Annotated in this window: 51 protein-coding genes (1 of these 51 running past the window's edge); 27 read left to right on the top strand and 24 right to left on the bottom strand. The window is 36.8% G+C overall.

The annotated features are described in order from the left end of the window. From ACMAYL_RS10650 to ACMAYL_RS10640, 3 genes are all read left to right on the top strand, one after another. Positions 1-886 carry the 3' portion of a GGDEF domain-containing protein gene (locus ACMAYL_RS10650; protein ID WP_103219060.1) on the top strand. It extends 77 nt beyond the left edge of the window, so the window shows 886 of its 963 coding nt (coding positions 78-963); the start codon falls outside the window, past its left edge; the stop codon is at positions 884-886. A 2-nt stretch (positions 887-888) separates the two neighbouring features. Then, the gene (locus ACMAYL_RS10645) at positions 889-1,968 is read left to right on the top strand and encodes a metallophosphoesterase (protein WP_103219059.1); all 1,080 of its coding nucleotides are present in this window, start codon (positions 889-891) and stop codon (positions 1,966-1,968) included. 375 nt (positions 1,969-2,343) lie between these two features. Continuing rightward, on the top strand, positions 2,344-2,952 hold the full coding sequence (locus tag ACMAYL_RS10640; protein WP_103219058.1) for a sterol desaturase family protein: 609 nt from the start codon (positions 2,344-2,346) through the stop codon (positions 2,950-2,952). A gap of 1 nt (position 2,953) precedes the next feature. Here the strand turns inward: ACMAYL_RS10640 and ACMAYL_RS10635 are convergent, their stop codons facing one another. The 3 genes from ACMAYL_RS10635 to spt are packed head-to-tail and all read right to left on the bottom strand — an operon-like array spanning position 2,954 to position 6,288. Then, positions 2,954-3,928 (bottom strand): NAD-dependent epimerase/dehydratase family protein, encoded by a 975-nt coding sequence (locus tag ACMAYL_RS10635; RefSeq protein ID WP_103219057.1) that lies wholly within the window; start codon positions 3,926-3,928, stop codon positions 2,954-2,956. After that, entirely contained in the window at positions 3,928-5,055 is a 1,128-nt protein-coding gene (locus tag ACMAYL_RS10630; protein ID WP_103219056.1) for an N-acetyltransferase, read from the bottom strand. Before ACMAYL_RS10630 ends, ACMAYL_RS10635 begins: the two co-directional genes overlap by 1 nt. Before the next feature lie 24 nt (positions 5,056-5,079). Further along, positions 5,080-6,288: a serine palmitoyltransferase gene (spt, locus tag ACMAYL_RS10625; protein ID WP_103219055.1), complete on the bottom strand. Its 1,209-nt coding sequence runs from the start codon at positions 6,286-6,288 to the stop codon at positions 5,080-5,082. Positions 6,289-6,425: 137 nt separating this feature from the next. Here spt and ACMAYL_RS10620 point away from each other — a divergent pair, with 137 nt between their 5' ends. After that, a complete protein-coding gene (locus ACMAYL_RS10620; protein ID WP_412471077.1) occupies positions 6,426-7,364 on the top strand; it encodes a hypothetical protein in 939 nt (312 codons plus the stop codon). Here the strand turns inward: ACMAYL_RS10620 and ACMAYL_RS10615 are convergent. After that, positions 7,330-8,061: a PilZ domain-containing protein gene (locus ACMAYL_RS10615; protein ID WP_103219053.1), complete on the bottom strand. Its 732-nt coding sequence runs from the start codon at positions 8,059-8,061 to the stop codon at positions 7,330-7,332. The two genes, ACMAYL_RS10620 and ACMAYL_RS10615, sit on opposite strands and share 35 nt — an antisense overlap. A gap of 139 nt (positions 8,062-8,200) precedes the next feature. Here ACMAYL_RS10615 and pepN point away from each other — a divergent pair, with 139 nt between their 5' ends. Both pepN and ACMAYL_RS10605 read left to right on the top strand, forming a co-directional pair. Beyond that, entirely contained in the window at positions 8,201-10,816 is a 2,616-nt protein-coding gene (pepN, locus tag ACMAYL_RS10610) for an aminopeptidase N (protein WP_412471076.1), read from the top strand. A 19-nt stretch (positions 10,817-10,835) separates the two neighbouring features. After that, complete coding sequence (locus ACMAYL_RS10605; protein WP_412471075.1) at positions 10,836-11,621, top strand: nitroreductase family protein; 786 nt, start codon at positions 10,836-10,838, stop codon at positions 11,619-11,621. 10 nt (positions 11,622-11,631) lie between these two features. Here the strand turns inward: ACMAYL_RS10605 and ACMAYL_RS10600 are convergent, their stop codons facing one another. Beyond that, a complete protein-coding gene (locus tag ACMAYL_RS10600; protein WP_412470059.1) occupies positions 11,632-11,817 on the bottom strand; it encodes a hypothetical protein in 186 nt (61 codons plus the stop codon). 185 nt (positions 11,818-12,002) lie between these two features. Between ACMAYL_RS10600 and ACMAYL_RS10595 the strand changes: the two genes are divergently transcribed. Beyond that, entirely contained in the window at positions 12,003-12,515 is a 513-nt protein-coding gene (locus ACMAYL_RS10595; protein WP_392992324.1) for a hypothetical protein, read from the top strand. On the opposite strand, the gene ACMAYL_RS10590 is transcribed toward ACMAYL_RS10595, so the two are convergent. The 3 genes from ACMAYL_RS10590 to fbaA form a co-directional block, all read right to left on the bottom strand. Continuing rightward, positions 12,502-13,272, bottom strand: a complete 771-nt coding sequence (locus ACMAYL_RS10590; protein WP_103219048.1) for a sulfite exporter TauE/SafE family protein — start codon at positions 13,270-13,272, stop codon at positions 12,502-12,504. The two genes, ACMAYL_RS10595 and ACMAYL_RS10590, sit on opposite strands and share 14 nt — an antisense overlap. 49 nt (positions 13,273-13,321) lie before the next feature. Next, positions 13,322-14,254 (bottom strand): TIGR01777 family oxidoreductase, encoded by a 933-nt coding sequence (locus tag ACMAYL_RS10585; protein WP_412471074.1) that lies wholly within the window; start codon positions 14,252-14,254, stop codon positions 13,322-13,324. A 94-nt stretch (positions 14,255-14,348) separates the two neighbouring features. Beyond that, the gene (fbaA, locus tag ACMAYL_RS10580) at positions 14,349-15,374 is read right to left on the bottom strand and encodes a class II fructose-bisphosphate aldolase (RefSeq protein WP_103219046.1); all 1,026 of its coding nucleotides are present in this window, start codon (positions 15,372-15,374) and stop codon (positions 14,349-14,351) included. Between the two features lie 58 nt (positions 15,375-15,432). Here fbaA and adeD point away from each other — a divergent pair, with 58 nt between their 5' ends. The 4 genes from adeD (at position 15,433) to ACMAYL_RS10560 (ending at position 23,180) form a co-directional block, all read left to right on the top strand. Further along, positions 15,433-17,196, top strand: a complete 1,764-nt coding sequence (adeD, locus tag ACMAYL_RS10575; protein ID WP_103219045.1) for an adenine deaminase — start codon at positions 15,433-15,435, stop codon at positions 17,194-17,196. After that, positions 17,183-17,689 carry a hypothetical protein gene (locus tag ACMAYL_RS10570; protein WP_103219044.1) on the top strand — a complete coding sequence of 169 codons (507 nt, stop codon included), beginning with the start codon at positions 17,183-17,185 and terminating at the stop codon, positions 17,687-17,689. The genes adeD and ACMAYL_RS10570 overlap by 14 nt, the downstream gene beginning before the upstream one ends. Before the next feature lie 97 nt (positions 17,690-17,786). Continuing rightward, entirely contained in the window at positions 17,787-19,838 is a 2,052-nt protein-coding gene (locus ACMAYL_RS10565) for a thiamine pyrophosphate-dependent enzyme (protein ID WP_392992317.1), read from the top strand. A gap of 180 nt (positions 19,839-20,018) precedes the next feature. Next, complete coding sequence (locus ACMAYL_RS10560) at positions 20,019-23,180, top strand: coiled-coil domain-containing protein (protein ID WP_412471073.1); 3,162 nt, start codon at positions 20,019-20,021, stop codon at positions 23,178-23,180. A 28-nt stretch (positions 23,181-23,208) separates the two neighbouring features. Here the strand turns inward: ACMAYL_RS10560 and ACMAYL_RS10555 are convergent, their stop codons facing one another. The 4 genes from ACMAYL_RS10555 to ACMAYL_RS10540 all read right to left on the bottom strand — a co-directional run bounded on the left by ACMAYL_RS10555 (position 23,209) and on the right by ACMAYL_RS10540 (position 29,096). Beyond that, positions 23,209-25,482, bottom strand: a complete 2,274-nt coding sequence (locus ACMAYL_RS10555; RefSeq protein WP_412471072.1) for a CHASE2 domain-containing protein — start codon at positions 25,480-25,482, stop codon at positions 23,209-23,211. A gap of 22 nt (positions 25,483-25,504) precedes the next feature. Next, positions 25,505-27,085: a hypothetical protein gene (locus ACMAYL_RS10550; protein ID WP_412471071.1), complete on the bottom strand. Its 1,581-nt coding sequence runs from the start codon at positions 27,083-27,085 to the stop codon at positions 25,505-25,507. A gap of 135 nt (positions 27,086-27,220) precedes the next feature. Continuing rightward, positions 27,221-28,564 carry a FecR domain-containing protein gene (locus ACMAYL_RS10545; protein ID WP_412470053.1) on the bottom strand — a complete coding sequence of 448 codons (1,344 nt, stop codon included), beginning with the start codon at positions 28,562-28,564 and terminating at the stop codon, positions 27,221-27,223. A 172-nt stretch (positions 28,565-28,736) separates the two neighbouring features. Next, complete coding sequence (locus ACMAYL_RS10540; protein ID WP_103219038.1) at positions 28,737-29,096, bottom strand: ArsC/Spx/MgsR family protein; 360 nt, start codon at positions 29,094-29,096, stop codon at positions 28,737-28,739. An 82-nt stretch (positions 29,097-29,178) separates the two neighbouring features. Between ACMAYL_RS10540 and hemF the strand changes: the two genes are divergently transcribed. Further along, positions 29,179-30,078 carry an oxygen-dependent coproporphyrinogen oxidase gene (gene hemF, locus ACMAYL_RS10535; RefSeq protein ID WP_103219037.1) on the top strand — a complete coding sequence of 300 codons (900 nt, stop codon included), beginning with the start codon at positions 29,179-29,181 and terminating at the stop codon, positions 30,076-30,078. A gap of 3 nt (positions 30,079-30,081) precedes the next feature. Here the strand turns inward: hemF and ACMAYL_RS10530 are convergent, their stop codons facing one another. Next, entirely contained in the window at positions 30,082-30,231 is a 150-nt protein-coding gene (locus ACMAYL_RS10530) for a hypothetical protein (RefSeq protein ID WP_158246941.1), read from the bottom strand. A gap of 197 nt (positions 30,232-30,428) precedes the next feature. Here ACMAYL_RS10530 and ACMAYL_RS10525 point away from each other — a divergent pair, with 197 nt between their 5' ends. Together ACMAYL_RS10525 and trhA are read left to right on the top strand one after the other, a co-directional pair. Continuing rightward, the gene (locus tag ACMAYL_RS10525; protein ID WP_103219036.1) at positions 30,429-30,662 is read left to right on the top strand and encodes a hypothetical protein; all 234 of its coding nucleotides are present in this window, start codon (positions 30,429-30,431) and stop codon (positions 30,660-30,662) included. A 96-nt stretch (positions 30,663-30,758) separates the two neighbouring features. After that, positions 30,759-31,397 (top strand): PAQR family membrane homeostasis protein TrhA, encoded by a 639-nt coding sequence (gene trhA, locus ACMAYL_RS10520; RefSeq protein WP_103219035.1) that lies wholly within the window; start codon positions 30,759-30,761, stop codon positions 31,395-31,397. Between the two features lie 197 nt (positions 31,398-31,594). Here the strand turns inward: trhA and ACMAYL_RS10515 are convergent, their stop codons facing one another. From ACMAYL_RS10515 to ACMAYL_RS10490, 6 genes are read right to left on the bottom strand one after another with little or no spacing between them, the layout of a single operon-like run. Next, a complete protein-coding gene (locus ACMAYL_RS10515) occupies positions 31,595-32,158 on the bottom strand; it encodes a NifU family protein (RefSeq protein ID WP_103219034.1) in 564 nt (187 codons plus the stop codon). Between the two features lie 27 nt (positions 32,159-32,185). Continuing rightward, positions 32,186-33,406, bottom strand: a complete 1,221-nt coding sequence (locus ACMAYL_RS10510) for an aminotransferase class V-fold PLP-dependent enzyme (RefSeq protein WP_412471070.1) — start codon at positions 33,404-33,406, stop codon at positions 32,186-32,188. After that, a complete protein-coding gene (gene sufD, locus ACMAYL_RS10505) occupies positions 33,406-34,647 on the bottom strand; it encodes a Fe-S cluster assembly protein SufD (RefSeq protein WP_412471069.1) in 1,242 nt (413 codons plus the stop codon). The genes ACMAYL_RS10510 and sufD overlap by 1 nt, the downstream gene beginning before the upstream one ends. A 15-nt stretch (positions 34,648-34,662) precedes the next feature. Beyond that, positions 34,663-35,421, bottom strand: coding sequence for a Fe-S cluster assembly ATPase SufC (gene sufC / locus ACMAYL_RS10500; RefSeq protein WP_103219031.1), 759 nt, complete (start codon positions 35,419-35,421; stop codon positions 34,663-34,665). A 27-nt stretch (positions 35,422-35,448) separates the two neighbouring features. Further along, a complete protein-coding gene (gene sufB / locus ACMAYL_RS10495; RefSeq protein WP_103219030.1) occupies positions 35,449-36,882 on the bottom strand; it encodes a Fe-S cluster assembly protein SufB in 1,434 nt (477 codons plus the stop codon). Next, entirely contained in the window at positions 36,875-37,309 is a 435-nt protein-coding gene (locus ACMAYL_RS10490; protein ID WP_103219029.1) for an RrF2 family transcriptional regulator, read from the bottom strand. The genes sufB and ACMAYL_RS10490 overlap by 8 nt, the downstream gene beginning before the upstream one ends. A gap of 208 nt (positions 37,310-37,517) precedes the next feature. Between ACMAYL_RS10490 and ACMAYL_RS10485 the strand changes: the two genes are divergently transcribed. Next, entirely contained in the window at positions 37,518-38,366 is an 849-nt protein-coding gene (locus tag ACMAYL_RS10485) for a rhomboid family intramembrane serine protease (RefSeq protein WP_392992302.1), read from the top strand. Here ACMAYL_RS10485 and ACMAYL_RS10480 read toward each other — a convergent pair. Beyond that, positions 38,320-39,585, bottom strand: a complete 1,266-nt coding sequence (locus tag ACMAYL_RS10480) for a pseudouridine synthase (RefSeq protein ID WP_412463096.1) — start codon at positions 39,583-39,585, stop codon at positions 38,320-38,322. The genes ACMAYL_RS10485 and ACMAYL_RS10480 overlap by 47 nt on opposite strands. 24 nt (positions 39,586-39,609) lie before the next feature. Between ACMAYL_RS10480 and ACMAYL_RS10475 the strand changes: the two genes are divergently transcribed. Then, a complete protein-coding gene (locus tag ACMAYL_RS10475; RefSeq protein WP_158246940.1) occupies positions 39,610-40,212 on the top strand; it encodes a DUF938 domain-containing protein in 603 nt (200 codons plus the stop codon). A 5-nt stretch (positions 40,213-40,217) separates the two neighbouring features. Here the strand turns inward: ACMAYL_RS10475 and argS are convergent, their stop codons facing one another. Beyond that, positions 40,218-41,984, bottom strand: a complete 1,767-nt coding sequence (argS, locus tag ACMAYL_RS10470) for an arginine--tRNA ligase (RefSeq protein ID WP_103219025.1) — start codon at positions 41,982-41,984, stop codon at positions 40,218-40,220. A 125-nt stretch (positions 41,985-42,109) separates the two neighbouring features. Here argS and ACMAYL_RS10465 point away from each other — a divergent pair, with 125 nt between their 5' ends. Then, positions 42,110-42,481: a hypothetical protein gene (locus ACMAYL_RS10465; RefSeq protein WP_412471068.1), complete on the top strand. Its 372-nt coding sequence runs from the start codon at positions 42,110-42,112 to the stop codon at positions 42,479-42,481. On the opposite strand, the gene ACMAYL_RS10460 is transcribed toward ACMAYL_RS10465, so the two are convergent. After that, on the bottom strand, positions 42,478-42,915 hold the full coding sequence (locus tag ACMAYL_RS10460; protein ID WP_392992295.1) for a GNAT family N-acetyltransferase: 438 nt from the start codon (positions 42,913-42,915) through the stop codon (positions 42,478-42,480). The genes ACMAYL_RS10465 and ACMAYL_RS10460 overlap by 4 nt on opposite strands. A 150-nt stretch (positions 42,916-43,065) precedes the next feature. Between ACMAYL_RS10460 and ACMAYL_RS10455 the strand changes: the two genes are divergently transcribed. Genes ACMAYL_RS10455 through ACMAYL_RS10445 form a run of 3 tightly spaced genes read left to right on the top strand, consistent with a single transcriptional unit; the run spans position 43,066 to position 46,169 of the window. Continuing rightward, complete coding sequence (locus ACMAYL_RS10455) at positions 43,066-44,931, top strand: hypothetical protein (protein ID WP_412470048.1); 1,866 nt, start codon at positions 43,066-43,068, stop codon at positions 44,929-44,931. Further along, a complete protein-coding gene (locus ACMAYL_RS10450) occupies positions 44,924-45,754 on the top strand; it encodes a mechanosensitive ion channel family protein (RefSeq protein ID WP_103219021.1) in 831 nt (276 codons plus the stop codon). The genes ACMAYL_RS10455 and ACMAYL_RS10450 overlap by 8 nt, the downstream gene beginning before the upstream one ends. A gap of 34 nt (positions 45,755-45,788) precedes the next feature. Further along, positions 45,789-46,169: an MAPEG family protein gene (locus ACMAYL_RS10445; protein WP_103219020.1), complete on the top strand. Its 381-nt coding sequence runs from the start codon at positions 45,789-45,791 to the stop codon at positions 46,167-46,169. Here the strand turns inward: ACMAYL_RS10445 and ACMAYL_RS10440 are convergent. Both ACMAYL_RS10440 and ACMAYL_RS10435 read right to left on the bottom strand, forming a co-directional pair. Continuing rightward, entirely contained in the window at positions 46,153-47,091 is a 939-nt protein-coding gene (locus ACMAYL_RS10440) for a CoA transferase (protein ID WP_392992288.1), read from the bottom strand. The two genes, ACMAYL_RS10445 and ACMAYL_RS10440, sit on opposite strands and share 17 nt — an antisense overlap. Further along, positions 47,084-49,150: a thioredoxin domain-containing protein gene (locus ACMAYL_RS10435; protein WP_103219018.1), complete on the bottom strand. Its 2,067-nt coding sequence runs from the start codon at positions 49,148-49,150 to the stop codon at positions 47,084-47,086. The genes ACMAYL_RS10440 and ACMAYL_RS10435 overlap by 8 nt, the downstream gene beginning before the upstream one ends. Before the next feature lie 171 nt (positions 49,151-49,321). Between ACMAYL_RS10435 and ACMAYL_RS10430 the strand changes: the two genes are divergently transcribed. The 7 genes from ACMAYL_RS10430 to pheT all read left to right on the top strand — a co-directional run bounded on the left by ACMAYL_RS10430 (position 49,322) and on the right by pheT (position 57,239). After that, positions 49,322-50,251 (top strand): lytic transglycosylase domain-containing protein, encoded by a 930-nt coding sequence (locus ACMAYL_RS10430; RefSeq protein WP_158246939.1) that lies wholly within the window; start codon positions 49,322-49,324, stop codon positions 50,249-50,251. Between the two features lie 85 nt (positions 50,252-50,336). Beyond that, on the top strand, positions 50,337-51,026 hold the full coding sequence (gene cmk, locus ACMAYL_RS10425) for a (d)CMP kinase (protein ID WP_412471067.1): 690 nt from the start codon (positions 50,337-50,339) through the stop codon (positions 51,024-51,026). Beyond that, on the top strand, positions 51,023-52,090 hold the full coding sequence (locus tag ACMAYL_RS10420) for a glycosyltransferase family 9 protein (protein ID WP_412471066.1): 1,068 nt from the start codon (positions 51,023-51,025) through the stop codon (positions 52,088-52,090). Before cmk ends, ACMAYL_RS10420 begins: the two co-directional genes overlap by 4 nt. A 10-nt stretch (positions 52,091-52,100) precedes the next feature. Beyond that, positions 52,101-53,123, top strand: coding sequence for a bifunctional heptose 7-phosphate kinase/heptose 1-phosphate adenyltransferase (locus ACMAYL_RS10415; protein ID WP_392992286.1), 1,023 nt, complete (start codon positions 52,101-52,103; stop codon positions 53,121-53,123). 1 nt (position 53,124) lies between these two features. Further along, a complete protein-coding gene (locus tag ACMAYL_RS10410; protein WP_103219013.1) occupies positions 53,125-53,640 on the top strand; it encodes a DUF4416 family protein in 516 nt (171 codons plus the stop codon). A gap of 90 nt (positions 53,641-53,730) precedes the next feature. Then, positions 53,731-54,792 (top strand): phenylalanine--tRNA ligase subunit alpha, encoded by a 1,062-nt coding sequence (pheS, locus tag ACMAYL_RS10405; RefSeq protein ID WP_103219012.1) that lies wholly within the window; start codon positions 53,731-53,733, stop codon positions 54,790-54,792. A 20-nt stretch (positions 54,793-54,812) separates the two neighbouring features. Next, positions 54,813-57,239: a phenylalanine--tRNA ligase subunit beta gene (pheT, locus tag ACMAYL_RS10400; RefSeq protein WP_412471065.1), complete on the top strand. Its 2,427-nt coding sequence runs from the start codon at positions 54,813-54,815 to the stop codon at positions 57,237-57,239. Positions 57,240-57,671 lie beyond the last annotated feature (432 nt).

Raw genomic sequence — 57,671 nt, 5'->3', positions numbered from 1 at the left:
GAAGTCTTTTCGCGATTTCATTAAGACAGAGTTTGATTCAAAAACGCCACTCGTTTTTGCGACGTTAGATAATGAATCCTCAAATCCAATCATTAGAGATTTCTATAATAATAAAGTTATTGAAGAGTATCCAAGTAAGGTCTATCAAGAACTAATGGGTGCATTAAAGACACAAAAGCTTCATCTTGAAATAGAAGGTGATAAGTATCGCTTTGTCGAGGTCGGCTTCAATGGAAGTCAAAGTCTATATCTTGTATTGAATGGAGAGTTTCCTTCAGATATCTTTAGACAATTAGAAAACTATATTCAATCGAAGTTTAGAAGTCTTTTACAAGTAAAAGAACTTCAAAGACTACAGGCCCTTGCTCACGTTGATGATGTAACAGGTCTTTATAATCAAAGAAAATTTAAAAGTGATATTGATGCTGCTATTAGAGAATATGATGCACTAGAACGTTCATTCTCTCTTATCTTCATCGATATTGATTACTTTAAAAGTATCAACGATGGCCATGGCCATTTGATTGGAACAAGCTTACTTCAGCAGGTCGCAGAAACAATTCGTTCTACTGTAAGAGAGGATGATCTTTGTTATCGTTATGGGGGAGATGAGTTTGTCGTTCTTGCTCCATACTCTTCGTTAGAAGATGCTAAGATGATCGGACAAAGAATTCTTAGTCGAGTTAAGTCTACTGTTTATAAAATAGAGGCAGAGCTTGAAATCAATACTCATGAGGATGAAGATGTCCAATTGAGTGTCTCAATTGGTGTTGCCAATTACCCAACTAACGCTTCAGGACGTAATGAAATTATCGGAATGGCCGATAGAATGATGTATGAAGCAAAAAAGTCTGGACGTGGCAAGGTCTGTGTTGCAGACTCATAAATATGAAGTATCTAATCTTATCTGATCTCCATTTAGGCAAAGGTAGTTACCTGCAAAACGGTGAATTTAATATCTTAGAAGATTTCTTTGAAGACAATCGCTTCTATGAATTTTGCGACTACTTTTCAACGAATGAATATTATTCGAAACCTGTAACAATCATCATGAATGGAGATATTTTAAATCTCATTCAAATCGATTCAGATGGTGTTTTCACTCATGTCGTCGATGAGGCAATGACTATTAAACAGATTGAGGATATCGCTAAAGGACACCCTCGTTTTTTTGCAGGTCTTAAAAAGTTTTTAAGAGCGCCACATAAGCGTGTTGTCTATGTTGTAGGAAATCACGATGTTGGTATGCTTTTTAAAGGTGCACAAGAGAAGTTTTCAAAAATCTGTGGTGATAATATTATCTTTACTGAAACTTTTTTAGAAAATGGCCTACACGTTGAACATGGGCATCGATTTGAAGCTGTAAACACTGTACCAAAGGCAAAACAATTTATTCGCGGACCTGGTGGCAAGGATATATTGAACTTTCCGTGGGGTTCTCTTTTTTGCATTAACGTTCTACCAAAGCTTAAAAAAGAGCGTCCTTATATTGATAAAGTAAGGCCTATGTCTTCATATGTTAAATGGTGTCTTTTTAATGATACAAGATTCTTTTGGCGTCTATTTATCACGTGTATTAACTATGTCATTAAGACTCACTCAAATTATTACACACGACAGAACTCGAATTTCAAAACAAACTTAAAAATTCTTCAACAGATCACAATTTATCCACGCTATGAGCGCATGGCCAGAAGGATTCTTGATCGCGATAGCTCGATTCATACTGTTGTTATGGGGCATACCCATTTACAAGAGTGGAGGCGATTCCCAGAAGGTCGTTATTATTTCAACACTGGAACTTGGAATAATATCCCATCGATTGATGCTGGAAAGCACCAAGATACGCTAAGTCTTACTTATTGTAGTGTAAATGTACATCCAGAGAGTAATTCACTAGTTAATGCGTCCATGAATCAGTGGATGGGCCAATGGAAACCATATATTGAAGAAATTAGAACGAGTTAAATGATTATTAAGATTGATTGAGATGATTTTGAAAAAAAACGACGTTCCTAAAAAGTCCTTTCCCGAAACGCCGAAGTGTCTTTAATTTTTTGTCTCTGCTTATTAATAAGTTTATTCGATTTTACAGAAACCACAAGAGATTTTTTCTTACAGTAGCTCGCAGCAAAAATTAACTTAGTCCATTATTCTATCTCCCTTGTAGTAGGGTATTTACACACTCTATAAAATATGTTTTTCTACTTTCTGACATCACAAAAATTTATTACTTTTGAATTCACGTTCATATGGGTTAAAGCTGGACATTTTAGGTCGCTAAAAGCTGACTTGAGCGAGTTTTTTTGGTAGAAATAGAGGATATTTAATCAGGTAGAAGTTGTGAAAAAGTACGAATCAATTAGAATATTTAAAAATCCAATTCTTGAGTCATTTACCCATGTTCATCCAATTGTGCCACTAGTGCTTTGGGCGCCATTTATTGGTTTTCTAATTTATCGTTCATATTTTGAACTTGGTTACACTCATCTACAAATGATTCTATGTGCAGTTAGTGGTTTAATTATTTGGACTCTTACAGAATATCTACTTCATCGTTTTGTTTTCCATTTAAAGCCTATTGGGCCACTTTCAGAGCGATTTGTGTTCTTGTTTCATGGGCTACATCATGATGACCCTAATGATCCGACAAGGCTTGTTATGCCGCCTGTGCCAGCGATCTTGATCATGGGGCTGATTTGGCTATTCTTTTCACTTTTTATTCCAGCTTTTTATATGCCAGGTTTTATGGCCTTCTTCACAATAGGCTATCTTTGCTATGACTATATTCACTATGCAACTCATCACTTTAAAATGAGTGGAAAGGTGGGGCGCTACTTAAAGAAATTTCATCTTCAGCATCACTTTAGACATGAGAAAGCTAAGTACGGTGTAAGCTCACCATTATGGGATTATGTTTTTAGAACTGTGACAGGACCTAAGGAAGACTAAGTTAGAGCCATTTACGCTCTTTGTAGTCCTTCGCTGTCATCTCAATTGTGTCCTTTAAATTATAATTAGGGACAAAACCAAGTGCCTTAATCTTTGAGTTACTGCAAAGCCAAGCATCTTGCTCCAATTCATTGATCTTATCTCCAGTAAGAGGTAGGTGAATTGGAAGAGTGTAGATAATTCCCGCAACTATTCTTAGTAGCCAAATTGGTAATGCCATAAACATAACCTTTTGAACTCCTAGAGCGTTCGAAATTTCATTGATTAATTCTTCAAAAGTTACTTCATCTACGGAAGTTACAAAATAAGTTTCTTGTTTTGTTTGCTCTTGAGATGCACAAAGAATGATTGCATCGACTAGGTCAAAAACATTAACGACACTATATTTCTTCGTTCTAAAGTTAAGTCCTGGGCCTGTAACAATACGCCCCTTAACCATTTTGAAAACATCTAAAACGGCACTGTCACGTGGACCTATCACCATTGGAGGTCGGATTATTGTGGTATTCCAACTCTCTGGAGAAAGTTCTCTGACTGCAATCTCTGCAGCAAGCTTTGAGTGACCATAGGCCGAAACAGGTAAGCATTCGATGCTTTCATCAACTAATTGCGATGAAGGACCGGCCGCAGCTTGTGAAGAAATTAGCATAAAATGAATATTTTCAAATTTTACTTTTAAGCGATTTATTAAATTCTCTGTGGCAATGTGATTTGTCTTTGCAAAAGTAAGAGAGTGTTTTGCTGAAACAATTCCCGCAGTATGGATAACGCAATCTAAGTCTTTTGGTAGGTCGCTTACCCATGATTTGATTGAGGCCTCTTCAAGGCTACCTTGGATATATTCGCCAGGTAAGTTTAAAGACTGAGCCTTTTGAGGATTTCTCACAAGAGCGAAAACCTCATGTCCTTGTTGATTTAATTTGTCACAAAGATGTGAGCCGACAAAACCAGTTGCACCAGTAACTAAGACTTTCATTATAACTCTTTTTGAAAAATTCGATATGTTCGGTAAGGAACAGCATTCATACGAATGAGTGGTTTATTCATATTGATATTATCTTCTAGAATCCAGCTCATCTCTACATTCTTATATTTTTTATACTGTTTAATATTCTCATGGCATCTGTAATAAAGAATTGATTCAAGTCCATACAGACGATACTTCTTTTTCACACCCATCGTAATAACTCGAACACCATCTATAAGCTTTGGTGCACGAAGAACTTGAAAAATACCTTTTGGAAATAGCTTTCCATCTGGAATTTTATGTAGGACTTGATTGAAGTCTGGAAGGGCCACGATGAAACCGGCTTCTTCACCATTAACCATGGCAAAGAGAATTAGTTTTTCGTCAGCAACAGTTTTAAGGTCTGCTGCCATGGCGTAGAACTCATCCTTTGTCATTGGAACAAAGCCCCAGTTCTGCTCCCAAGCATCATTGTAGATACTATACATAAGATCAATTTCTTTCGCCCAATTTTTCTTAGAAACTGTACGATAAGTAATATTGGCCTTGTCTTCCGCTCTTAAGGCAATCTTTCTGATTACTTCCGGCATCTCGAAATCCGCCTTCATATGGTAGGCCAGGAGATCTTTTGCTTTCGTAAAACCAAGCTCATTTAAGTATTGATGATAGTATTCATAATTGTACATCATCATGAGAACTGGAATTTCATTATGACCTTTAATCAGTGTTCCACATTCATAATTTGTTGATGGATTAAATGGCCCAATAAATCGCTCAAGGCCAAGTGATTTTCCCCATTCCATTGCACAATTGAAAAGAGACTTAAAGACTTCGATATCATCGATGGCCTCAAAGAATCCCCAGTGAGCTTCTTGTGTGCTATGGAACTGGTTATAGTTGTGATTGTTGATGGCCATGATTCGGCCCACATCTTTTCCATCTTTAATTGCAATGTAAAAGGCACTTTGCGCTGTTTGATAAAAAGGATGTTTTTGATTAAAAAGTTTATTGAGTTCCATGCGTAGTTGTGGAACCCAATACTTGTCTTCTTTATAAATATTAAATTGGACGTCAATAAATCTTTTACGGGCCTTTTTATCGTTTAAGATATCAACTTTTTCGATATAAATGGCCATAGACTTATCTCCTTAAAAATATAATTAGTGTCCCATTGTCGAAGGGATATCAAACTCTTTCTTTGCTCTTGCAAAAACTTCTAGAACTTTTGTTAGCTCACTCTTGTTGTGAGTGGCCATGTAACTTGTTCTGATTAATGCTTCACCCTTAGGAACTGCCGGTGGTACAACTGGAGTTGCAAAGACTCCATTTTCACCTAGAAATTTAGTTACAAGCATTGATTTAACATCATCACCAATAAAGATTGGAATAATAGGAGTTTGGGAGTTGTATGTATAGAACCCGATTTCCTGGAAACCATTTCTCATGAATTTAACATTGTCCCATAGGCGATCGTGAATTGTATCGTCAGAGTTAATAACGTCAATACATGCCGAAACAGTTGCTACAGCAGATGGTGCCATTGAAGCAGAGAACATGAAAGATCTTGCTAGGTGTTTTACATAGTTGATTGTTTCAGCATCACCTGAAAGAACTCCACCAATTGAAGCAAATGACTTTGAGAATGTTCCCATGTTTAAGTGAACCTTATCAGTTACACCAAAGTGGTTCATTGTCCCAGCGCCTTTTTCTCCCATAACACCGATACCGTGAGCATCGTCGACGTAAATATAAGCACCATACTTTTCAGCAAGTCTAACCATCTCTGGTAGGTTTGCAATATCACCAGTCATTGAGAAAACACCATCTGCAACGATGATTACTTTTTGGAAGCGATCAATATTTGCTTCAAGTTGCTCCTCTAAAGACTCCATATCGTTGTGGCGATACTTAAATGTCGTTCCCATTGCTAGGCGAGAGGCATCGATAATTGAAGCATGATTTTCTGAATCAAAGAGCATACAGTCTCTTGGGCCACAGATAGCAGAAAGAGCACCAAGATTTGTTTGCATACCAGTTGAGAAGATAAGAGCTTTTTCGTGTCCTAGGTAGCGCGCTAGCTTTTCTTCAAGTTCTTCGTGAATTGTTAGGTTACCGTTTAAGAAACGAGATCCTGTACAACCAGTTCCATATTTTTCAATGGCCTTAATGGCCGCTTCTTTTACGTGAGGGTGATGTGTTAGGCCTAGGTAGTTATTTGAACCGATCATGATTTGATCTTTTCCATCAATCTTTACTATCGTTCCTTCTGAGTCACCAATTTGGCGGAAAAAAGGATAAAGATCTTTAGATTTTAGCATTGCTGCCATGTCCATCAAGCGGTCAGCTGCGCTAGAAAATTTTAGTGCCATATTTCACATCTCATTCGAATTGTATTAATAATAGAGGTAAGCTTGAATTTAGCTAGATTGAGTTGACAAGTCAACAAATTATACGCACAGTGACAGCGCCTATGGTACTTAAATTATTCACTTTTAAAACATGCATCATGTTTATTATCTTAACTGTTTTTGCTTCGTGTGAGCAGCAGAATATTCAAGATGAAAAAACACAAATTGAAGTTTCTGATTGGAAACCTCCTTGTGATTTAAATACTTTTTGTGATCGAAAAGAAATCCTTAGCTCTCTAAATGGGCCTATTGAATACCGAAGTTCACTTGTAAGTATTTTAAATCGTTCAAAGAAAGAGTTCAAAAGGTATCACGTTCATTATGGAGATGATATCTACTATATTTGTGGCAAGCTTATTTCTGTTGGCGGCTGCTCTCATCTTTCACTTGAAGAAGGGGAGATGAGCACTGTTCAAGTCGAAATGTACTTAGCGGCAATGGCCAATTGCCATCACTATAAGTGCTATGATTATTTCCAAAATCTTAGAGGAAAATTTTTAAAATTAGTTAATGCTACAAATTCTGACAAGGCCAAAAAGTCTTTCTATCTCATGGCCATCAAGCTTCCTAGGCCTTGGTTTGAGAAATCGGGAGACTTGAGAATGTTTATCCACTTACTTGAAAAAGATCAAGGCAGCATTGCTTACAAAGATCTTGGTGCCTTGATAAGTGCCATTCCGAATCATGAAGATCTCAAGGATTTTGTTGCAAAAAACTTCTTTAAAATTGATTCACATAAAACTGGAATATCTGTTTATCTGGCCCGCTACCTCGAGGCCTGGCACGATAGAAATTATAAGCGCTTTCTCACTGAGGGCATTAAGCAAGAAGATATTAATGCCTTCATTCTTAGTATGCCAATCGGGTGCCCTAAGCTTGAAACAATTCTTGCTTTCAAGGATTACTTTTCTAAAGGTAATGAGAGGGTATTAAAAGATATTCTCAAACAAATTGAGTTAGATACTTACTTCAAAGAATTGAATTTAAAAGAAAATAAAAGCTCTAAGTGCCTTTCTTCATTGCCGCCTGCTTCCTAAGCTCTTCTCCGCGGGCCTCTGAATTAATTGAAAGCACAAGATCTTCTTCGACTTCTTTGTCCATATTCATAAAGGCGATACCAATCCCCATTGGTGTTTCTTCATTATTTTCAATTGGCCAAGTCGCTGCAATTTTTACTTGTGGAATTTCAAATCGTTTCGACGCAAGTCTTACCGTTGCATTATCAAAAATAGATTCTTTCTTGAATTTGTCAGCGAAGTCTTTTGGGCAGTTAAAGCTAATTCCACCGGCCGAGATATCGTTGCAATCAAAGACATCTTCTTCGATTTTAATCTGAATAGGGATGTAAGCATTTGCATGCAAGCGGTAGTTAGATCGTTGCTGACTCTTATAGACGGGACGATCAACTTTAAGCTTATAAACTTCTTCTGCCGCAATGAAGCTTAGGTATGAACTCGAAAATAAAATAACTGATTTAAACTTAATTTTTAGAAGAACTTCATTGTCCTTGTTTTTTGAACCTGCCAATTTCGCAATTAGGCTTGCGTCAAAGTCTAGAGTGAATTCGAGTTCACTTTCATCAAAAGATTTAATTTTGAAGCTTTCGACTTTATCTTTTTCTTGTCCTTTGCGCCAGATTTCAATGATTAATCCATCGCTTAGGGCCCTTTTTAAAAAACTTATCTTCTCTTCAAAGGGAATTTCTGAGAAATAAAATTTCTTATTCGCATCCATCAAGTTCTCACTTTAATAATCTCTAAATTAATTTAAGTGTTTAATATTAAATATATTCTAATCAAAGTTTTCATTCAGTTCAAATTGTGGCAAATTCTACAAATAAATACTCAAAATTATAGGAAATAACGAGGTATATATGAAAAGCGAAACTCCTGTGGTCAAGTATTTGGCGGATTATCAAGCGCCAACTCACAAAATCGAGACAGTTAATCTTGAATTCCATTTAGATGATACAAAAACTCAAGTATATTCAACGATGGAAATTGTCCCATTAAGCGGTCAGACACTTGAACTTAATGGTGAAGAATTAATTCTAAAATCTGTAAAAGTTAACGGCGAAGAATTTAAAAACTACAACGAAGAAAAAGAGATCTTAACTCTTAGTGCACTTCCAACAGAAAAGTTCACTCTTGAGATTCACAATGAAATTAACCCAAAGGCCAACACTGCTCTTGATGGTTTATATAAATCAGGTGGAATGTTTTGTACGCAAAATGAGCCTGAAGGATTTAGAAGAATTACTTACTTTATCGACCGTCCAGATAATTTAAGCATTTTTACAACTAAGATCGTTGCAGACAAAGCAGCATACCCATTTCTACTATCTAACGGAAACCTAATTGAACAAGGCGATCTAGAAGGTGGGAAGCACTTTGCTGTGTGGAATGATCCTTTTGCAAAGCCTGCATACCTTTATGCTCTTGTCGCTGGAGATCTTGCTCTAATTGAAGATACATTTACAACAAAGTCAGGCCGTGAAGTTAAGCTTCAGGTTTTTGTTGATAAAGGAAATGAAGATAAGTCTCACCATGCAATGGAATCACTTAAGAAGTCAATGAAGTGGGATGAAGATAGATTTAGACTTGAGTACGATCTTGATATCTATATGATTGTTGCCGTTGACTCATTCAATATGGGTGCAATGGAGAACAAAGGTTTAAATATCTTTAACTCTGCTTACGTTCTTGCTTCAAAAGAGACAGCAGAAGATCATAACTTCTTTGGTATTGAATCAGTAGTTGGACACGAGTACTTCCACAACTGGACAGGAAATCGTGTAACTTGTCGTGATTGGTTCCAGCTAACTCTTAAAGAAGGTCTTACTGTATTTAGAGACCAAGAGTTCTCTGCAGATCTAAACTCAAGATCAGTTTGTCGTATTAACGACGTTATTAATCTTAGAGCAGCTCAGTTCCCTGAAGATGCTGGCCCGCAGTCACACCCAATTCAGCCAAAGTCATACATTGAAATGAATAACTTCTATACCATGACTATTTATGAAAAAGGTTCAGAAGTCATTCGTATGTATCACACACTACTTGGAGAAGAAGGTTTCCAACGTGGTATGGATAAGTATTTTGAGCTATATGATGGGCAAGCGGTAACGACAGCAGATTTCACAAATGCAATGAGTGTCGCCAATGATAATTACGATTTCTCTCAATTTAGAAGATGGTATGATCAAGCGGGAACACCTGTTCTTGATGTAACGACTAGTTACGATGAAGCGGCAAATGAATTTACTCTAACTGTAAATCAATCAACGCCTGCAACTCCAGGGCAGCCAACAAAAGAGCCATTCCATATGCCATTTGTTATCGGACTTCTTGATAGCAAAGGTGTTGATATGAAGCTTGCTCTGAAAAATAGAGACGATCAAGCTGATCTTGGAAGAGGACTTCTTCATATTAAAAAAGATTCAGAAGTATTCGTATTTGAAAATATCACAGAAAGACCAGTAGCATCTCTAAATAGAAACTTCAGTGCACCTGTTGTTCTGCGATCGGATCTAACAGATGGAGACTTCATTTTCTTAATGGCAAATGATAATGACGATTTCAATCGTTATGAAGCGGGACAAGCACTTGCTCTTAAAAATATCCATGCACTTCTTAGTGATTCAAATTACCAAGTTGATGAGAATTTTATTCAAGCATGGGGGGCAATCCTTAAGGATCAAAATATTGATGAAGAGTTTAAGGCCGTATGTCTTGGGCTTCCATCAATGACTGATATTGCTTCAACAATTACTATCCCAGATTATCGCGCTATCGATGAAGCAAGAGAAAAGTTATATACGCTACTTGCGAGTACTTATGAACAAGATCTAGTTGCTATTTACAATGATCTTAGTACGGAAAGAGAATTCAAGGTAGATGCTAAGGCAATGGGTGAGAGAAGGTTAAGAGGCTTTACTCTTAGTTGTCTTGCTAAAATTGATGGACACCAAGCTCTTGCTCGTAAGTGTTTTGAAACTGCGACAAATATGACTGATATGATGAACTCTCTAGCTGTTATCGTTCACGAAAAGCTTCCTGGTGCTGCTGAGTCTTTACAAGAGTTCTATACACGTTTTAAAGATCAAACTCTTGTTATGCAAAAGTGGCTAAGTGTTCAGGCAAGTTCAAGTGATGACTCAACTTTTGATCGCGTACAAGAGTTAATGAAAGATGAAGTCTTTGATATGAATGTACCAAACTTAGTATCGTCACTAATTGGAACATTTGCTCGTAATAAAGTTCAATTCAATCACGAAAGTGGACGTGGACTTAAGTTCATTGCTGAAATGATTAGAAAGGTTGATGCAATTAACCCTCAATCAGGTTCTCGACTTGCTGGTGCATTTAACGATTACCGTAAGATGCCAGCTGATCTTAAAGAGATTGCACGTCTTGAGCTTGAAGCAATCGTTAATGACGAAAAGACTTCGAAGAATGTTTTTGAAAAACTATCTAAAACTTTAAATTCATAGTTAACGAAGGGAGACTGGCGTGAGTGATAATATTTTTACTGAAGAACTTGAATTAAATTATACGGAAGTTGCTCCGGAAATTGATTTTAAAGAATTCGAAAAAGTTGTCTCTTCACGCCGCTCTGTTCGTGTCTTTGGTGATGAAGAAGTTCCGGATGAGGTTGTTCAAAAGGCAATTGAGCACGGTCTGCTTGCACCAAATTCATCTAATCTTCAACCTTGGGAGTTTCACTGGGTTAAATCTGAAGATAAGAGATCAGAACTTGCAAAACTTTGTTTTGGTCAAAATGGTGCCAAAACAGCCAAGCATCTAATTGTCTGTGTGGCAAAGACTGGCACTTGGAAGAGGAATTGTGAGCGCATGCTTGCTTCTCTTGAAGCTTCCTCAAAGAAAGATGGCATTGAAGTTCCTAAGGCCGTAAAAGCGTACTATTCAAAGATCGCCCCAATGGCCTATGGTTATATGGGACCTTTTGGTATTTTTTCACCTCTTAAATGGGCGTTCTATAATACAATTGGCCTATTCCAAGTGATCTTTCGTGAGCCAATGTTTCCATCTGAGCTTAGAACTTGGGCACATAAGACAACGGCACTTGCCTGTGAAAATATCATGCTATCAATTCGCGCTCAAGGTTATGACACGCTTCCAATGGAAGGCTTTGATGCTAAACGCGTAAAGAAGCTATTAGGTCTTGGATGCAAGGATCATGTCACAATGGTACTTGGAGTAGGAAAGCGTTCTAGTAAAGGCGTTTACGGCCCACAGTTTAGATTTCCAAAAGAAGATTTCATCATTAAGCATTAAGCATTAAGCACTATGCGATCATGTAGCGTGGAATGAATGGATAATAAAGAAGGCCTCTTCTTGTATTCAGTCGAATTCGAGAAATAAAGTTGGCCTGTTTGCTTTTGTTCTTAATTGAATTTCCCCCTTGTCCTCTCAATTCATTATTAGGATTCGTCAATAATAGGCAAAGAGTAAGAATTGAAAAATATTTCATATACACATCCTTAGTACATTCTCATTCTATCTGCCTCTAAGTTGAACGAAGTCAGCGCCTTGTAAAGTTCTTGTGATTTGTTACATCTTTAAATTTTCTTATTGATGTAAGTTTTGCTTATTTGCTCATAATTTAATTGTCACCTAAAATGGTAGCTAAGTTATAAAAATGAAAAGGATTTTCACATGAAATACTTATTAAGCTTACTTGTTACAGTAAACCTATTTGCAATCACTCCTCAAGAGCTATACGGATGTTTTGAAACAATTGAACATAATCAGCAGTCTGTTCCACATGGACCTGATTATGAGAGAAATCTTACCACTTATGAAGATTATAGCTTTTCTCGAACTTATAAAAATGTTGAGACTAATCGTATTGAGCCAATCAATGTTTTCAATTTCTTTACTGGTGTAAGAGATGATGTGTATTACTCGTATTCACCAATTATTCTCTTCCAAGACCTAGGTGAATATTCTTGGAGTGAGAATTCGCTAAGCTATGAGGTTGATGAGGATATTTATATGTATCGTTCGCAAAAAGAGATGTATGAGAAAGTTGATCACCGCCTAAAGCTTTCAATTAATAAAGTTGGAGCTTTCTTTGAGGGAAGTGTTGAACTAAAATCTCAAGCTCGCAATATCGATCGCGCTTTCACTTTTAAACTTAGAAAAGTTTCTTGTCCTACATCGTACTAATATCGTAAATAGACTTAAATAAAAGGCCCACAAGAACAACATTAAATGCTGTTGTGACTGTGGCCTTATTGCCATTAATAACTTGGCTTGAGCCGAGGTAATTCCCAAGAAGTCCTGCCGGCAGGGCGATTGCAACAATCTTCCACATAATAGCACCCTTGATTAAGAACGTAATAAAGGCCGCAATATTACTTACGTAGTTCATAAATGCCGCATGAGGTGAGGCATCAAGTATGTCGAAATGAAGAAAGAACATCATTGAGATGATAAGAAATGTTCCGGTTCCTGGGCCGAAGAAGCCATCATAACCACCAATGACTAGTCCAATAAGAACTGAGCGAAAAAGAACCTGCATCTTTTCAAGTGGAGAGTGATCCATTAATTCTCTTTTCTTCTTTAGATGGTTCATAAAGAAGATGATTGGAATGATTAAGATTAAAATATAGACCATGTGCTTTGACTCAAGGATAGTGCTAAGTTGGGCACCAATTAAAGAAGCACTAAAAGTTGCAATTGTTGGAGGTAGAATAAATTTAAAGTCAATCTTGCCACGCTTCACATAGCGAATGATTGAAAGTGATTTTGAAATACATGAAACACATTTATTCGTACCAAGCAGAAGGTGAGCAGGGACACCTGTTGCAATATAAGTAGGGATTGTTATTAGGCCACCACCTCCGGCCATGGAGTCGATAAATCCTGCGAAAGTAATGAGAGTAAAAATAATGAGAGCTTGAACTAATGTGAAATCTTCCATTCGGAGATTATCTCTCTTTTTGAAATAGAAAGATAGTAGAGGATGAAAATTATTCGCTATGGTTCTTTAGGGTATCTCTTAGAGCAGCCTCAAGAAAATTAAATGAGTACTCAAAGCCACAGGCCTTATTCTCTTCACATGAAACTTTTTGACTTGCGAGCATAATCTGAGACATTTCACCAAAAATTGTTTTAGCTGCAAATTCTGGCAGCGGAATAAAAGTAGGACGGTGAAGAACTCTTCCCAGTGTTTGTGTGAAATCAATATTTTCAATTGGGTTAGGTGCTACTCCGTTTATGACTTGTTTTTCGGTGTCATGTTCGATTAAGAAGCAGTAAAGGTCACAAAGGTCTCTAATGTGAATCCAGCTCATGTACTGATGACCGTCGCCAATGCGTCCTGCAAGACCTAAGTTAAATGCGGGGAGCATTTTTGCAAGTGCACCTCCTTCACTTGAAAGAACAATTCCAACTCTGATAATTTTGACATCAATTTCTAGGTTTTGAATTCTTAGTGCGCTGGACTCCCAGTGCTGACAGACTTCGGCCAAAAAATCACCGCTGATACTGCTGTCACTTGTGAGCTCTTCATCGGAGCGGTCGCCGTAAATACCAATTGCCGAAGTACTAACAAATTTTTTCGGCAGAGGGAGTCCTCTTGTTCCAAGCTGTTTTAATTTGTCGTGAAGTAAGTTTGTCGCGTTGATACGTGAGTTATAGATCTTGTCTTTCTTTTCTTCGCTCCAACGGGAGTCTGCGATATTTTCACCAGCAAGGTTAATGACGGCATCTACCCCCATAAGGGCTGCCATATCCATTTCGCCTTTTTCCACATCCCACTTGTAATACTTTACTTGCTCATTGCTTTGTTTATTTGAAATATCGCGTGTGAGTATGCGCACTTCCTCGTGGCCGTGTTCAAGCAAAGATTGTGTTAAATTTGTGCCAATAAAACCTGAACCACCACTAATTAATACTTTCATATTTTTAGTATATGGATGAATTGTGAAGAATTTATTAATGAAGTATGAGTGGGTACCACGAGTTTCGTAATCCCCACTCTTTAGAATTTTTTAATTAAAGGTTGATCGACTTTCCATCTGACTTTAAGTCACGACAAGCTTGTGCAATACGTTCAGTCATTGCGTTTTCAGCTTTTTTCATCCAAGTTCTAGGATCGTATTGTTTCTTGTTTCCAACTTCACCTTCGATCTTTAGCATCTCATCGTAGTGCTTGAACATGTGATCAACTACTGGACGAGAGTATGCATATTGAGTGTCAGTGTCGATATTCATTTTTACAACACCATAGTTTAGTGTTTCGTGAATTTCAGATAGCTCACTTCCTGAACCACCGTGGAAAACTAGCCAGTTTTCTGCATCTGCTCCAAGCTCAGCCGTAACAGCAGCTTGTCCGTCTTTTAAAACTTGTGGACGAAGCTTTACGTTACCTGGCTTATAGACGCCGTGAACGTTACCAAAAGTGGCCGCATACATAAACTTACCAAGAGGGCGAAGTGCTTTTGTTACTTCAACCATCTCCTCTGGTGTTGTGTATAATTTATCTGCTGGTGCATCTTCATTATTAACACCATCTTCTTCACCACCAACAACACCTGTTTCAATTTCAAGAATAATTTCACTCTTAGCACATCTCTCTAAAAGCTTCTTACTCATTTCAATATTTTCAGCAGTTGGTAGAACTGAACCATCAAACATATGTGAGTGGAAAAGGTTTGGTTGACCTTGAGCTCTTCTTTTTTCTGTTTCTTCAATAAGAGGAATTAAAAAGCTATCAACTTTTTCTGGGTGACAGTGGTCAGTATGTAGAGCAATAAGTACATCGTACTTTGCAGCAACAAGGTGAACGTGTTGAGCTAGAGAGATTGCACCTAGGACTTCATCTTTCAGGGCCTGGCCTGAAGCAAATGAACCACCTCCAGTTGAAACTTGGATAATTCCATCTGATTTCATGTCAGCGAAGGCCTTGATGGCAGCATTTGCTGTTGAAGTAGATGTTACGTTAATGGCCGGATATGCGTATCCGCCTTTTTTAGCGCTATCTAACATATCGCAGTATTGTTCATAAGTAGCTATTGGCATCCAGTGCTCCTTTTAGTTATAGTAGGATTAAGATTCCACAACATTATAGAGGTCAAAGATGTCACTTGCAAATAAGGAAACACAAAAATTATCACCACAAGAATTAAGAGAGGTTTTGAAGACTGCTCGCGGCGATGGTGAGATTGATTTACTTATTAAAAATGTAAAGATTTTAGATCTTGTTAATGGGGAAGTGGTTGAGAGCTCAATTGCCATCTCTGGAAAAACTATTGCAGGAATTGGTAAGGAATACGATGAGCAGCCTGCTAAGCGTATTTATGACGCTGGTGGAGCGACAGCGGTTCCTGGCTTTATTGACGGCCACCTTCATGTTGAATCTTCAATGATGCACCCATTTGAATTTGAAAGGCTAACTCTTCCTCTTGGAACAACTACTGCCATTTGTGATCCACATGAGATTACTAATGTTATGGGTGATCGTGGTTTTTCTTGGTTTCTAAGATGTAGTGAACTGATGGATCAAAACCTCTTTGTTCAGGTGAGTTCGTGTATTCCTGCTCTTCCTGGCTTTGAAACAAACGGTGGTCAATTTGATATCATTGATATGAAAAAATATAAGGAGCATCCTCGTGTTCTTGGCCTTGCTGAAATGATGAATTTTCCAGGTGTCATCAATGGTGTGGAAGGTGTACTTGAAAAAGTTGAAGAGTTTGCAGAGCTTAATCTTGACGGGCACTCGCCAATGCTTCGTGGGAAACAGCTTAATGCTTATATCGCAGCAGGAATTCAAAATTGTCACGAGACAATCTTTGCAGATGAAGCAAAAGAAAAACTTCAAAAAGGTATGGGACTTATTATTCGTGAGGGATCTGTTGCCAAGAACTTAAAAACTCTGGCCCCAGTTGTTAACGAGTTTAACTCTTGTCAGTGTCTACTATGTACTGATGATAGAAACCCATATGAAATTTTTAATGAAGGTCATATTAACTATATGATCAAGAAAATGATTAATGAGCTTGGAACACCTGCACACATTGCTTATAGGCTATCAAGCTTCTCGGCCGCCAAACACTTTGGTTTAAAGAAACTAGGTCTGATTGCTCCTGGTAAACAAGCTGATATCGTTCTTGTTGGAAAACTTGAAGACGTTGATGTGAAGGAAGTATTTAAAAAAGGTAAGCTTGTAAGTGAGCTTGATTTACCTGCAAAGGTTAATGAGAAATTAGAAAAGTCTCAGCCGCCAAAAGAAAATACGATTAAGAGAAATTTCTTAGCACCTACTGATTTTAATTATGACCTGACACCAGGAACATATAACGTGATGGAAATTGTAAAAGATGAAATCATCACAAATCACTTAAAAGTAAAATTTGATGGTGAAGAATTTGAGCAAGATGATATTTCATTTATAACAGTTATTGAAAGATACGGACAAAATCGCAAGCCTAGTTTGGGCCTTGTTAAAGGTATGGGGCTAACTCGTGGAGCGATTGCTTCAAGTGTTGCTCACGACTCTCACAATATTGTCGTTATTGGAAAGACGCCTCAAGATATTGCAACAGCTGCTAATGAAGTTATTGAAAATGCTGGTGGCTTCTGTGTTGTGGATAAGGGGAGAGTCACTGCATCTCTTGCGCTTCCAATTGCAGGTCTTCTTAGTTTAGAGTCTGCTGAAACAATCAATGAGGGGATCATAAGACTTAAGGTCGCATGTAAAGAAATTGAAGTTGCGGTAAGTGAGCCTTTTATTCAAATGGCCTTCTTAGCTCTGCCTGTTATTCCAACTCTTAAAATAACAGACATGGGATTAGTTGATGTGACAAAATTTGAATTCATTGATTTAAAATGTGAAGAAGCTTAGTCAGTTAATTGAAGCAATTCCTGGGTGGCTATTTCTTACAATCACTGTGGGGGTGATTGCCTTATTTCTTGATCCAATCATGGGGCTTTTACAAAAGAGGGTTACTCAAGTTGAACAAGATAAACTAAGAGGTGATGCTCATACGGTATGTTTCCGTGACGATTTTTCTCAAAGTCGTCAACTTCAGGCCTGTCTCGATGGTAGAAAACTGGCAAAGTTAGACAATAAAAAACAGCTAGAGTTGAAATATATTGAACGACTTTGTGAGATTAATGATGCGTCATCTTGCTATGAGTTAAGCCAGATCAAGAAAAAATTATTGCCTAAAGATGATTACAAAAGCCTTTTAAATAAGGCCTGCCGGCAAGGTCGCGGTGGTAGTATGCTGGCCTGTGGAAAACTTGGAGAATTGATAGAATCTGATTCTCCAGCACTTTCAAAGAAATACCAAGAATACGCTTGCGCGAGTGGTCATAAAAAGTATTGTCTTTAGTTACGACAGCGCCACTATTTCTTTCCAATTCCGTTAAATTATGGTTAAATTCCGTTTCACTTAAGATTTATAACTAGATGAAAATACGAGGTTGATAATGGCAACTGTTCTTAAGCCTAAGAAAAAGTACACTTGGAAAAACACAGATAAAGCAACACTTAAGCAGTGGTATGAGCTACTAAGTCTTGGACGTATGTTAGATGATCGTGCGCCAAACTATCTTAAGCAAGCGATTGGTTGGTCTTACCACGCTCCATATGCAGGACACGATGGAATCCAACTAGCAATTGGTCAAACTTTCGAATTAGGAAAAGACCACTTATTCCCATACTACCGTGACATGCTAACTGCATTCTCGGCAGGTTTAACTGCAGAAGAAATTCTTTTAAATGGTATTTCAAAAGCCACTGACCTTGCTTCTGGTGGACGTCACATGTCTAACCACTTTGCAAAGCCAGAGTGGAATATTCATAACGTATCTTCTTGTACAGGTAACCACACGCTACACGCTGTAGGTACTGCAAGAGCATTCAACCGTTATAAGCATGATGGTGTTGTTTACTCTTCACAAGGTGAGTCTTCAGTTTCTGAAGGTTACTGTTATGAAGCGATCAACGGTGCATCTCGCGAGAAGCTTCCAGTTGTATTTGTATTCCAAGATAATGGATACGGTATTTCTGTTCCAAAATGTGATCAAACAGCAAACGAGTACGTTGCTGATAACTTTACAGGTTTCCTAAACCTTCACATCATTCACTGTGATGGAAAAGATATCTTTGATTCAATGAACGCGATGGCAACTGCAAGAGAAATTGCAGCAACTCAACAAGAGCCTGTAATTGTTCACGCTCGTTGTGTACGTATTCACTCTCACTCTAACTCTGATAAGCACGAGCTTTATCGTTCAGAAGAAGAAAGAGCAGAAGCGGCAGCTCAAGATCCATTAGTAGCATTTAGAAAAGAACTTGTTGCTAACAAGATCTTCACTGAAGCAGAGCTAGATGAAATCGATGCAGCTGCAAAAGTTGAGCTACTTGAAGCTCACAAGAAAGCAATGAAAGCTCCAAACCCAACTCCTGAGTCAATCTATGACTTCGTACTTCCTGAGCCACACGTTCCAACGAAGTATGTTGACGGTACTCACAATGAGTCTGGTGAAGAGGTGAAGTTCATCGATGCAATCAATGGTCAACTTAAGAAAGAATTTAGACATAACCCAGATACTTTCATTTGGGGGCAAGATATGGCCAACAAAGATAAAGGTGGTATCTTTAACGTTTCAAAAGGTATGCAACAAGAATTTGGTAAGGACAGAGTATTTAACGGTCCAATCGCTGAAGACTATATCTTAGGAACTGCAAATGGTTTCTCACGTTTCAACAAAGACATCAGAGTTGTTGTTGAAGGTGCTGAATTCGCTGACTACTTCTGGCCAGCAATGGAGCAATACGTAGAGTGTTCTCACGATTACTGGAGATCAAACGGAGCATTTGCACCTAATATCCTAATCAGACTTGCTTCTGGTGGATATATCGGTGGTGGACTTTACCACTCTCAAAACCTTGAAGGTAACTTAGCAGGTATTCCTGGTGTACGTATCGTATGCCCAGCTTTCGCTGACGATGCTGCTGGTCTTCTAAGAACTGCAATGAGAAGTGAAGGGCCAACTCTATACCTAGAGCCAAAGTCTCTATATAACGCAAAACAAGCAATGACTGTTGTACCAGAAGACTTTGAAGTTCCATTTGGTAAGTGTCGTGTAAGACGTGAAGGAACTGATCTTTCAATTATTACTTACGGAAACACAGTACACCACTCACTTGAAGCAGCAGAGAAACTTGCAGCTCAAGGTTATAGCGTAGAAGTTGTTGACCTTAGATCAATTGCTCCTCTAGATGAAGAAGGTGTTCTTGCTTCAATCAAGAAAACAAATAGAGCACTAGTTGTTCACGAAGATAAGGTATTTGGTGGATTTGGTGGTGAAGTTGCTGCCATGATCAACGACAAAGGGTTTGAGCTTCTAGATGCTCCAGTTCAACGTGTTGGTTCGACTTTCACTCCAGTTGGTTTCAACAGAATCCTTGAAAAAGCAGTTCTTCCAAACACAGACCGTGTTGTAGAAGCTGCTCTTAAAGTATTAAACTACTAAAATTCTATATACTTTTCGAAATATAAAAGCCGGATTAAAGTCCGGCTTTTTATATAACCACTTAAAATCACGTTGTTTTATTTCACTTTATAAATGTAAATTTTTTAGTTGGGTAGAATTTGTTGGATGTACATCTCTTGGTGTTGTACATTTTCACAAATTAATTATTAAGGAGCATACGTGAGACCGGTTTTTATCGTGGTTATACTACTATTCATTTCTTGTGGTGATAAAAATATTCAGCATATCACTAATAATATCGAAAACAGCGAAATTGGCGATGTTACTTCAGATCCTACTTCTTCCACTTCTCGTGGAGATGTACAGCTACAACCAATGATTCATGCGATTAATGCGGCTCCATTTATTAACAAAAGATTTGATGATCGAAATATCACTGATGAACGGTATTCAGATTTTTCTTATCAAAGAATAACTAGTGAAAATGAGCTAAACCACACTCAATTTAAGGAAGGTTTAAAATTTGCTCGCTTAAGCGGCATTAAATTAATTATCGATGATGGAAATAAGTTTGATGATTATTTAAGTAATCAATACGATTTGAAAGAGTTGATTATTGATGCAAAAGAAATTGTAATTAATTCTAAAATTTGGCTACCTTCGACTAATATTACAATCAATGCTGAGAAACTCATTATTGGTCCTACTGGACAAATTTCAACAACACCATCATTCATTTCTGATGGAGCTAAAGTCTATACAGATGGCAAGGCCGGAGCTAATGCCGGTAATATTCATCTAAATATTGCAAAGTTAGAGATTCAAGGACCAAAAAGAGCTGTCTTCAATCTTGTTGGGGGAAAAGGACAAGATGCTGGATTAGGTAAGGATGGTGATGATGGAGAAGATCATTCTAATATTGATCAAGGAGGAGGAGTTCTTTACAAGGAAATATATAAGTATGTTGTAATTGGGCCTAGGCCAGGTCAAAGAGGTGGACCTTCAACACTTGTAAAGAGTAATGGTTACTTTAAACTAGAAAAAGAGATAGGGCATAAAGTATGGCCTTCAGATGGTGAAGATGCAATTCCTGGTGGAAGTGCTGGTGTCGGTGGAAACGGTGGAAATTTTATAAGTACAGTATCGCTTGCTAAAGAATTAATTATAAATAATGGTGGAGCAACAGGTAAGGATGCTCCAGACTATATTGGTGGTTCTGCTGGAAAGCCAAACCCTGCTTATCATATTTGGTGGCATAATGATAAGGTTAACAAAACGACTAAGAAAGAGTTTATAGATGGTCAACCTGTTAAGTCACCTAAGGCAACAATTCATTTTGGAAATATCGGAAATATTGAATTTATCGAAGATAGCATTAATAAATATGGTTGGATTACAAATAGTTATTTAGAAAGAGCAATCAAGTATGGAAAAGATCTGTACTTAGGTAACTATTTTGATGAAGCATATGAGTATTTTTCTGGACTTGCTATATACTGCCAAGAGATCGACGAAGACGATGTTGAGCGTACGAATCTATGTTTATCAATATTTACAAATCTACAAAAACTTAAAATTGGTCATAACTACTTTAATAAACAAATCAATACGGTACCAATTATTGGTCTTGAGGTTTCAACTGAAGTTTATAAACAGGAATTATTAAACTCTCTAGAAATCATTTACTATGCGACACTTGATAAGAATAAAAAAGTTAGCACTGAAGAAAGATTAAAACTTTTAAGTCAACTTCAAGATAGTATTTATAACGACTTGGAAAGTAGTAATAACCTTATTCCTGATCTTGTAAAACAAATACCTGCTTTGAATAAAGAGGTTTCACAGTTACGTGGATATGAAGAAACCTTTAAGAAGGAGATCGATCGTCTCCAAAATATGATCGAAGAGCGAGCGAGAAGAAATGTCGATGATAGAAGAAGTAAAATCAAATTTCTAAAGGCGGTTAAATCTGTTGCTGCTGTTGCTTCGGTTATTCCGATTGGGCAACCAGCTCTCGGTATTGCAACAGGTGCACTTGCTACATTTATTGATAAAGGAGTTAACGCAACATCAATTACAGAGTCTTTAAAAAATTCTTATAGTCTTTATAAATCTGTAAAAGAAGTAAATGAAGACATGGTTAAATCAAAGAATAACTGGAATGAGGGTTTTAAAAAGATTAAGTATAGTACACTTAAAGCTGAGTTAGATAAGGCTTCTAAAGTAGAAGGAAAAAGAGAAGAGCGTAAAAAAGTTCTAGCAAAATATCTTAAAGATGTTACTGATTTCGCTAAACCTATTGTCAAACAAACGATGGAAGAGATTGAAGATTATAAGAAAATTACTTTCCCGAAGGATGAAGTAGAGAAGGAGATTCAAAAGATTCAAAAAACTGACCCTATGTTTAATGAGGTTACTCGAATTGTAAGAGAGCTTATTGAAAAAAGAAAACTTGTTTCTGAAAAAGTTAGATTCATCAACTCTCAGATTTCAGATATCATTATTGGAATTAATGAAGGTTTTAATAAAATTTCGAAAATTTCAGATGAAAAGTATTTGTTACTAAATGAAAGTAAATATATTTTAAGCCAAGATTTCAAGAATATTATAGAGGATGCAAAATATAGACTCCTTTCTTATAATTATGACCTTTATAATTCTTATCAATACCGATTAATGAGTGGTGAAAAGATAGGCTTTTACGATTCTCTAGATACAATTATAAAGAAAATGGAAGATGATATTAAGGAAAGTGAGGTTGGTAGTAAAGCTGACTTAGAAGACTACTTTAGAATGAATCAAAGAATATTATCGCAAGTTTTTCGTAAATCTGTTGATTCTCTAGCTCAAGATGAAATTATAAATAGTAGCTTTCCATATTATTTGAAGGAAAAAGAAATTGAAGCTTTAAATGATGGAAAGGATATTTATATTAATTTCTTTGAGATAAAATCACTTTTTGCTGGTAAAGAGAACTTAAAATTTAGAAACCTTAAAATCGAAACAGAATATACTAGTTATGATAACGGTCAAAAAGTTCCTACTTTTGATTTAGTTGTTGAACATGGTGCTGATCACATTATCGAAAAGAATGGTGTTCTATATAAGCTCGCACAAGAGAAAGAGTATAGCTGGGGAGTAACAGTTAACACTAAATCTGGAGAGCATTTTCCTAAGGAGCCTTCAAAGCTTAATTTTAAATTCCTTGAAGCACTTCTAGGTAAAAACCTTACAAATGACGAGGTTGTACCGTTTTATGCCCGACCTTCTGTTTTAGGAGAGTATCGTGTTAGATTCATAAATACCTCGATTCCTAAAACTGATACAAAGATAGAATCGGTGAAATTTACTATTGATTATGATTATATGAAAGCAAATTAAGAAAAAGCCTGCATTATGCAGGCTTTTTTTATTTGCTTGTTAATGTATAAACACCATCCCATTCCGGTGGAGGTGGGATAACCTTATAATCTTCACAGCGTTTAATATAAATCTCAGATGGATTTGTTTTTACACCTTTCAGATCAGGAAAGCGCATATATTCTAGCTCAAGTGTGTGTTTAAATAACTCAATGGCCTCATCCCATTTTTGCGCCTTATAAAGTAAGATAGCTTTTGAAAATTTATCAGCAAGCTCTTTTAAATAGTCTGGAGCAGTTGCTTTAAGTCCAAGTAGGTCATAACTTGTTACCGGAATTGATTTACCAACAACGCGAATCGTATCAAGCTCTCGCCATAGAAATTCATCTCCTGCAAGCTCAACCGTCTCTTTTGCAACTTGTGTGAAAATACCATATTGCTTTGCTGACTCTTCAAGACGGGCAGCAAGGTTTACAGAGTCGCCCATCATTGTATAGTTCATACGAGAAGCAGAACCCATATTTCCTGTTACGATATCCCCTGAGTTAATTCCTATTCTCATTCTCATATCGTGAACAATTTTTGGCCACTTGTCTCCCTCTGAAACCCATTTTTTTCTTAGCTTTAGTAGTGCTTCTTGCATACGATGAGCAACCATACAGGCACGTTTAGCATGATCAGGAAGCTCCATTGGTGCACCGAAGAAAGCGATAATAGCATCTCCCTCATACTTATCAAGTGTGCCTTTTTCTTCGAGAAGTATATCGGTCATGGCCGTTAAGTATTCGTTTAAAAGCTCAACAAGCTGTGTTGCCGATAGCTTTTCTGAGAAGCTTGAGAAGCCTTGAATATCAGTGAAGTAGGCCGTACGAATTCCTGATGTACCACCAAGAGTTGGCGCTGAGCCTGCTTCATACATTTCATCAATAAGTTCAGGAGAGATATAACTTCCAAATGCATTCTTTAAGAACGCCTTGTCTTGGTTTGCCATATAGAAGTTAACAATTGTATTCCACGAATAGCATAAGACTAGGGCAAAGAAGCACCAAAATAGCTTTGTTTCATACCCTTGTGGAATAAAGTAGAAAGTATCAGAGTAGTAAAGACCTGAGATCAAGACCACGAGTGTAAATAGATCAAAGATAGGGTTTTCTTTAAATTGTACTAGGAGGAGTAGTAGTACAGATATGACAAGTAGGGCCCAAGATAGTTTGGCCGAGTCGATAAATTTTTTAAAGAAGTGGCCATCAATTAGCATCTGGACGAAGTTCATGTGGAACAGAACTCCTGGTAGCATTGAGTCGATTGGCGTATTTCTTAAGTCGTGTGCACCGTATGCCGTTGCACCTACAAAGACAAGAGAGCCTTCAAATAATTTTTTTAGTTCAGGATCATTAGGGTCTTTTTCGATGATTTGATAAATTGGAATTCTAGTATATGCATCGGCCCCTCCGATCCAGCGTACTTTAGTTTCACCTCTAAGGTTTAGCTCTACATCTCCCATTTTGGTTTTTAGAATCGGCACTCCACCTTGAGTACTGAGATCAAGTTCTGTTTTAAAAACATTCTTATTTTCACCTTCTTCGTTCTCATCAAATTCACCAATCCAATGCATATATGATGAAAGCCCATATGAAGGTACATGAATTTCTCTGTAAGGAAATGCAAGTGCTTTATAGTGTCTGATAACGCCATCATTATCTGCGCTGGCCTCAATGAAGCCTAGAGATGCTTCTGCATCGATGATTCCTTGTAGAGGGTATACGGAGTTTGAAATAATCGTTGGCTCCATATCATAATTTACTCCACCGGCCTTTGTGTTTAGGGCAAAAAGATATAGGTCTTCTGGTAAAGTAGGATAGTGGTCAGTCCCATATACTTCGAGGTTATAAGGCATAATGACTCGATTATTTGGAATTTCATGAAAGTATTCAATGGCCGAAATTAACTCATCATCTGGATTAACATCGTTGCATGTTTGAGATGCTTCTGAAAAGAAGACATCAAAGGCAATAACTTTTGCCCCGTAGCCGCGTAGTTTTCTTACCATTGTACCCCAATGAGAGCGAGTAATTGGCCAAGAACCGAGTCTTTTAATTGAATCATCATCAATATCGGCAAGAATTAGTTTTGGATTTGGTGTATTCTGATCCATCGTTTGCATCATTCTAAAATCGTAGAATCGATTTTCAAAAAATGATGCATATGAAGTGAGATTTCTAAAACCTATATCATATGTTCTAGAGTAAAGAGAGAAGAAGACACTGACGCACGAAAATAAAATGATAAAAAACAGTCCCGTGTATTTAATTATATTTTTCATAGCAATCCGTATTTCTTAATGCTTAGTAATAATAAGAGAAGTCAATACCCGTTTGATGGGCAGTATAGTTACTTGTGTCCTCATCCGAGCTATTATTTGTGTAGATATACTCGAAACCAAATGCAAAATTTCTGTTAATAACACGTGTAAGTTTTGCATTTAATGAAGTCGTCATCTCAAGCCCTCGACTTGCATCAGTTGCAGCATCTTCATAACTAATGAAGTTTGTCGAAAGTCCGGCATTGAAACTAGTATTTGGAAAAAGGCCTGGCACAATATAATCAACACGAAATAGGTGAGAAGTCGTATTCAAGTTTGGAGAGTTTGTGTAATCACTACTATCAAATTGATATAATAAGACAAAGATACCGTAGGTCTTTTTGATAATTTGATCAGCGGAAAGAATCATTGAGCTACGCTCTAGACTATCTACATAGTATGAATATGTTTGATACTTAAAAGTTAGAGTTGTATTACCCGTTTCGAAAAAAGGCATCTCACTACCAAGCTCTATTTGCTGAGAGCGATAGTTGAACTCTTTACTTTTTTGAGCATTAATATCTTTTGCTTGATAGTCATAAATGAGATTTGTAAAAAAACGAGCAGGCTTTTTATTGTAGCGATAAGCGAAATCAATATCAATTTCAGGAGTGATATTATAACTATCATTTGAATAAATTTCTGAATCAACGCGATCTGTATAGATTGTATTCTTAATCTCTAAAGAAGGTGTAATTGTATATCTTCTTTTAAAGTTAAAAGCCTTATCAATATTAAAACGAGTTTGAGAAATGAAAGAGTCTTTATTCGTGCCTGTTGAACTTGGAAGGTCATCTGATAGGGTTACATTATTATCATATGTAATTTTCTCTTCTACACTTAGGCTTAGTCTTTCACTTGGTAGAGGATCTCCGTTTACAAGCTTATCCTCTTCTAAGAAGAATTCTTTTTTTATTTCTTTTATACGATTATCAATATCATCAGCAGTGGAACTATTTGGGTCAAGATCGATGGCCTTGTAATAATCTGGCAGGATATACTTTTCGACTATTTCTCTGGTTCGACTTGTCTCTCTGGCGATTTCTAAATTCATATTTGCTATCTGAAAGTATGAAATCTGCTTCATCTCTTTAGAAGTTTTTTTGTCTTTTAAAAGTCGTCTAAAGTAGATTTTGGCATTCTTTGGTTCTTCTTTAAGCTGATAGATATAGGCGATATAGTAATTTGATTGTTCGACTTTATACTTGGCCTTCTCTGACTTTTTAAAGTTTTCAATGGCACTATCTAAATTGTTAATCGCAAAGTTGGCCTGTCCTAATTCATAGTAGAGCTCACTGGCCTTGTTTCCTTTTTTTAGCGCAGAATTAAATGCTTCAATCGCCTTGTTATATTCTTGAATACGAGAGTAAGAAATCCCCAGCAGGTAGTCACGTACACCAGGTGACTTCGCACTTTTAAAATTCTTATAATTTGGAGAGTTAAGTAACTCGATAACTTTCTCGTAATCTGAGTTTTCAAATGCACGGTAAACAGGAGTCATGCTCTGGGCAAGTCCCACTGATGTGATACTAGCTAAGGCCAGTGCGATAAAAATTTTTTTCAAAGTCAGTCCTTTAACTTTTTATTAAAATCTAGGTATTTATAAATAATTTTACTGATAAATAGGACAATTGAATAGAGGGAATTTGGCCACAGAGCTAATTAGCTGTGGCCATATCTGAATTTAGAACTCGGTTATTTATTGGCGATCAAGGATGACTTTAACACGTGCTCGATTTGTTGAAGTCGTATTTGTTTGATCAAGCATTTGGTCGCGATCATCCATTGTCGTTTCCATAATATCTGGGCCACCATCAAGTGGCTTTGTATCGTCTGAAGGAATAGGAGCGCCTATTGGATCGTCAAATTCATCAACTTCGTCTTGATCGAAGATATTGATTGGTCCAGTCGGTACGAGCTCTGGCGCAGTCCCATCAGAAGCAGGTATGCGGTTAACAGTGATTACTGGGTCTTTTGGAATCATATCTCCATTTTCATTTACCACATAGAAGTCATTCTTATACTCACCAGTGTCCTTATCGAAGCTTCCCATTTGAATAGGAACAATAACTTCATTAGTCATTGGGTCTACTGGAGCATTTTTTGGTGGTGGAATATAGAGAACATTATTCGTATCGACATAACCACCTTCGGTCATTGTTCCTTTTGTCTGCACTCTTGATGAAGCTATCGTTGTAGCAGCTTGTGCACTAGGTACTTTGATACTAGCGTCGGCCTTGGCCATTTGTCCCATGATCTCAGATCCACCTGCTCCACTAAATTTTGAGCTATCCATTCCTGGAGGAATGATATTTCGACTCATCTGTTTTTTCTCTGATTTCTTTTGATCGTCATTTGATGATGTTTTAGATCCATCATTTGCCTCAAGGGCCTTTAGCTGTTGTTTATTAATTTTTACCGGTGCCATTGGTTTTGAATCAACCTTTGGCATAACCCCAGAAAGCTGTCCTTGGCGAACCATAACTGAAGTAGGTGATGAAACAACCTTTTCAAGTCTGTCTTGTAGGAAGCGGCTCTTCTTAAAGTTAGTAAGTGAACCCATCGCAACGGCACCTTCAAATGTAATAAGTGTCGTATTATTATTGGTAGGGTTAAAGTTAACTTGGAAATCAGTACCACGTACACCCATGGCCGCAGTTTTAGTTTTAATGAAAAGCTTTGATTTCTTTTTATCGATCTCTAGGTAATTCTTAGATACTTTTGAACGAAGTTGACCATTAATAAGATTGATAATTCCTGCTTTCTTTTTTGGGAATTGCTCCACTTCAACTTCAGAATTCGCACCGAGAGTAAGATTTGATTTGTCGATAAAGAGTAGCTTTACAAAGCTTCGGGCCTTGGTCGTAATCTTAGCACCCTCTGGTACCCAATCTCCCTTCGCTAGTGGCTTTTTAGTTTGGGAGTAAAAGACATTTCCTCTTACTTTCATAACTTTGGCGACACCCTTTTCCGAATTTGCATTCAAGACAGAAATATTCGCTAAAATTGCTACAGATAAAATTACAAGTCTTAGTACCTTCATAATGAGTCCCCACAAAATCAATCTCATTTATACTTATCGTAGATCAAAGTAATTTCTTAAGCTGAAACTTGTGTAAATGGCTAAAAATAAAGGGAGTTTGGATTGGGCTAACTTTCTGATATGACAAGAACTTGTGGCAGAGTGAACTGCCACAATACGTAATTTAGAGTACTTAGATAATTGTATCGAAATTCTCTGTCGGTCTACCGATTACCGCTTTCTTGTTATCATTAACAAGGATTGGACGCTCAAGAAGCTTTGGGTTTTCGTGAACGATTTTGGCCCATTCAATATTCGATAACTCTTTACCTGCAAGACCTAGGTCCTTAAATAGCGCTTCTTTTGTACGAATTAGACCTTCTAGTGGAGCTAGACCTGTGTATTTCACTAAGTCGATAAACTCTTTTTCCTCAACCCCATCTTTCAGATATTCTTTAACCCTAAAGCCAACACCTTCTTGGATGCCTTTATGTTCTAAATATTCTAGACCTTGGCGACTCTTAGAGCATCTTGGATTGTGATAATAAAGCATTAATTCTACTCCTGATAATTATCATATCAGTTCTTTTCTGATATATTGGGTTTTTAAAAAATAACTAACTAGGATTTTAGCCATGTCTTACGATATTGAAAATATCAAATCAGAATTTGCCGAACATGTTAAAACTTTACAGAATCAGATTAGTGACGAACTTAAGAGAATCGATAGAAAAATTAACTTAAATGAAGATATTTGGGAGAGAAAAGACTACGCTGGAAATCCTGGCGGTGGTGGAATCACTCGCGCTTTTGAAGGAGAGATCTTTGAGAACGCTGGTGTAAATACATCTCTTGTTTCTGGTGAAGTTGATCCTAAATTTGCTGCTAATATTGGTGGTGATAATAATCAAATGTGGGCAACGGGAATTTCTCTCATCATTCACCCGACAAATCCAAAAGTTCCAACAACTCATGCAAATTTTCGTATGATTCAGGCCGGTTCAAAAATTTGGTTTGGTGGTGGAGCAGACCTAACTCCTTACTTTCCACACGAAGAAGACTTTGAGTACTTTCACAAGGTTTGGAAGGACGCCTGTGAACCATATGGATACTGGGATGATTGGAAGAATCGTTGTGATAAGTATTTTGTAAATAAGCACAGAGAAGACGAAATGCGTGGAGTCGGTGGATTCTTCTACGACCATTTCTTTTCAGGTGACCCTGTTAAAGACCTGGCCATGTTTAAAGAGATTTCTTCAAACTTTATCAAGTCTTACTTCCCACTTGTTGAGAAGAGAATGAATGAAGCCTTCGATGATGAAGATGTGGATTTCCAATTACATCGTCGTGGCCGCTACGTTGAGTTTAATCTTCTTCATGATAGAGGAACTCACTTTGGTCTTAAATCTAATGGCCGTACAGATTCAATTTTAATTTCACTACCAAAGAGAGTGAAGTTTACTTATCGTTACGAGCCAACAAAGCCAGAGCATAAGAAGATGATGGAGTATTACTATCCAAAGGACTGGGCCTAGCTTTTAGCTGGCCTGTGCCTTAATGAGGTCTTCTAAGATCTCATTGGCATCAATTTCAACTCCATGGGACTGGGCCACAGCTTGAATCTCTTCAAGTTTTTTCTCTAGTTTCGTGATTTCACAAAGTAGACGGTAGCAGTTGTTAATCATCATAAATTACCCCTTTGTTAGAGTTGTTAAATATAAGTTTGGCACATCAAACTATCGGTGTCTATAAGAAAATACTTAATGGTCATAGTTTTAATTGATTTGATCAATACAATTTATTTTAATTTTACACAGTTTAGGAATTTATGTAAGGTGCCTGAATCCTAATTCGGATGCATTGCAAGATTAGTAAGAGGTAGAAAATGTCTAAAAGACTACAAGAATTATTAGAAGAAATTAAAGAATACACGCCAAAGCAAATGAGAACGCTTAGAAATAATCTTAATAACAGATTGCAAAGTTTTAAAAATGATTTCAAAGAACCAAAAGAGCTACAAACTTCTCATAAATTATATGGCCTTGAAGAAGGCGAGTGTCGCGAGCTTCTTGGTGTTGTAAAAAAAGAATTAATCAAAATGAAATTTTCTGATTTATAGAACATGCTCTACAACAGCTGTTGTAACAATGTAATATAAATGTAAAAGCTTGGGCCTTGGCTTTAGTTGAACGCTTATCGAGGGTATGCTCCTTATATGCAAAAAGCCAAGCAAAAGCCCATTCTCAGAGGTTGGTCTCATCAGGCCATGTTCTTTATCTCCCTTGGAGCCTGTTCACTTCTCATTGCTAAAAGTGTAAATACCACTCAGTATATTTCGACTATCATCTATTCTCTAGGCCTTCTAATGATGCTTGGAGTGAGTGCCTTCTATCACCGAATTCATTGGGAGCCTAAAGCACGAGACCTTCTTGGCAGGCTAGATCATAGTGCTATTTACGTGATGATTGCAGGAACTTGTACGCCTATAACTCTTCTTGTTTTAAATGGAGAGTCCGGTTCGACTTTGCTTATTAGTATTTGGACTGTTGCTGCAATTGGTATCTTAAAATCAATCTTCTTTCCAAATTTACCTGAGAAGGTAAGTGCAATTATTTATCTGATACCTGGCTACATGGTTCTTCCATATTTATCTGAGCTTATCCCAAAATTAGGGATGACAAATATCTCGCTCTTAATTTCTGGTGGAGTTCTCTATACAATAGGTGCTATTTTTTACGGATTAAAGAAGCCTGGTAGGTATGCCAAGTGGTTTGGTTATCATGAATTATTTCATCTATTCGTTTGTGTGGCCGCGACGTTGCACTTTATGATTATCTATTCGATTGTTGGGTAGGTGATTTTTGAAATAGTTTGTGCCATTGGCGCCTGTGACGAACCGCTCGGGCGTTATGGTCACGATGACCTGTATGTCTGCGGGAGGCAGGAGCCGAAGCAGACTGAACCCTCGCTCTCGTATTTATTGGCAAGCTAAAGATTAGGGGCGCGCGCAGCGTCCCATTGACTGGCCTATGCCAGTCAATGACGCGGGCGCTACCAATCAGGGGCAATGTAAACATCAATCGCTGGATTATACTCTGCTCTTAGAGTTGACTTAATTGCCTCAAGAGTTCCAGTTGTCGATGATGGGCAAGTCCCACATGCACCTTGATAACGAACAAGTAGAATATTGTCTTCATAAGAAACAGTCTGAATATCTCCACCGTCAGCTTGTAGGTATTGTCTAACTGTACGATCAAGTACGGCCTCAATATCTTTTAGCTCTTGAGGTAGGTTTTCACGACGCTCTTTTTCTGGATCAAATTCTTCGTATTCTGGATTGTGATTTGGTAGATCGTGCTTGATTGTTTCAAGGATCTTTGGCTCAATATCATCCCAATCTTCATAATTGAATTTTGTCACTGTGATAACATTTTCAAAAAAGTGTAATTGGTCAATTCCACGAATTGTAAAAAGATTAACTCCTAGGTTAACCTCTCCACACTCCATTGGTGTTCTAAAAGTTGAAGAACCAGATGCTTTTACATTTTGATTTAAAATGAACTTTAGTGCATTTGGATTTGGTGTTGGTTGAATGTCGATTGTTACTTCACTCATATATTATACCTTTGTTACCTTAACCTCTTATAGGAAGTTGATGGCCTTATGTAGTGCTTTTATAAAATTATCTATTTCTTCTTTCGTATTATACAACGAGAATGATGCTCTTGCAGTAGCACTAATCCCGAATCTTTTCATTAAAGGCTGTGTACAGTGGTGACCTGTCCTAATTGCAACACCTTGGCGATCAAGAAGAGTTCCTAGATCATGAGGGTGAGCACCTTCAACAACAAATGATAAGACAGAAGCTTTTTCTTTGGCAGTTCCAATTAAGCGAACTTTTTCAACTTCTAGGATTTGTTTTGTCGCATAATCAAGAAGTTCTTTTTCATAGCTCTTAATAACATCGAGGTCACAATTAACGATGAAATCAACTGCTGGTTTAAGCCCGATACCACCAGCAATATGAGGTGTACCAGCTTCAAATTTATGTGGAAGATCGTTGTAAGTCGTTTTCTCAATTGTTACAACATCAATCATATCACCACCACCTTGATATGGAGGCATTGATTCAAGAAGCTTCTCTTTTCCATAAAGAGCTCCGATTCCTGTTGGCCCAAACATCTTGTGAGAAGAGAAGGCAAGGAAGTCACAGTTTAGATCTTGAACATCAATTTTTTCGTGTGCAATCGACTGAGCTGCATCAACACAGAAGTAAGCACCATTATCATGTGCAAGCTTAATGTATTTTTTGATATTGTTAACTGTTCCAAGGCTATTTGAAATATGGGCCATTGAAACTAGTTTTACATTGCCTTCAGAAAGAAGCTTCACATAAGCTTCTTCGTTGATGTCTCCTTCATCAGTAATTGGAATCTCTCTAACTTTAGCCCCAATCTTTTCTGCTTGGATCTGCCAAGGTACAATATTTGAATGGTGCTCCATAGTTGAGATTAGAATGACATCATCTTTTTTCAAGTAGTAAGGAATAAAAGAGTTCGCAACTAAGTTTAAGCTATCAGTTGTTCCTTTCGTAAAAATAATTTCAACTCTTGAATTAGCATTGATCAGTGATTGAATCGCATCACGTGTTTCTTCATACTTAATAGTTCCAAACTCACTTAGGTAGTGAACTCCTCTGTGAATATTGGCAACATTATGTGAGTAATGCTCATTAACAGTATTGATTACATTAATATGTTTAAGAGTAGATGCAGCATTATCTAAGTAGATAAGTGGCTTATCATGTACTTTTCTTTCTAGTTGTGGAAATTGTGCTCTAATAGCATTAATTTCGAAGGCCATTAAGATTCCTTTTCCATTTCATCAAATGTGTTTTTTTCAAATGATTCAAATAGAATTTCACTTAAGAAGTTTTCAATTTTCTCATCTTCAATTTTTGTAATTGCATCTGAACAGAATGCGTGGATAAGTAGTTTTTGCACGCGCTCTTTTGATAAACCACGAGACTGTAGATAGAAAGCTTCTTCATCACTCATTTGTCCTACTGTTGCACCGTGGGCACATTTAACATCGTCAGCATAAACTTCTAGTTGTGGACGAGTATCAACGTGAGCACCCTTAGATAAAAGTAGGTTCTTATTTAATTGCTCAGAATTTACAAGTTGAGCGTCTCGACAAACAAGAACTTTCCCAGTGAAAACTCCACGGGCCTTGTTATCAAGAACTCCTTTGAAAAGCTGAGAACTATCTGTTCTTTCTTTGATATGCGAAATTAGTGAGAAGTTGTCTGTATGTTGATCACCTCTAAGAGCGTATAGTCCATCAACACTTGCAGTTGCACCTGCACCATTTAGGCGAACTCTCATTTCATTACGAGACTTCTTTGCACCTGTTGTGAAAGTGAACGATTTAAAGTGTGCATCTTTTGCAATGTCAGCATTCACACTGCTTACGTGAAATGCATTTACACCATCAGTTTGAACTTTTACGTGGCTAACATTTGCTCCATCTGCAATTTTGAAATTTGAGACAGCGTTTATATTATATGCCTTGTCACTTCCCGTGAAAATCTCTACAAAACTAACCTTTGAAAATTGCTCAACGTTAACGTGAATACGAGGAAGAGCAAATTCTCCATCAAAGTCTGAAATATGAACAATTGAGATAATATCATCAACACTTACATTTTTTGGTACATTGATTTCAATAATATTTTCGACAGCAGAAGCATTAAGCATGGCAAAGATATCTGTTTGGTCACAATTGGCCTCATTTGCTACGAGTGCCTTGTGCTCAACGGTGATTTCTTCTGGAAAGAATGAGTCTGCTTTAGAGTACTGACCATTTAAAAGAACAACTTGATACTTTCCTGCAACCTTAACATTTTTAAGCATCGCTTTCTCAGTTGTAACCGTAAACTTTTCAGGTAATACATCTGTAAGTTTCGTATAAATCCAGTCTTCCATCTTTGTGTGTGGAAGTCCACGGGCCTTAAAATTATTCAAGGCTTCCTTATTTGAATCTGATTTAGCATAAGTTGCTAGATCATTTAAGTATTGGTCTGTTAATTCTTGGATATTCATTATTAATCCTAGTCCTTATTTTGTTAACCAGTCGTAACCTTTCTCTTCAAGCTCAAGAGCTAGCTCTTTTCCACCTGACTTAATAATTTTACCGCCACTTAGTACGTGAACATAATCAGGAACGATATAGTCTAGAAGTCTTTGGTAGTGTGTTACTAGAACGATACCATTGTACTTAGACTTGATCGCATTAACACCTTTTGCAACGATCTTAAGAGCGTCGATATCAAGACCTGAGTCTGTTTCATCAAGTAGTGCAATCTTTGGGTTTAGAACGGCCATTTGAAGGATTTCATTTTTCTTCTTTTCACCACCAGAAAAACCTGTGTTAACTGGACGGTCTAAGAATTCTTCTCTCATCTCTAGTAGTTCTAATTTTGGTCTTAGGAATTCTCTGAATTCTTCTTTTTTCATTTCTGCAGCACCTTGAGATTTAGATACTTCATTAAATGACTCAAGAAGGAAGTCAATATTTGATACACCTGGAACTTCAATAGGGTATTGGAAGCCTAGAAAGATTCCATTCTTTGCTCTTTCATCTGGCTCAAGTTCTAGTAGGTCTGTTTGCTTTCCATTGATATTGTAATCAATAGATCCACTTGTTACTTCAAATGAAGGGTGACCAGCGATAACTTTAGAAAGAGTACTCTTTCCTGAACCGTTTGGTCCCATAATTGCGTGAACTTCACCTGGTTTAACTTCAATAGAAATCCCTTTAAGAATTTCTTTTTCTTCTACTCTTGCGTGAACATCTTTAACTGTAAGTAAGCTCATTTTTTTCCCTTTATATAAATCTAAATTTTATCCAATTGAATTTTCTAATTTCATCTCAATTAACTTAACGGCTTCAACAGAGAACTCTAGTGGAAGTTCTTTAAATACTTCACTACAGAAACCATTTACGATCATTGAGATACATTTTTCCATATCCATCCCACGTTGCTGTAGGTAGAAAAGCTGATCTTCAGAAATCTTTGAAGTTGAGGCCTCGTGCTCTACAGTTGCCGTATTATTTTTCACGTCAATATATGGGAATGTGTTTGCTGAACACTTTGAACCAACAAGCATTGAGTCACATTGAGAATAGTTCTTTGCACCAATTGCCGAAGGCATAACTTTAACAAGCCCTCGATAGTTATTTTCAGATTCCTCTGCTGAGATACCTTTTGAAATAATTGTCGACTTTGTGTTCTTACCGATGTGAACCATTTTTGTTCCAGTATCGGCCTGCATTTTATTATTTGTTAGTGCAACAGAGTAGAAAGCTCCTTGAGAGTTTTCACCAATTAAGTTACATGACGGGTACTTCCAAGTGATTGCAGAACCTGCTTCAACTTGAGTCCAAGAAATTTTTGAATTCTTTCCAAGGCAGTTCCCACGCTTTGTTACGAAGTTATAAATACCACCTTTTCCTTTTTCATCACCGGCATACCAGTTTTGAACAGTTGAGTACTTAATTTCTGCATCATCAAGAGCAATAAGTTCAACGATGGCCGCGTGAAGTTGGTTTTCATCTCTTTGTGGAGCTGTACAACCTTCAAGGTAATTTACGTAGCTTCCCTTATCTGCAACAACAAGTGTTCTCTCAAACTGTCCTGTCTCTTTTGCATTGATTCTAAAGTAAGTTGAAAGATCCATCGGGCAAGTTACACCCTCTGGGATGTAAACAAATGATCCATCCGAGAATACTGCTGCGTTTAGTGCTGCATAGAAGTTATCTGCTGGTGGCACAACTGTACCAAGATATTTTTTTACTAGCTCAGGATGCTCTTGTACTGCTTCCGAGATAGAGCAGAAAATAACACCAACTGCTTCAAGCTCTTCTTTATATGTTGTCCCAACTGAAACTGAGTCAAATACTGCATCAACTGCAACTCCTGAAATTCTTTTCTGTTCAGATAATGGAATTCCTAACTTCTCAAAAGTCGCTAAAAGTTCTGGGTCTAAATCATCAAGACTTTTTGGCGCACTTTCTGTTGATTTTGGTGCTGCATAGTAATACAGATCTTCAAAATCAATTTCTGGAATCTCAAGTTTTGCCCAATTTGGCATTGGCATTTGCTTCCAAAGACGGAACGCCTTTAGACGATATTCAAGTAACCATTCAGGCTCATTCTTTTTTGCTGAAATCATTCTTACGATGTCTTCATTTAAACCTTTAGGAAACTCTTGAGTTTCAATGTCTGTAAAGAAGCCGTACTTATATTCTGACTTTGTTAATTGTGTATCACTCATGTGTGAATCCTGCCTTATTCATTAATAACTCTTCAAGCGACAAGTTAATCAGCTGGTGATTAACGTGAGAGTTAAGCTTTTCTATTGGTGAAATTAATTCGCAATTTAAGTATTTAGTACATTTACCTTTAAGGGCATCACAGTCTGAATTTGAAATCTTTCCTTCGATTGAATTACTGACTTCAAAAAGATTAATTTCAGACAGGGGACGGCTTAGGAAGTAGCCACCTTTAATTCCCTTAATTGATGAGAGGACGCCGTATCCATTTAGCTTTTGCATAACTTTTGATACGGGGTCAAAAGGCATTTTGTAGATGTCACATATTTCTCTGGCCGAAGTTAAGTTTTCAGCACAAGTGTGTCCGTGCTCTTGCATATGCTTTAGAGCTTTTAGGGCATATTCTGTTTTTTTACTAACCTTAAACATGCGTTTCACACCTATATTGTGACGAGTTAAATACCTTAGGTATCGCCTTTTATTAATAATTTACGTTATGCCATTTAAATAACGTAAAATAAGTCAAAAAACAACTTATTTAAGTCCATCTTATCAAATATATAGGTGGAATCACACCTCTAATCCATAATATTTATGTAAGATCGACTTTTATCAAGCTTTGTAGGAAAATGATTTCATGAGTGAACATGATACTGAAATTAACTTAAAACGACTTAAATATATTGGCTCTTTACGTGATGAGTCGATCACATCTCTGATTGAAGCACAACTTCTGCGTGAGGGGATTCATATCACAAAAGAATACGAGAACGATTTCTATCACTTATTTGTTGTGGATATTAATCAATTGCAACAGGCCCGTGACGTTTATCGTGTCTACATTGGTGGGGCAAAGCCGTCTAAAGTCGACGAGAATTGGCAGTACGTTCAGTCTTTAAGTATGGGGCCTGCGACAATTATTATATTGGCCTTATGTGTAATTGTTTTTATTTTTGGTTGGATCTTTAAAAATGAAAACCTTTACTATCTCTTTCTCTTTTCAACTTCAAAGGTTGATGCTTTTGCAGATATCAATCGTGGAGAATATTGGCGTCTACTTTCTCCGGCCTTTATTCATTTTGGCTATATCCACATCTTCTTTAATATGCTTTGGTGGAAAGAGCTTGGTAAGCTTATCGAAGTAACTAAGGGAAGTGTCTTTCTTGTCTTACTATTACTATTTACCGCAATTACTTCAAATATTTTACAAGCAATAATGTCGCCGGGGATGTTCGGCGGGCTCTCTGGTGTAGTTTACGGCCTATTGGGATTTTTATGGCCTTACTCAAGACTGAATCCAAATTTCAAGTTTAAGCTTCCAACTTCAGATATTGTACTTATGGTAGGGTGGCTTTTCTTAGGCTTCTTTGATGTCTTTAATTTTAAGATGGCCAACTGGGCCCATGGTGGAGGACTGGTAAGTGGTGCAATTTTAGGTGTTATTTTTGCTTTGATGGATCGAAATAAGAGAATTCCCCAACCTTAAGTTTTCCAAGCTTTACGTCACCAATAGCAACTCGAATAAGTCTAAGCGTAGGAAAGTCTACGGCCGCACACATTCTGCGAATTTGTCGATTACGTCCCTCTGAGATGCGTACTTCAATCCAAGATGTTGGAATCGACTTTCTTACTCGCACTGGAGGTACTCGCTCTTCAATTTTAAAATCCGCAAGTTTTTTTACTTTGGCAGGCTTTGTCTTGTAATTTCCTTTAATAACAACACCACGTTTAAGCTTTTCAATTGCCTCTGTCGTAATATCGCCATCGACTTGAACAATATAGGTTTTTTCAACCTTGCTATCAGCATTTGCCATTTGGTTCTTATACTTTCCATCATTTGTTAGAATAAGTAGACCTTCACTATCTTTATCAAGTCGTCCGACAGGATAGACTTCCTTAGGTAGTTTATAATCGATAAGGCTTAACTGATCTCGATGATCTTTTCCAAATTGGCAAAGAACATCGTAGGGCTTATTGAAGATGATATACTGGTTGTCTCCATTACTAGAAAGCTCTTTAAAATTCTCAAGTGAAAATGGAGCTTCTACTTTTAAGTTAATTTCTTCATTTGAAAATTTATCAAAAAATCGAAGCTTATAGGCACATAGTCTTTGTCCACTTTGGTCTTTTGAATTTGAATAAATTGGATCACCATAAATCGGATGGCCCATATGTTTTGCATGAGCGCGAATTTGGTGCTTTCGACCTGTTAGAATTGTAAATTCTAAAAGTGAATACTGCTTATTTGTATCGATTACCTTGTAGTCAGTAATGGCCTTTTTTCCACCTGAATTTACCACGGCCATCTTTTCAATATGTCCGACACGATTAGCTTTTAAGAAGTTCTCAATTCTTCCTTCTTGCTCAGAAAGTTCTCCGCTACATATTGCTAGGTAGCTCTTCGTTATCTTATTTGGATCGTGTGAACTAAAGAGTTCTTGTAGATACTTATTCGCTTCTTTATTCTTTGCAAATAAAAGAATTCCCGACGTTTCCACATCAAGTCTGTGGGCCAAAACGAGATACTGGTCTTTTCCATCTGCTCGATTCTTCAAAAAACTTGCTAATGCATCTGTACAATTGTCTCTAAAACGATCGAGAGTTTTATGCACAGGCCAGCCGGCCTTTTTAAATAAGGCAATATAATTACCATCCTCGAAGATGATATCATTGGCCGATAGACGAATTTTAATTCTTTTTTTCACTGAAAGTATTGTATCATGTTTAACATGAACGATTTACCAAATTCTGAAGCATGTGAAAGAAATAAAGGCCCCATTCTAGAGGTGATTAAACCTTATCTAGAGAGTTGTGAAAGTGGAGAATTCCTAGAAATTGGCTCTCTAACTTGTCAGCATAGCGCTCACTTTGCAAAGAGCTTTTCTCAAATTGATTTTATTACATCAGAAATTAGAGAAAACCAGAATGTCCTTAAAAAGTGCCTAGAGCATTACAGTAAGAACTTAAAGAATCTCAAAGGTCCTCTGACTTATGAAGCCGGTTTTAATAAACTTGAAGCAGGTAAGAAATTCTATTACACAGCAAATACTTTACATATTATGCCTTGGAAGGCCGCAAAGACCTTTATTAAGGATTTGGCCCAAGCAATGGATGAGAATAGTACTTTGTTTATTTACGGCCCATTTAAGTACCATGGAAATTTCACTAGTCCTTCAAATGAACAATTTGATACTTACTTAAAAGAGAGAGATTCTCAGAGTGGAATTAGAAATTTTGAAGATGTTTGCAATAACTTCTTAAAGAAAGGTGTCTTCCTAAAAGAAGATATTGCAATGCCAGCTAATAATCAGTTACTAGTTTTTACGAAGTAATAAGATTACATTCTCTCTGGTACTTGGATTCCTAGGATACCAAGGCCCGTTTTAATAATTTCACTTGTTGCATACGCCAGCTCAAGTCTTGCTTTTTTAAGAGACTCTTCGCTCGAAGCAATTGGGCAAGCTGCGTAGAAGCTATTAAATAACTTTCCAAGCTCAAATAGGTAAGTCGTAAGTAAACTTGTCTTATTCTGCTCATGTGCTTTTGTAGCAACATCATTAAATAGTGAAAGTTTTTGTAAAAGTTCAAATTCCTTCGTTTCAACAATTGAAGATGCATTTGAAAGTTCAAGCGCTTGTGCCTTTTCGAATCCTTGCTTTGATAGAAGTGAGTTAATTCGAGCATAAACGTATTGAAGATATGGGCCAGTATCACCATCAAGCTTTAACCACTCATTCATATCAAAAACGATTTTACGATTGTTATCAATTTTGATCATTCCGTACTTGATCGCACCGTTTGCAATCTTAGTCGCTGTTTCATCAATCTCTGATTGGCTCCATTCTCCAGCATACTTATTTAAGTAATCTTCTTTGATCTTAGCTTCCATATTGTTTATTAGATCAGTAAGGGCAACAATATTTCCTTTACGAGAACTCATGGCACCATCTGTTAGCTCCACCATTTCATATGGAAGGTGATAGCAGTCTTTTGCCTGTTCAAATCCTATATGCTCAAGAACTTTAAATACTTGTTTGAAGTGAAAGGCTTGGCGAGAGTCAACGATGTAGATATTATTTTTTACACCGTATTCTTCAAATTTCTTAATTGCAAGGGCCACGTCTTTTGTTGAATAAAGTCCTGTTCCATCAGACTTGATTAGAATACAAAAACCTAGCTTATCTTCACTTAGATCCATTCCAATAGCACCATCATCTTTTACGAATAGACCTTTCTCATAGTATTCGTTACAGATCTTTAGTGATGGAGCGTCCATTTCAGATTCAAAGAACCAGCGATCAAACTCAACATCTGCCCAAGCATATGTCTTCTTCATTAGATCAATCGACCACTGACGAGTCTCTTTCCAAAGATCGAAGAATTCACCTTCTTCAGCATGAAGTTGTTTTAGGATTTCTGTAAGCTTTGCGCGGTTATCGTCTTCTTTATCTGAGCCAAGCTCGTCTTCTAGCTTTGTATTTGCTAGAGTGTAAATACGGCCAAGCCATTCTCCCTTATTCGTTTCAGGAATTGTGTCTTGATTATGATATTTTAAGTACCATAGACATTTTGCAACGTGAGTTCCAGAGTCTCCAGGATAAGTCACTGGATGAACATCAACGCTACAATACTGTTTAATTCTAACAAGAGCATTTCCAAGACATAGATTTCTCATATGACCAACGTGAAGCTCTTTGTGAGTATTTGGCTGCGAGTACTCAATCATTGTTTTACCTTCGCCTTTAGTTAGCTCTTTTTTGAAGAACTCACCTGAGCGAATTTCACTGACTAGATTTGCAAAGTATGCATCAGCTGTAAGTGTAAAGTTTAGGTATGGGCCTTGTGCTTTAAGGTCTTTTATAATCGAAGCGTTTGCTTCAAGATCAATTTGTTCTAAGATTGCAGCAGCGATTTGTGGTGGCCCTTGCTTAAGAGCTTTGGCGAAACGAAATACTGGAAAAGCGTAGTGGGCCATCTCAATATTTGGCGCCTGTCCAATTGAGGCATAAATATCTGCTCTTTCAAACTGTGCATCTGGGTAAGCAGTCGAGAATGCATTTTCAAGGATATCAGTAAGCTTTGTTAAAATTGTATTCGTTTCCATTAATTAATCACCGTAATTTGCTGCGCTGCAGTTTAGTATAAGTATGTTATCATCATATTATAATAAATAATTTACTAATTGTTTAGGAAAAGTAATTTCATATGTTCATTTCTACTAGACTTCTAATGATTATATTTAGCTCAGTGTTAATCGTAGTAGCGCCAATTGGAGACACTATTGCCGACGATGGTATGACTCCAATTGAAGAATTTCAAAAAAAGCAGCTAAAAGAGCGAAAAGAAGCAGAAGACTTTCGTAAATACAATACGGAGTCCAGTATTGGTGATGGACTTTTTAAAGGTTCAAATCTTATCTATCTTTGTGGTAAGGATCGTAGGCACTACGCCTGTGTGAATGATCTTTCCATGCAAAATTGTGAGCGTCGTAAAGATATGAAATGTATGTTTATACAAAAGACTAAAGGCCAAAGGGAATGCTTCAAGATTCAGTCTGAGCTTATGCTTAAGTCGCGTATTGATTCTTATTGTAAAAATTAATTAATCTCACGATACATTAGGATATGTCGTCCGATTCCCTCAATTTCAAATTCGTCTTCAAAGCTTTCAAAACCTAGCTTTTCGTAGAAAGCTCTTGCTTCGATACGAGCATTGCACCAAATAAGGTTACAAAAGTTTTGCTTAATAATTGGGAAGGCGACATTAAGTAGCTCTCTTGAAAATCCTTGTTTTCGATAACTTTCAAGTGTTGCCATACCTTGTAATTGATATTGATTATCAATATTAAACTTTGGGTTTGGATTAAAATAAAAAGATGCCACAGATACGAGATTATTTTCGACGAAAGCACCTAAGTGAAAAGTATCGGACTCGTCATCAGCAACAAATTTATAACTAGATTCATTGCCATCTATACCTAGTACTGAGCGTCGAATTTTATATGTATCTTTCAAATGGATTCTTTTTACAATCATAGAGGGAATTTATACCAAATAAATGAAATTTTGTCACAATAAAGAAATATAAGCTTATTAATTGAGTATTAAACTTTAGAATTTAGTTTTTTTTACTATTGTGACAACAATAATTATGGGAAATAGTTACGTTATCTTTATAATAGATATATGAAGTTTAGTATAATAAAAATCCAAAAGGCCGTGGCCGATTTCTTCCATTTTCTAAATCAAGAGTTTTCTAAGCTTATTGCTCATATTGATGAGTTCATATTAGCGTGGCCAATGCGCTCTTTTTTTATCTTTCTAGCGATAATAATAATCGCTCGAGTTATGTTCTTTTTAGCAAGAACATATCTGTTAAAGAGAAGTGAGAATCAGATACAGGCTAGAAAGTTTGTCTTTCGTTTCTTTGACTTTAATCTTTACTATCTATTCGCCTTTAGCGCTCTTGATGTTTTTAATCTTTATCTTTTGAAGTTTCAACGAGAGGACTTTCAACTTTTTTTACACGTCTTCAGAAATATACTTGTTCTCTACGTACTCTATATTAATATCGGTTACTTTCACAGTTTCTTACGTTTTAATTTTCAAGTTTATTTTAAGAGAGTAAATAAGGATTTTGTTAAGGACAGCAAGAAACTTCGCTATATTATTACAATAACAACTTTCTTCTATATTCTCTTATATAATTTATTTTCCGGTTTTCTTGGTCACAATATTATCACGATTCTATTCTTTGTTATTTATACAGCGATCCTACTTCGCTATGAGAACTATGCGCAATTGATTCTACCTAAAATTGTACCGCCTTCAATGTTACTCACTCAAAAGCATATTTCTAATCTTGTCATTAGATATATCTTGCCAGTTTTCTTATACATCTACACACTTCTATATTCATTTTACTTAATGTTCTTCTTGGCAAATAACGACAAGGAGTGGTCAAAGAACTTACTTTCAGGCATTTTAGAACAGCATCTAGAAAGTCTAAGAGATGAGGTCTTCACAGAGTATGAAGTACCTGGCACCTATCTTGATATATTTAAAAGAGAAAGTGATACTGAAATTGTCAGAAAGCCAGATCCTGCTGTGATGGCCTATGAGCGTATTGATAGTTGGCTTAATGGAACAAGTAGTTCATATCATTTGGCATTTTCTGGAGAGTCGGGAAGTGGAAAGAATCATGTCTTGGATAAAATCTTAAAACGATATTCTTCAGTAACATCTTTCAAATTGGATATTAATGAAAAAATTGTTGAAGAATCTGTTCTTTTAAAAAGACTTGAAAACTTTGTTGGTAATGGTGATGAAGAAGAAAAAAAGTTCGTTATCATTAAAAATGCACATAATCTCTTTTTATCGAAATTTAATGGTTTTAAGGCATTTGACGCCTTTTTTAAAGTCATTAATAGTTCTTCTAAAAATGTCTTTTGGTTTACTGTGTGGAATAGTAATTCACTAAATTTAATTAAGCATATTTATAATAAGTATGAATTGTCTTCAGATACCATCCATATAAGGCCATGGAGTAAAGAAGAGCTTATGCAATTGATTTTAAAAAGACATGAACCAACAGGTCTTGAGATCAGATTTAACGAAGAGCTTTTTGAAATTATGTCGCACTTTGGAGCAGAAAGATCAATTGAAAATGCTCAGGATATTTACTTTAGAATCTTAGCAAAACAAACTGGTGGAAATCCACAGGCAGCAGTTAACACGTGGCTTAAGTCTATTTCTCACGTAAATGACAAAACAATTGAGCTGCACCTCCCACAACGTCGTCCAATTCATGAAGTTGAAATCTTGACTGATGAATCACTATTTGTTTTTTCAAGCATCCTATCTCATGAGCACCTTAGCTTTTCTGAGATTGTGGCGACAACAGACCTTAGTGAAAAAGTTGTTACCTATGCTCTCAAAACAGGCTTTGGGAAGGGAATCCTAAGTAAGGATGGGGATTACTTTCACATTAGAAAAGATTGGTTAGTGGACATCAAAACAATCTTACGAAAGAGGAATTTTATCTATGAATGAAACAGTAACTGATACAATTGCTAAAACGCAAAAAATGGCCAGTATTTTTGATTCTGTTAATCCTGAAATGATTCTAAGTCTTGTCATGGGTTTTCTAACTCTTTTCATTATTGTAAGAATCGTCTCTTGGTCCCTACAGTATTTAGCAATTAAGATTCCGTTTTATCGCTTATCAATACTTCAATTAAATACAATCATCACTCACATGATTTATATCTTTGGTACTTTTTGGTTACTTTACGTAACCCTAAACCCAAGCCAAGAAATGATTTATGCATTTATTGGGTCAGGTGCAGTGGCTATTGGCTTTTCACTCAAAGACCTTATTTCTTCTATTATTGCCGGTATTATTTTAATTTTTGATAAGCCATTTCAGGTAGGGGATCGAATCCAATTTCGCGATAACTATGGTGATATCATCCAAATCGGACTACGTTCTGTACGTATTCAAACTCTTGATGATTCGACAGTAACAATTCCCAATAATTTATTTCTTAGTGAAAATGTCGCTTCAGCTAATTCGGGACAACGAGATATGCTGGTTTGTAGCTATTTTTATTTTAAAAATAATTGCGATATTTCACGTATGATATCACTACTGGAAGAAGTTACATCAACTTCTCGTTACGCTTATTTAAAGAAGCCTTTAAAAGTTATAGTGTCGACGGAAAAATTTGAGCACGGTATTGGAGTGAAGGCCACGGTTAAGGCCTACGTGCTTGAAACAGTTTATGAGAAGGCTTTTGTTACAGATATTACAAAGAGATTTTATGAGGCATTAAGAGAAGAGGAGCTTGCCGATCAACTGCTTTCTGAGTCATAATTTAGACTAATTCTGCCAAAGATAAGGAGTTGATATGGAAATGGAAATCTTTTTTCGCTATTGTGGTGTTCTAGGATTGCTTTATGTCGGTGTTACACTAAATGTAATACGTAATCGCTGGAAACATCGTGTAGGTCTAGGACATGGAAAGGTGTCTGATATGAACAAGGCCATCAGAATTCATGGAAACTTCTCGGAGTATATTCCTTTTATTCTTTTATTAACTTATTTTGCTATCGAAAAACAGATGATCTCTATGACAGGAATTCATGTACTTCTTTCAGCACTTATTATCTCAAGAGTATCTCACTTTATTGGACTTACAAAAAGTGCTGGTACTTCATTTTATCGTTTTTTCGGTACCAGCGTTATTCTTATTGCTTTAATCGGTATCAGTATTATTTTATTACGTTAATACAAATATCAAGATCGCCTAGGGTGTTGCGAACATCCTGGGCAGTCATTGAATAGAAGAGATCTTTTAGTCTCTTATGGATTTCTCCACTTGTTTCAAATCTTTCATCATCTGTTGAATCAAACTTAAATGCTTCTTTAAAAGATTGCCAAAATTTTTCTTCAACACATGCCATGACGACAAATTCACGGTCACTTGTTTGATAGATATTGTAACAAGGGTAAAGTCCGTTGTGTAAGAACTTATGATCAGTTTCTCGAATTGATTTTGGCCAGAAAGCATCAAAAACTTCTTGAGTTGATTCATATAGATAAGACTCAATGATTTGAACATCTTTAGTCTCTTGTGCCTTAAACATTGCTCCTAGTAGATCAAAGGCCATTTTCTGACCAAAATTAATACCTGCTAGTGGCAAGAATGGAGGGGCCACATCTTCAATTGAATTGATATTTCTTAGGTGTAGACTTAGAAGTCCCGTCATTGCTAGAGCATTTAAATCGTGCATATGATTCATATGCTCTTTTGATGCCTTTGGGATAACAATTCCATAAGAGTTCTTAACAGTATTTTCGATTGTTTTAATCGAAATTCCAAGCTTATCTTGAATCTTGCCAGGAATTCCCATAATAATTCCATCTGCTTCAAATACTAACTTTTGAATCTCTTTAATATCTTCTTCACTTTTAAAATCGAAGCGTTTGACTGTTTTACACTCATTTAATTCTTCGTACCATTTTGGAAATGAGTTATCCATTTCAGCGAATAGTCCATATATGAATGGGTCTTTAAACTTTGAATCTTCAATTTTAATGACATTTGCACCAAGGCCCGCAAGAAGTTTTCCTGCTAAAGGCCCTGGTAGTCGATGTGAAAAATCTATAATTGTTTTTCCGGCAAGTGGCTTTCCTTGAGTGTTACTCATTAACTTCGCCCTGTACGTGATTTGGTTTTAAAGTCTCAATGAAATTATCTAAACCTTCTCCAGTCATTTCGCATTCATTTGCACCACAGATTTCCCATCTTTGTCCCTTGTCTTCTTGGAAGTCGAAAACAAACCTTGGAAGGAAGTAGCAAATAAAGCCAGCGAACTCTTGGTTTTGAAGCCATTCTTTTGGGCACTTGATCACTTTGTAAGCATTTGCTGGATAGCTGAGTGCTCTTAGGCCTTCACCAGATCCCGCAGGATTTTTTAGAACATCTTGAGTCGTGTTTTCCATTAGAGGCTTGATTTCTTCAAGCATATCAATGTCACCAAATAAAACACTTGCACGTCTTACTAATTTAATAAGAGTTGAAACAGGTGACTTGAATGACTGGTCAAAGCTTGTGTAGTTTTGATTTGGATAAAGTTCCGCATCGTTATCTCTTAGAGCACGTGTTTTAAGACGGCCGTCCACTAAGAATTCTTTTAAGATAAAGCCTAACGTGTCTTTTAGGTTTGCTTTAAAGACAGGGTTTCCACTTAGCTCGTATATTCTAAGTTGTGCTTCTGCAAAAAGAACATAGTCTTCAAGAAGAGATGCACCAACTGGACGAGTTGTTGTGTGACGAAGACGCATTCCATTTGGAGTCGTCTCTAGAAACTTCTTATATGTTCCTTCGACAACACGGTTAAATAACATACTAGCTGCATTTCTAATTGCTGGAACCTGAGTGTATTGCATAACATCTGATAGGGCAGTGATCATGTGGAAATTCCAACTTGCAATCCCTTTATTATCAGTCATTGGTGGAATACGAAGCTTTCTTTCATTAAGAAGTGCTTTTTTAGCATTTCTAATGAGCTCCCAAGACTCAGTTGTGAAAATATCTTTCGCCTTATCATGATTAATCGTAAGAACATTAAGCCCAGAATCAAAATTACCTTTTTGTGTAACTCCAAACCATTCTTTTAGCTTGTCTAGATTCTTTGTTAATGACTCATCTTCAGTATCAAAGCGCCCTAGAGCATCTTCAAACTCTTGCTCAGTATATGTGAAGTATAGACCTTCAACACCTTCACTATCTGCATCTTGAGCAGAGAAGAAAAAGTTTTCTTCTTCATTAAGCATTTCTGTTTTTAGGTATTCAAGTGTATTAAAAATTCCATCAAATACTAAAGGTGATGGGTAGAGCATACTTGTCTTTGCAAGAAGCTTTAGGAGACCAGCTTGATCATAAAGCATTTTCTCAAAGTGTGGCACAGTCCACTTATTATCTGTACTGTAACGGTGTAGTCCACCACGTACTTGATCGTAAACACCACCCATTAACATTCTTTCAATTGACTTAATAATGTGTTCACCATGTTCTTTTTTTACAACACCTTCAAGCATTTGTTCGATGGCCCACTCATAGAAAGCTAATTGTGGAAACTTAGGTGCTTCACCAAAGCCACCGTTTTCCTGATCTTTGAATTTGTCTAGAACATCAAGAACTGAGTTTGGATGTGGAAAGTGTCCCTGGAAGTCAACATTTTCTGGTGAGATAAAGCCTTTCTCAATTGCATCAAATGCTTTGTTCGCATTTTCAGTAACGGTAGCATTATCTTCTTTATATGCTCTCACTAGTTCAGTTAAAACTTCCATAAATGGAGTTGCTTTAGCTTTGGCCTCTTTTGGAAAATACGTTCCAACAAAAAATGGCCTTAGGTTTGGAAGTAGGAAGGCACTAAGAGGCCAGCCTCCACCATTAGTGAATAATTGGCAGGCTTGCTGATAGTAATTATCAATATCTGGGTGCTCCTCTCTATCAACTTTGATATTGATAAAGTTTTCATTGAGATACTTTGCAGTTTCTTCATCACAAAATGATTCTTCGGCCATTACGTGACACCAGTGACAAGAGCTGTATCCAATTGATAGAAAGATCGGTTTATTTTCTTCAGTTGCACGTGCAAGAGCCTCCGGACCCCATGGGAACCAGTGAACTGGATTGTCTTTGTGTTGTTTTAGGTATGTTGATGATTCATCTTTTAATCGGTTAAATCCAATATCTGTCATTCTTACTCCTCAAATTTATATATCTATTATGCGTGAAATATTTAAAAATTAAAGGATAACCTCCCAAAATCCTGTAATTAAATGAATGTTTTTGAAATTATTTCTTGCGCTTCGCATTATAATTTTATTTTAACTAGACGAGTAGGTTCAATAGCGGTAAAAGACCTTCATATGAAAGCACCGAGTGAGCGATATAGCTCGCATCTTGAACATTTTAGTACTTTTTGTACGAATACAAAATCATGGTTCACGCTAGGACTTTGTGCCTTTGCAGTCGTGCTTTCTTTCGACTTTTTATGGACACCGACAAGCACAAACTTCCGCGATCTTGGGATCCTTTCATCAATTAATTCAAAAAATCAAAATTTCACTCCTTATAATAGTTATAACTTTAAAGAAACGAATCCATTCTTTAAAAGCTTGCATCTAGGCTTTCTTTCATCAATTGATAAAAAGACGCTTGAGGATACTTTGATTGCTCATATGGAGCATCCAATAAACGTAAGAGCAGAGAAGTATATTTCTTCACTTCTACATTTTGCTGAACAAAGACAACTTGATCCATTATGGGTTATCTCTATTGCTTGGACTGAAAGTCATTTCAATCCAACTGCACAAAGTTATGTGAAGGCCCAAGGCCTAATGCAGATCATGCCTAAAACAGGGGTTTTTCTGCATAAGCTTTTAAAGAGATCCCTCAATCAAGAAGATATTATTGAGATTCTTCGTGTGCCTCACGTAAATATGGAATTAGGTGTCTATTATCTTAGTCGTCTTTATAAGAGATTTGGTCTTTATCGCTATGCGACGGTTGCCTATAATATGGGGCCAGGCTTTGTGAGGCAGCGTCTGCGTTTTAATCGTCCAGTTGGAACAAAGAATGTTTATTATGACAAGGTGAAGAAGAATTATAAAAAACTTCTGGCCGCTGTTGAGACTTTAAATAAACGTTCACGTTCACTTGGCGTTGAGTCAATTCTTCATAAGAATAACCACCAATTCGATCTTGATTACTACCTAGGGATGGATCTTGTTCCTAGTTCTGATGAAAAAATTGCTAAGAAAGAAATTTCTAAATCACGCTTAGCGAAAAACTCGTAATTCATTGAGTCATCTTTTCAACTTCAAATAGCTATTAAAAATTGCTATATTCGTTCCTTATAAATTACATGAATAAGGAAGTTGTATGACATATTCATCAGTTATTGCAATTGATGGCCCAAGTGGGAGCGGAAAATCAACAGTAGCTAAGTTGTTGGCCAAGGAGTTAGGTATTCTATATATCGACACTGGAGCTATGTTTCGCGCTTTAGCCTTTGCTGCAAATGAGAAGGGAATCGATCTTCATAATCATGGTGCGGTAGAATCATTCTTAAAAGATATTAAACTTGAATACGGACAAGCTGATGCACTTGTAAAAGTGGATGGTGTTGATTTATCTCAAAAAATTAGAGAGCACCATGTTTCAAAACTTGCTTCAATCATTTCTCAAATTCCTGTTGTAAGGACAATGCTTTTAGATTTTCAACGCTATATTGCAGATGAAAAAGTATGTGTTATGGAAGGGCGTGATATTGGATCAGTTGTTTTTCCAAATGCATTCATTAAGTTCTTTGTTACTGCTTCAATCGATATTCGTGCTCAAAGAAGATTTGACCAATTAATTGAGAAAGGTCAGCACGATATTGATCTTGAACAACTAAAGCGTGATGTGAAAAAGCGTGATGATAAAGACATGGGTAGAGAAGTTGCTCCACTTGTAAAAGCGGATGATGCTACTCTTGTTGATACTAGTGAGATGGCCATTGATAAGGTTATTTCGACTCTAAAAGAAAACGTACAAATTCGCGCTAAAGAGGTTGGTATAGCGTTGTGAAATATTTAATCAGTCGCACAGATGCCATTGGTCAAAATATCTTAACGATGCCAATGGCCCAGGCCATAAAAGAAATGGATCCGAATGCGACTGTTGCTATAATCACATCTCCAACTTCTGTCATTCTCTATAAAGACCACCCTTATATCGACAAAGTTTACGTTCTTGATAAGAAGAGGTCATACCCATTTAAAGTAAAAAAAGCACTTCAGGTTTTTAATGAGTTTAAGCCAGATGTCTATCTCTATGCAGGTGGATCACAAACACCAAACTTTGTGGCCTGGCTAAAGAAAGTTCCTTTCCGTGGCGGACACCTTGCCAAGTGGCAGGCCAATTTCACTTTAAATCGTGGAGTTCGACAAATTCGCTCTGAAGTGGAAGGGCATGAAACTTTCTATAATATAGAGCTACTTCGTGATCTTGATAATTTTACTAATATAGAACATCGAGAATTCATCCCTGAGTTCAACTTTACTGTTAATGAGAATGATTTTAATTCATTTAAAGAGTTAATTAAGGGAGAAGGTCTAGATCCAGAAAAAGAAATGGTCTTTGTTCATCCTGGAGTTTCTAATGATAATTTGTCATGGCCGGCCAAGAATATTGCTACTTTCATAAAGCGTATAAATGGTATTTATCCTAATCGTTTTAATTTTATCATTTCTCATATTCCTTCAGATCTACGCTACGTAAATCCTGTTAGGGAAGAGCTTAGAGATTATGATGATCAGAATATCTATTACTTTAATGGCAAAAGACGTGGCATTGTTAACTTTCTAAATATTCTAAAACACGCTACACTTTTTATAGGACCTAACTCTGGGGCCACACATATGGCCGCTGTTCTTGGTGTTGATTTAGTTGGAATTTTTTCACCTATTAAAAGCCAATCGTCACTTAGGTGGAAACCTAAAGGGGATGCGCAGATCAAGACGGTCACTCCAAACGTAGTTTGTGGGGAGTCTGACAAGTGTACCGGAATGGATTGTCCATACTATGACTGTATGGCAAAGATCGAAGAAGACAGAGTAATTGAAATTGCAAAATCAATTTTAAATAAATAACGGAAATATTATGACAAAATTAATTTCATCTGAACGCTTTAATGCAATCATTACAAACCTTAACACGATTAAACCAATTCTCGTTGTGGGAGACGTGGGAATCGATAAATACACATCTGGTGTCGTCAATCGTATCTCACCTGAAGCACCTGTTCCACTTCTTGAAGTTCAAAAAGAATGGCAAAAACTAGGGCTTTCAGCAAACGTTTCGGAGAATTTAAAAACTCTTGGTGTTAACTCAACTTTATGTGGAGTTATGGGTGATGATGCTAATGCAAATGTTTTAGAAGATCTTCTTGAAGAAGCGGGGCTTTCTACTTGGGGAGTTGTTCGTTGTGATGAAAGACCAACTGTTTTCAAGGAAAGAATTGTAACAGATCATCAACAAATTTGTCGTATTGATTATGAGTCAAAGAAGCCTATTAATGCAGATGTTGAAAAAAGGTTAGTAAGTCGTATTAACGAACTCAAAGAAAATCATGGTGCTTTAATACTTGAAGATTATTCTAAAGGAGTGCTTACTGAATCTTTAATTTCACGTTTAGTTAGTGAGTTTAAAGAGTCAAAGAGCTTAATTGCTGTTGACCCTAGTCGCACAACTCCGCCGCTATATTATAAGGGTGTCTCACTTCTTAAACCAAACCATCTTGAAGCAAAGCTTATGGCAAATCTACTAGGATATGCAGGGGAGCTTCAGGTTGAAGATATTGCTGAAATTCTAGTTGATAAACTGGAGTTAGAAAAAATTATTATTACTCTTGGTGCTCGTGGAATGGCCATGCTGGACACTCTTGGTGATGGTAAATTGCACATGATCCCAACTGTTGCCAACGAAGTCTATGATGTTTCTGGAGCAGGGGATACAACAATTTCTCTTCTTGTTGCCTGTCTTGAAGCAGGAGCAAGTCTTGAGGAAGCCGCTTGGATTGCTAACTGTGGAGCGGGTGTGGTTGTCGGAAAAGTTGGTACAGCTACAGTTAATCTTGAAGAGTTAAGCAATTACTACAATGTTTTAAAAGAGAAAATGAAGTAGAGTGAGCGATTTAAAACCGGCCACTCGTGCCCTCGCTTTCTTCAGTGTTCTTTATCAAGAGGACAAGATTGGTCCAAGTGAAATTATTAATTTACTTGGGCCACAGTACTCTGATCCAATACTATTCACACACGATTTTTTTCCAATGAAAGACTATTACAGCAAAGAAATGGGGCAGAATCTCAAAAGATGCTTTTTCTTCTATCCTGAGCTTATTGAGAGAACTAAATTAGTTGAACTCAAAAAATATTGTGATGCACTTGAAAAGCAATATCTCTTGGATAGCGCTAGGACTTTTAATATTGATCCAGGGCTCATCTGCTTGGATCAGGTCCTACTTTCGAGTGGCAAGCCTTACTCTCATCGTATCTATTTAGGAGAAGGAGTTTTTGCTGAATTGACCTATCAATTTCAAGGTAAAACTTACCAAAGTCTTTCTTGGACATACCCCGACTATCAGCACCAAGAGATCATTTCAAAGTTCAATTGGTTTCGCTCATTTTTATTGGTACTTTAAACACCCCACGTCTTGCTTTTTCGCACACCGCATGAAAAACTCCCAAGGTTATTATTGAACGTATAAAAATCGTCGAAAATAGGTGGGATTATGATTGATAAGCTAAATGAAGCTTATGGGAAGTTTCAAACAGAACTTGAAACACTAAGTGCACAGCCAGATGTACTTTCACTTAAGTCTAGTTACTTAGGGAAGAAGGGCGCTGTATCTGAAATTTTAAAGTCGCTTAAGGATGCTACTCCTGAGCAGAGAAAAGAAATTGGGCCAGTTGCCAATGAGATTAAGCAAAATATTGAAGGGCTTGTTGCAAAGAAGCTATCTGAGATTGAGCTTGCTGAAATTAATGAAAAGCTAAGTAAGAATAAAATCGATATTACTTTTACTGACGCAGTTAAGTCTAAGAATAATAATCACGGCGGACTTCACCCAAGAACTCTTGTGCAACAAGAGGTTGAAGATATTTTCTTATCAATGGGGTTTGAGGTTTTAGATGGCCCACATGTTGAAACAGAGTTTTATAACTTTGAGGCCCTAAATATTCCTGGTGATCACCCAGCTCGTGATATGCAAGATACTTTCTGGTTTAGAGATGAGAAATCTCCGGAAGGCAATAAACATCTTTTACGTACACACACTTCAACTATTCAAGTACGAGGGATGATGTCTCGTAAGCCACCATTCCGCTTCATTGCTCCTGGAACAGTATTTCGTTGTGAAAGAACTGATGCTTCTCACGAGATGGTATTTCAACAATTAGAAGGGATGATGGTTGGAAAAGATATTTCTGTATCAAACCTAATTTACTTCATGAAAGAAATTCTAACTGAGATCTTTAAGAAAGATGTCGAAGTAAGGCTTCGTCCTGGTTACTTCCCATTCGTTGAGCCAGGTTTTGAACTAGATATCAAATGCCAAGTTTGTAGCGGAAAAGGGTGTTCTGTTTGTAAACAAGTTGGTTGGGTAGAGCTTCTTCCATGTGGGATGGTTCATCCAAATGTTCTTAGAGCAGGTGGAATTGATCCTGAAGAATATAATGGTTTTGCATTTGGGCTTGGTTTAGATCGTCTTGTTATGATGAAGTACGGAATCGATGATATCCGCCACCTTCAGTCAGGTGATCTACGTTTTAACTCACAATTTAAAGAATATTAGAAAAGTTTTAAGGATAATATATGTTAATTAGTATCGATTGGATTAAAGACTTCGTAAAAGTTCCAGACTTAGATGCAAATGAAATTGGATCAAAATTTACTCTAGCAACTGCTGAAGTAGAAGACGTTCTTTCTGTTGGTGATCACCTCGAAGCAATCACTGTTGTTGAAGTTCTAGAAAAAGAAAAGCACCCTGAAGCTGATAAGTTAAATCTTGTTACTTTCACAAACGGAAAGGATAAGTTTCAAGTTGTTTGTGGTGCTGCAAACGTTAGAATCGGAATGCGCACAGCTTATGCTCCACTTGGAATCACTCTACCAAATGGCCTAACACTTGAGCCTAAAAAAATTCGTGGTGTTCTCTCTGAAGGAATGCTTTGTTCTGAAGAAGAGCTTGGTTTCGCTGAAGATTCTGCCGGAATTATTGAGCTCGATAAAATGTTTGATAACCCAGAGCTTGGCACAAATATGCTAACTCTTTTCAATCAAACAAAAGATATCTTATTAGACGTTGATAATAAGTCTCTTACTCATAGACCAGATCTTTGGGGTCACTATGGAATTGCTCGCGAGTTTGCGACAATTTTTGATAATGAATTACAAAAACCATTCTCTGTCGATTGGGCAGCTAATTTAAAAGCAAAGTTTTCAACTGATGCAGCTCCTATCAAAATTAAAGTAGAAGAAGGCACAAGTTGTCTTGGTTACTTTGGCCTTAGCGTAGACAATGTTAAAGTAGGAGAGTCTCCTGCGTGGATGAAAAGACGACTGCAAGCAGTAGGTCTTCGTCCAATTAATAATATCGTTGATATTTCAAATTACGTAATGCTTGAACTTGGTATTCCTCTGCATATCTTTGATCGCGAAAAGATCAAAGGTGACACTGTTGTGATTAGTGCTCTTAAGTCAGATTCAGAGTTCACAACTCTTGATGAAGAAAACAGAAAATTAGTTGCAGGCGATACTGTAATTGGTGACTCTGAAAAGCCTCTTGTTCTTGCGGGGATTATGGGTGGTTTAAATAGTGGTGTTGATGAAAACACAACGAAAATTTTCATTGAAGTTGCAAACTGGAAGGCCGCAGAAGTTAGAAAAACTTCAACTCGCCTAGGTTTAAGAACTGACTCTTCTTCTCGATATGAAAAAACTCTTGATTCTCTAATGCTTGAGAGAACTCTATTAAGAACTCTTGAGTATGTATTAAAAGAAAACCCTGAAGCCAAAGTCGTAGGTGATATGCAATACGATGGGCCAAATCTTTTAGAGATTAAGCCAGTTTCGATTCCATCAAGTGCTGCTAAAATTAATAAGGCCCTTGGTAAAGAAGTTTCTTTTGATGAAATGAAGAGAATCTTCAATAGTCTTGATTTTAATATTGAGGGAACAGCTGAAAGTTTTGTTGCTCATATTCCAAGTTATCGTGCAACTAAAGATATTGAAACAGGATCTTGTCTTGTTGAAGAAATTGGACGTGTTATTGGTTTCGATAATATTGCTCCTGTTTCACCAAAGCTTGATATTGCTCCAGTTAAGTTAAGTCCTGCTCAGAAGCTACACCGCCGTATGAAAAACTTTATGGTGAATCATGCTAATGCATTTGAAGTAATGACATACCCTATGATTGGGCCATCTCTTCTTAAGAAGTCTCTATACGAACACAAGGGTGGATTAGAGTTAATTAACGCTCTTTCAAAAGATGCGTCTCTTATGCGCGAATCATTAGCACCTTCTTTTCTTGAGGCCGCTTCTCAAAACGCAAAGAATTCATCTGCATTTAAATTCTTTGAACTAGGTCGTACATATCACGCAAATGATAAAGACTTTGTAAAAGAGGAGAGTGTATTTGGTGCGCTTTATTTTGATAAAGAAGCAACTCCATTCATGGATCTCTTAAACGATACTACTCGCTTACTTGATTGTTGTAATGTTAACTATCAGTTAAATGAACGTAATCCTAAGTTTAAGAGTAATGCTATTGATGAAGAGTGGGCAGGTATTCATCCATTTGAATTTTATAACTTTAGAATTCAAGGAAAGATGGATGGTGTAATCTTCTCTGTTCATCCTCTAGTTCTTAAGCAATTTAAGATTAAAGGCAATGTTTCAATTGCACTTATTAATATGAGCGCGTTTGAATCACGTGAGCAGAAAGACAAAACTAAGTATCAACCATTAGCGAAGTTTCCTGGTTCAACATTCGATTGTACTGTAGAAGTAGATACTAGCGTTGCAGTAGGTACTATTTTAAATAGTCTTTCAAAACTTAAGATTAAAGAACTTGTTTCTACTTCTATTGCAGATATCTTTGTTCAAGATAATAAGAAGTCTGTAACAGTAAGAAGTGAATTCTTAGATCCTAATAGTACTTTATCAGGAGAGTTCATTACTGAAGCTTCTAATAAAGTAATAGAGACGTTAGAAAAAAACGGATTTCCTCTAAAAAAATAGGTTAAATTTTTTACATAGTAACCGATGATAGAAGGCCACTCAGAGAGTGGCCTTTTTTATTTTTATTAACTTTCGAGATTTCAGGTGGTTACGTTTTTAGTAGAAGTTTAACCTACTGTTAAAATTAAGTATGATTAATAATCTATAAGTATTTAATATTGTTATTAAAATTTATGAAAAAAAAGTTAATAAAAAGTAAAAAAAGTATTGACGAAGTTATTCGGGTTTCATAATATGCCCCTCGTTCCAAACAACAAACGAAACAAAAACAACGTTGCAAATAACGACATTGAATTTTTTTCTTTAATTGTTAAAAAAGACTTTACATGTTGAACATGAACATATAGTCTCGGACAGCTCTTTAGACATTCAAATAAAGTAATAAAGATTTGCTACTTAGGTGGCAAACAAGATGAGAAGAAATCCAAAATA

The sequence above is a fragment of the Halobacteriovorax sp. RT-2-4 genome (genome assembly GCF_047085445.1).
In the GTDB taxonomy this organism is placed as follows: Bacteria; Bdellovibrionota; Bacteriovoracia; order Bacteriovoracales; family Bacteriovoracaceae; genus Halobacteriovorax_A.
This window is presented reverse-complemented; position numbering and strand designations above follow the sequence as displayed.

What these genes read in the sequence shown, in the direction of transcription:
- ACMAYL_RS10440 (WP_392992288.1), bottom strand. Translation starts at nt 47,091, where the DNA reads ATGAGTAACACTCAAGGAAAGCCACTTGCCGGAAAAACAATTATAGAT.
- ACMAYL_RS10515 (WP_103219034.1), bottom strand. Translation starts at nt 32,158, where the DNA reads ATGAGTGAAGTAACAATCGACATTCAACCAACACCAAATCCAAATGCA.
- ACMAYL_RS10485 (WP_392992302.1), top strand. Translation starts at nt 37,518, where the DNA reads ATGAGTGAACATGATACTGAAATTAACTTAAAACGACTTAAATATATT.
- ACMAYL_RS10565 (WP_392992317.1), top strand. Translation starts at nt 17,787, where the DNA reads ATGGCAACTGTTCTTAAGCCTAAGAAAAAGTACACTTGGAAAAACACA.
- ACMAYL_RS10615 (WP_103219053.1), bottom strand. Translation starts at nt 8,061, where the DNA reads ATGGATGCGAATAAGAAATTTTATTTCTCAGAAATTCCCTTTGAAGAG.
- ACMAYL_RS10430 (WP_158246939.1), top strand. Translation starts at nt 49,322, where the DNA reads ATGAAAGCACCGAGTGAGCGATATAGCTCGCATCTTGAACATTTTAGT.
- ACMAYL_RS10435 (WP_103219018.1), bottom strand. Translation starts at nt 49,150, where the DNA reads ATGACAGATATTGGATTTAACCGATTAAAAGATGAATCATCAACATAC.
- sufD (WP_412471069.1), bottom strand. Translation starts at nt 34,647, where the DNA reads ATGAATATCCAAGAATTAACAGACCAATACTTAAATGATCTAGCAACT.
- ACMAYL_RS10555 (WP_412471072.1), bottom strand. Translation starts at nt 25,482, where the DNA reads ATGAAAAATATAATTAAATACACGGGACTGTTTTTTATCATTTTATTT.
- ACMAYL_RS10525 (WP_103219036.1), top strand. Translation starts at nt 30,429, where the DNA reads ATGTCTAAAAGACTACAAGAATTATTAGAAGAAATTAAAGAATACACG.
- ACMAYL_RS10490 (WP_103219029.1), bottom strand. Translation starts at nt 37,309, where the DNA reads ATGTTTAAGGTTAGTAAAAAAACAGAATATGCCCTAAAAGCTCTAAAG.
- ACMAYL_RS10415 (WP_392992286.1), top strand. Translation starts at nt 52,101, where the DNA reads ATGACAAAATTAATTTCATCTGAACGCTTTAATGCAATCATTACAAAC.
- sufC (WP_103219031.1), bottom strand. Translation starts at nt 35,421, where the DNA reads ATGAGCTTACTTACAGTTAAAGATGTTCACGCAAGAGTAGAAGAAAAA.
- ACMAYL_RS10465 (WP_412471068.1), top strand. Translation starts at nt 42,110, where the DNA reads ATGATTATATTTAGCTCAGTGTTAATCGTAGTAGCGCCAATTGGAGAC.
- ACMAYL_RS10455 (WP_412470048.1), top strand. Translation starts at nt 43,066, where the DNA reads ATGAAGTTTAGTATAATAAAAATCCAAAAGGCCGTGGCCGATTTCTTC.
- fbaA (WP_103219046.1), bottom strand. Translation starts at nt 15,374, where the DNA reads ATGCCAATAGCTACTTATGAACAATACTGCGATATGTTAGATAGCGCT.
- ACMAYL_RS10600 (WP_412470059.1), bottom strand. Translation starts at nt 11,817, where the DNA reads ATGAAATATTTTTCAATTCTTACTCTTTGCCTATTATTGACGAATCCT.
- ACMAYL_RS10530 (WP_158246941.1), bottom strand. Translation starts at nt 30,231, where the DNA reads ATGATGATTAACAACTGCTACCGTCTACTTTGTGAAATCACGAAACTA.
- ACMAYL_RS10475 (WP_158246940.1), top strand. Translation starts at nt 39,610, where the DNA reads ATGAACGATTTACCAAATTCTGAAGCATGTGAAAGAAATAAAGGCCCC.
- ACMAYL_RS10635 (WP_103219057.1), bottom strand. Translation starts at nt 3,928, where the DNA reads ATGAAAGTCTTAGTTACTGGTGCAACTGGTTTTGTCGGCTCACATCTT.
- ACMAYL_RS10450 (WP_103219021.1), top strand. Translation starts at nt 44,924, where the DNA reads ATGAATGAAACAGTAACTGATACAATTGCTAAAACGCAAAAAATGGCC.
- ACMAYL_RS10645 (WP_103219059.1), top strand. Translation starts at nt 889, where the DNA reads ATGAAGTATCTAATCTTATCTGATCTCCATTTAGGCAAAGGTAGTTAC.
- pepN (WP_412471076.1), top strand. Translation starts at nt 8,201, where the DNA reads ATGAAAAGCGAAACTCCTGTGGTCAAGTATTTGGCGGATTATCAAGCG.
- hemF (WP_103219037.1), top strand. Translation starts at nt 29,179, where the DNA reads ATGTCTTACGATATTGAAAATATCAAATCAGAATTTGCCGAACATGTT.
- ACMAYL_RS10540 (WP_103219038.1), bottom strand. Translation starts at nt 29,096, where the DNA reads ATGCTTTATTATCACAATCCAAGATGCTCTAAGAGTCGCCAAGGTCTA.
- sufB (WP_103219030.1), bottom strand. Translation starts at nt 36,882, where the DNA reads ATGAGTGATACACAATTAACAAAGTCAGAATATAAGTACGGCTTCTTT.
- pheT (WP_412471065.1), top strand. Translation starts at nt 54,813, where the DNA reads ATGTTAATTAGTATCGATTGGATTAAAGACTTCGTAAAAGTTCCAGAC.
- adeD (WP_103219045.1), top strand. Translation starts at nt 15,433, where the DNA reads ATGTCACTTGCAAATAAGGAAACACAAAAATTATCACCACAAGAATTA.
- trhA (WP_103219035.1), top strand. Translation starts at nt 30,759, where the DNA reads ATGCAAAAAGCCAAGCAAAAGCCCATTCTCAGAGGTTGGTCTCATCAG.
- ACMAYL_RS10545 (WP_412470053.1), bottom strand. Translation starts at nt 28,564, where the DNA reads ATGAAGGTACTAAGACTTGTAATTTTATCTGTAGCAATTTTAGCGAAT.
- ACMAYL_RS10510 (WP_412471070.1), bottom strand. Translation starts at nt 33,406, where the DNA reads ATGGCCTTCGAAATTAATGCTATTAGAGCACAATTTCCACAACTAGAA.
- ACMAYL_RS10585 (WP_412471074.1), bottom strand. Translation starts at nt 14,254, where the DNA reads ATGAAAGTATTAATTAGTGGTGGTTCAGGTTTTATTGGCACAAATTTA.
- ACMAYL_RS10590 (WP_103219048.1), bottom strand. Translation starts at nt 13,272, where the DNA reads ATGGAAGATTTCACATTAGTTCAAGCTCTCATTATTTTTACTCTCATT.
- argS (WP_103219025.1), bottom strand. Translation starts at nt 41,984, where the DNA reads ATGGAAACGAATACAATTTTAACAAAGCTTACTGATATCCTTGAAAAT.
- ACMAYL_RS10630 (WP_103219056.1), bottom strand. Translation starts at nt 5,055, where the DNA reads ATGGCCATTTATATCGAAAAAGTTGATATCTTAAACGATAAAAAGGCC.
- ACMAYL_RS10620 (WP_412471077.1), top strand. Translation starts at nt 6,426, where the DNA reads ATGTTTATTATCTTAACTGTTTTTGCTTCGTGTGAGCAGCAGAATATT.
- pheS (WP_103219012.1), top strand. Translation starts at nt 53,731, where the DNA reads ATGATTGATAAGCTAAATGAAGCTTATGGGAAGTTTCAAACAGAACTT.
- ACMAYL_RS10460 (WP_392992295.1), bottom strand. Translation starts at nt 42,915, where the DNA reads ATGATTGTAAAAAGAATCCATTTGAAAGATACATATAAAATTCGACGC.
- ACMAYL_RS10445 (WP_103219020.1), top strand. Translation starts at nt 45,789, where the DNA reads ATGGAAATGGAAATCTTTTTTCGCTATTGTGGTGTTCTAGGATTGCTT.
- spt (WP_103219055.1), bottom strand. Translation starts at nt 6,288, where the DNA reads ATGGCACTAAAATTTTCTAGCGCAGCTGACCGCTTGATGGACATGGCA.
- cmk (WP_412471067.1), top strand. Translation starts at nt 50,337, where the DNA reads ATGACATATTCATCAGTTATTGCAATTGATGGCCCAAGTGGGAGCGGA.
- ACMAYL_RS10595 (WP_392992324.1), top strand. Translation starts at nt 12,003, where the DNA reads ATGAAATACTTATTAAGCTTACTTGTTACAGTAAACCTATTTGCAATC.